Origin of the sequence: Jiangella aurantiaca (genome assembly GCF_004349105.1) — a bacterium.
Classification (GTDB): Bacteria; Actinomycetota; Actinomycetes; order Jiangellales; family Jiangellaceae; genus Jiangella; species Jiangella aurantiaca.
In genome coordinates, this window is sequence record NZ_SMLB01000007.1 from 171217 (window position 1) to 212975 (window position 41759).

Here is a 41759-nt window from a genome sequence, read left to right on the forward strand (position 1 = left end):
GGACGGCGCCGTCCTCGCCGTCGGCGACCTGGACGGTCTTCGACTCCGGCAGCGTCCGCTTCTGGATCCGGATGGCGTCGACGTCGGACCAGCGCAGCGGGATGTCGACGGTGGACCCGTTGCGGACCCATAGCCCGGCCGGGCCGACGGCGTGCGGATGCACCCGCAGCGACGCGGCGTAGCCGAGCATCCAGATCAGCCCCCAGATGCCGATCACCAGCGCGATGATCTGCACGACCGGCCACGGGATGATGAAGTGGACCACCACCACCTCGATCGCCGACCCGATGATGAACACCCAGATGATCAGCGAGACCGGCTCGACGTAGCCGAACGGCGTGGCGCCGGGCTCGGGCACCCGCGGGCGCCGGGCCAGCCAGACGTACAGGCTGCGCCACACGCCCGACTCGTAGGCGGCGGCCTTCTGGAACAGGGACGCGCCGCGGGGCTCGGTGGTCTCGGTCATCGGCCGGCCTCGCTCTCGGGGTCGGTGGCCTCGCGGCTCGCGTCGATCGACACGCCGTGGGCGCGCAGCCGCGCCAGCAGGTCGTCGAGGCCGTCGACCAGCGCGGCGAATCGGTCGTCGGGCATGTCGGCGAAGAGGATGCGGGCGAACTCGTGCTGGTCGTGCTCCATGGCGGCGGTGACGGCAGCGCCGTGCTCGGTGAACGAGACCAGGGTGGCCCGGCGGTCGGTGGGATGCGGCTCACGGGTGACAAAGCCGGTGGCGACCAGTGCGTCGACCAGGCCGGTGATGTTGCGCGGGCTGACACGCAGGGCGTCGGCGAGCACACGCTGGGTCGACGGGCCGCGGCGGTGCAGCTCCCAGAGCAGGTGCGCCCGGGCATTGGTGAGCCCCTGGGCAGCCAGCGAGCGGGTCATGTCGTCGCTGAGGACGACGACCAGCTCGAGGACCCGGCCGAGGGCCTCGGTGTGTTTCTGCGGGCTCGGCATTTCGTGATGCGCCTTCACTATGTCGGTGGTTCACAGGATAGCGCACTGGCGCCAGACAGGCGAGCCGGCCGGGTGACGAAACGACAAAGTGAGGACGGTAGCGGAAAGATCGCAAATGCTGTGACAGAAATCACGGCGAAGGCAGGTTTGCGGGGGCGGAGAAATGCTCCGGGCAAAGAAAGGGCCACCCTGCCAATTTGGGGGGCAAAACGGCAGGGTGGCTCGTGCAACAACACTAACGCATCGACCCCCCTCCGCGCATCTGGATCCAGAAGATCGCGGCCACGGGGCGTCGACCAGCGCGTCTTCCGTGCGGCGGCGGTGACGGACGGCGGGTCGCGCGAACTGGTCCGCGGTACTGGCGGTCAAACCCGGCGAATGTCGGCATACGCGGCGGCCAGCCTCGCGACTCCGTCCGCGACTGCGCGTTCGTTCAGGGCCGAATATCCGAAGATCAATCCGCCTCGTTCGGCCGGAGAAATGCGGTAGGGCGTCACGCCGTTCACCCGCACGCCGCGGCGGGCCGCCGCGGCCACCACCGATGCCTCGTCGACGTCGGCCGGCAGCCAAGCGACCAGGTGCAGCCCGGCCGAGATGCCCGCGGCCTCCAGCTCCGGCAGCCGGGCGGCGAGCGAGTCCAGCAGTACGTCACGCCGGCGCCGGTAGACCGGCCGCATCCGCCGCAGGTGCCGGTCGAATTCGCCGTGCGTCAGGAAGTCGGCGAACGTCAGCTGGTCGAGCACCGGCGAGCCGCGATCGGCCACCAGCTTCGCGGCGGCGACGTCGTCGACCAGGGACCGGGGCAGCACCAGCCAGCCGAGCCGGAGCCCGGGCGCGAGCGTCTTGCTGGCCGTCCCCGCGTAGACGACGAGGTCGGGCGCCAGTCCCTGCATGGCGCCCACCGGCGCGCGGTCGTAGCGGTACTCGGCGTCGTAGTCGTCCTCGACGACTACCGCGCCCCGCTCGGCCGCCCACCGCAGCACCGCGGCCCGGCGCGACGCCGTCAGCACCGCACCGGTCGGCCACTGGTGCGACGGCGTCAGGACGAGCGCGTCGGCGTCGATCCTGCCGAGCAGGTCGGTGCGCAGGCCGTCGTCGTCGACCGGTACGCCGACCACCTCGAGCCCGGCCGCGGCGGCGAGCGGCCGCAGGTCGTCGTCGGCCGACGGGTCCTCGACGGCGATGCGGCGGGCGCCGCGGGCGGTCAGCACCTGGACGAGCAGGGCGATCCCCTGCGCGTAGCCGTTGCAGACCACGACGGCGTCCGGGGCGGCGGCGGTGCCCCTGACCCGATTGAGGTAGTCGGTCAGCGCCTCACGCAGTTCCGGTGTGCCGCGGCCGGTCAGGTACCCGAACCGTTCGTTCGGCGCCTGGGCGTAGGCCCGGCGGATCGACCGCAGCCACGCGACCCGCGGGAAGTTCGCGACGTCGTAGCGGCCGTAGCCGAAGTCGATGGCGGGCTCAAGCCGGGTGGGCGGTGCGGCCGGCGCGGGTTGTGCTGCCGGTGCCGCCGCAACCTCGGTGTACCCGCCGGTCCGGCTGGTCAGATAGCCCTCGGCGACCAGTTGCTGGTACGCCTCGACGACGACGCCGCGGGACACGCCGAGCTCACTGGCCAGGCGGCGGGTGGGCGGGAGAGTGGTGCCGCGGCGCAGCCGGCCGGACCGGACGCCGTCGCGCACAGCCGCCGCGAGCTGCCGGTGCAGCGGCTCGCCACCGTCCCGGTCCAGCGTCACCAGCAGACTCTCGGCGGTGGAATTGGTCCGGGGTCCCGCCATGCCATTGGACCTTATCGCGGGAACCGGTCACTGTGATGCTCGGCACATGACGACGACACGCCTTCGCGAGCAGCTCGGGGACCGGCTGGTCCTGCCGGGCGACCAGCATTACGACCACGCCCGCGCGGTCTGGAACGCCATGGTCGACCGCCGGCCGCGGATGATCGTCCGCTGTGCCGGCCCGGACGACGTCGTGGCCGCCGTCCGCCTGGCCCGCGAGCTCGGCCTGGAGATCGGCGTCCGCTGCGGCGGGCACAGCGTGCTGGGGATCTCCGTGCCCGAGGACGGCCTGATGATCGACCTCACCCCGATGGGCGGGGTGTCCGTCGACCCGGCAACGCGGCGGGCCCTGGTGCAGGGCGGCGCGCTGCTCGGCGCGCTGGACGTCGCGGCGCAGCGACACGGCCTGGCCACCACCGCCGGCAACGTGTCGCACACCGGCGTCGGCGGCCTCACACTAGGCGGCGGCATGGGCTGGCTGGCCCGCCAGTACGGCCTGACCTGCGACAACGTCGTGTCCTACGAGCTGGTGACGGCGGACGGCGAGCGGCTGCGGGTCAGCCGCGACGAGCACCCGGACCTGTTCTGGGGGTTGCGTGGCGGCGGCGGCAACTTCGGCATCGTCACCGAGTTCGAGTTCCAGCTGCATCCGGTCGGCACCCGCGCCTATGTCGCCGAGCTGACCTACCCGCTGGAGCGGGCCGCCGCGGTGCTGCGCGGCTGGCGCGACCTCAGCGCCGACGCGCCTCGGCAGGCCACCTTCGCCGCCGCGCTGGGCCGCGGGCTGCTCACCGTCGGATACGTGTGGGCCGGCCCGACGGAGCAGGCGGCCGACCTGCTGCCGCACCTGCGCTCCCTGGGCGTGCCGGTGACAGAGAACGTCGGCGAGCTGTCCTACGTCGAGCTGCAGACCCGCGAGGACAGCCCGGAGGGGCACGCGTACCGCCGCTACTGGAAGGGCCACTACGTGCGCGGGCTGCCCGACGAGGCGATCGACGCGATGGTAGAGCACGGCGACGTCGACATGGGGATCAGCCTGCAGGCCTACGGCGGCGCCATCGCCGACGTGCCCGACGACGACTCCGCGTTCAGCCAGCGCGACGCCGCCTTCGAGTACGTCGCCGCCGCGCGGTGGAGCGACGCCGCCGAGGACGCCGAGCGGATGACTCTCGCCCGCCGGACCGCCGCCTCGATCGAGCCGTTCGCCAGCGGCGCGTACGTCAACGCGCTCAGTGACGAGGGCGCCGCCGGTGTGCGCCGTGCCTACCGGCCGGCGAAGCTGGACCGGCTGACCGCGGTGAAGACCGCCTACGACCCGGAGAACGGCTTCCACCTCAACCACAACATCGCGCCGGCCGCCCGGTCGTGACGGCGGACGCGCTGGTCAGGCCGGACGATGCGCGATGAACAGGTCGCGCGGCGCGTCGTCCGGCCCGTCGCTGCGGGTCAGCACCATCGGCTCGAACCCGGCGCCACTCAGCAGCCGGTGCCAGACGTCGCGGCTGAAGATGCCGGTGCGGTGCGTCTCGTGGACCGTCTCGGTGCTGCCGTCCTGCTCGCGCAGCAACAGCACGTATTCCGTCCGCACCCAGGTGTCGTCCGGGTCCGGGTCCCAGGTCCAGCCGAGGAACCGGGCGCCGCGCCCGTCGTCGGCGTCGGCACCGCCGTGCTCGGTGCTCTCCTCGAACGTCTCGGCGGTGTGGTCGGGGAGGAACACCGCGGCACCGCCCGGCCGGCAGTGTGCGAACGCCGTCGAGACCGTCCGGCCCAGGTCGCCCTCGGTGAGCATGTAGTCGACGGCGTCGTGCACGAACACCGCGTCGAACATGCGGTCCAGGCGCAGCTCGCGCATGTCGCCCTCGACGTGCTCGCACTCCGGGTTGAGCCGGCGCGACACCTCGAGCATCCGCGGCGACAGGTCCACCAGCGTCAGCGCGAACCGGTGCTTGAGGTGGACCGCGTTGTGCCCGCCGCCGCTGCCGAGCTCGAGCACGTCGCGGACGGGGACGCTGGCGGATTCCAGCGCGGTGGCGGCGAGCGCGGCCTCGTCGGCGTACTCGCCGGGCGGCGAGATCAGCGGCCACCAGTCGGCGAGGTCACCGTAGAACCGGTATTCCTCCGTCATGGCCGCATCGTCGCATCAGACGGCCTCACCCGACGCGGGTGGGAGCTTCCGGCGTGGCGCCGGCGGTGGTTCCGGCGGCTCGATGTGGGGCTCCTGCTCGGCCAGGAAGGCCTCGATCTCGGCGATGCCTTCGGCGGCCTCGCGGGCGACCTCGTCGTTGCACCGGCGCGCGGGCGGACCCGCCTTCTGCCAGACGGCGGCCACTCCGGCACCGCCGTAGAACGCGGCGCCGACCACGGCGAACCCGCTGACCATGACCCACAAGACGTAGCGCAACCCGTCGAGTATCGCTTGCATGAGGTGTGCCGACCCGTAGCTCACGTTGCTCACCTCCGCGTCATTGCGGCTGCGGTACTCACCGTTCGTCTTACCCAGAGTGGACGGCTCGTCACTTCGAGGCTACGCCGATTTATATAGCAGGAACAGCTTCGTGGCCAGTCAGACCGGCCGATGATAAGCCGAGCGTGTTGACACCAGCGCCAACAGTTGGCGTTCGTGTCAACACGCCGCACCGACAGACCAGCCCGGGAGGGGCCGCTGTGAGGTCCGCCGGGCTCAGAACAGCTTGTCGACGAGCTCGGTGAGGTGGCGCAGCAGCGGGACCACCAGGTCCTGCTCGGCGGGGGAGAGGTTGTCCCAGGCACCCGCGATGTGACCGGCGACGACCGCGCGTTTGGCAGCGAGTACGGTGCTGCCGCGTTCGGTGAGCTCGAGCACCCGGCGCCGGCCGTCGCCGTCCACCTGGCTGTAGCGGACCAGGCCGTCGCGGACCAGCGCGCCGGCGCTGCGAGTGACCGTCGGCTGGCTCAGGCCGGTCAGCGCCGCGACCGCGCCGACACCGTCGCGGCCGCACTCCTGGATAGCGTCGAGCAGCACCAGTTGCGGGACGGTGATGTCGTCGAACAGCGGCTGCAGCCGGCCGCGGGTGCGCCGCGACGCCGACAGGAACGCCATGAGCGCGTCGGCGAACTCGAGCGCCTCCCCGCGGCTGGCGCCGGAGACGGTGTTGACGCTGCGGCCTAGCGCGCCGCTCGCTGGTATCTGCTCGGTCACGCGCCCCCCTCCTGCAAGTCCTCTTGAGACATGAAACCACTCACGACGATCAGAGCCCCGGCGGCGGGCGGGAATGGATTGGGCGGTGACCGGGTTATACGTAGCGGTCGTGATTTTTGTGTTCGTGTGTCCGCACGCTCGCAAGGACTTTTGTTGCGGGCGCGCTGCTTGCCTTCAGGTCTGCTGGAGAAGTTGCGTCGTCTAGAACCGGCCAGGGCGAACCGCATGGTGCGGCGCCCGTATCCAGCCCCTGTGAGGAGCAGAAATGACTCAGGGCACTGTCAAGTGGTTCAACGCGGAGAAGGGCTTCGGCTTCATCGCCCGCGAGGACGGACCGGATGTGTTCGTCCACTACTCCGAGATCGACGGCGCGGGCTTCCGCAGCCTCGAGGAGAACCAGAGCGTGGAGTTCGAGCTGGCGCAGGGCCCCAAGGGCCCGCAGGCCACGCGCGTCCGCGCACTCTGATGCGGCGGCAGGTCACACCTGCCGCACACAACTGAAAACGACGAGGGGCCGGCACGCATGTGCCGGCCCCTCGCCGCGTGTGGTCCCGGCGGACCGCCGTCGATCACTGCTCGTCCTCGTCCTCGTCGTCGGAGAGGGCGGTGAGGTCGGGGCGGCCCTCGTCGGGCGCGTTCTTCGTCGGCTCGGCGTCCTGGTCGTCGCGGTCGAGGTCGTCGGGCCCGGTGTTCTCGGTCATGCCGGTCCCCGTACCCGGGTATCCCCTCGGCATGCGATGGAGCGGGCACGAGTACACCGCCGTCGGCGGACGGTGGATGCAAGCGGCGGTGCTTGGCCCACCCGACGCCGCCGAGGTGGTCTGCGTGCCGGGACTCGGCGTATCGCACCGGTACCACCTGACGTGGAGATCGCCGCAGCCGGGCACGTGACGCGGCACCGCCGGCCGGCGGCCGTCGCCGCGGTGGTGCGGGATCTCGTCAGCGCGCGGTGACCCGGCGCCGCACATGTTCGCTGCTGCTCTACGCTGACCCGAAGCGGTGGGGCGGACGAGCAGCGATGGCCGGCGGCGGGAGGATCGGTGGTAGGTCAGCATGCCGATGCCGCCGCGCACGCCGCCGCGTTCGTGGGCCGCGAGCGCGAGCTGTCCGCCGTCGCCGACGCCCTGGCCGCACCCGGCCGGCCCGCGTTCGTGCTGGTCGAAGGTGAAGCGGGCATCGGCAAGACCCGCCTGGTGCAGGAGGCGCTGCGCGCCCTGGACCCCGCGACGACGCTGGTGGCGGCCTGCCCGCCGCTGGCCGAGCCGTTCCCGCTGGGGCCGCTGGTCGACGCGCTGCATCGGCTGCCGGTCGACGGCGTGCCGCTGAGCCCGCTGGCGGGCGCGCTGCGGCCGCTGTTCCCGGAGTGGGCCGAGCACCTGCCGGCCGCGCTGGAGCCGCTGGAGGACCCCAGCTCGACGCGGCACCGGCTGTTCCGGGCACTGGCCGAGCTGGTCGAGCGGTCCGGCATCAAGGTGCTGGTACTCGAGGACGCGCACTGGGCCGACGCCGCGACGCTGGAGTTCCTGCCGCTTCTCATCGGCGCCACCAAGCACGACCTCAGCCTCGTTGTCACCTATCGCGGTACCGACGTGCCGGCCGCGTCGCCGCTGCTGCGGCTGACCGCTCGGCCGCCGGCCGGCCTGCGCCGCGTGGAGCTGGCGCTGGAGCCCTTGACGGTCGGGGAGACGACCGCCTTGGTCGCATCCATGTTCGCCACCGACGACATCTCGGCGGAGTTCGTCTCGTTCCTGCATCGCCGCACCGAGGGCGTGCCGCTCGCGCTGGAGGAGAGCCTGTCGCTGCTGCGCGACCGCGGCGACATCGTCCGGCGCGGTGGTGAGTGGTCCCGCCGCGCGGTCGACGAGCTGCAGGTGCCGCCGACGGTGCGCGACTCCGTCCTCGAGCGGGTCGACCGGCTGCCGCCGCCGGCCCGCCGGATCCTCGAGGCGGCCGCCGTGCTGGTCGAGCCCGCCGACGGCGACCTGCTCGCCCGGGTCGCGGGGCTGGGCGGCGACGACGCCAGGCAGGGGCTGGCCGCGGCGCTGACGTCAGGGCTGCTGCGCGAGGCCGCGCCGGGCCGGTTCGTCTGCCGGCACGTGCTGGCGTCGCGGGCGATGGAGGAGGCGCTGCCGGTGTCCGAGCGGCGGCTGCTGCACGGTCAGGCCGCCGCGGCGCTGCAGGAGCTGCCGACGCCGCCGGTGCTGCGCCTGAGCCGGCACTTCCGCGAGGCCGGCGACGTCGCCGCCTGGAGCCGGCACACCGAGGCCGCCGCGGACCTCGCGCTGGAGTCCGGCGAGGACCGCGCCGCCGTCGTCCTGCTGAACGACCTGCTGACCGCCGCCACGCATCCGCCGGACCGGGAGGCCCGGCTGGCGCACAAACTCGGCCAGGCCGCCACCTGGGGCGTCGCCGCGCTCGGTGAGCTGGCGGTGGTGGTGGCCGCCACGCTGGCCGCCGCGCTGGACCGTCCGGAGCTGCCGGCCGACCGGCGCGGCGAGATCCGGCTGCTGCTCGGGCGGCTGTGGCTGCAGCTGGGCGACTTCGACACCGGCATCGAGCAGGTCGAGGCCGCCGCCGGCGAGCTGGCCGCCCGGCCGCAGCTGGCGGTGCGGGCGATGATCTCGCTGTCGCACCCGCGGGGGCAGGTCTGGCCGGTCGGCCGGCACCGCGACTGGCTCGACCGCGCCACGGCGCTGTTTCCGCAGGTCCCGGCCGAGGAGCAGACCTGGCTTGCGGTCGACCGCGCCAGCGCGCTGCTGATGATGGGCGACGAGGCCGGCTGGGCCGCGGCCGAGGAGATCGACGCCGCCGCGGACAGCCTGTTCGAGCGCCGGCAGCTGGGCCGGTGCCGGATGAACGTCGGGCACACCGCCATCGGCTGGGGTCGCGACGCGGTCGCCCGGCGGCAGCTGGACGGCGCCGTCGACCTACTCGCCGCGACCGGCTACCAGCGGCTGGTGAACTCGGCGCTGATCACCCGCGCCAACCTCGACTGGCACGGCGGCGCGTGGGACGGGCTGGCCGACCGCGTCACTGAGCTGGCCGGGTCCGCTGACACGCTGCCGGAGGCGCTGCTCGAGGCGCGGATGATCCTCGGCCTGCTCGACCTCGCCGCCGGCCGCCGCGACGACGCCGCCGACCAGTTCCGGGTGGTGGTCGCCGAGGCGGTGCGGCGCGGGCTGGTCGACGTGCAGACCGGGCCGGCCGGCGCGCTCGGCCGGCTCTTCCTCGCCGACGACGCCGTCGCCGACGCGCTGCGGATCACCGAGCCTGGCATGACGATGGTGCTGCGCAAGGGGATCTGGCTGTGGGCGACCGAGCTGGCGCCCGTGCACGTCGACGCGCTGGTGCGGGCCGAGCGCGGGGACGAGGCGGCGGAGCTGGCCGAGCGGTTCGCCGCCGGGCTGGGCGATCGTGCGGCGCCGGCTCCGCAGGCGGCGCTGCTGGTCTGCCGGGGGATCGTGGCGGGTTCCGGCGAGCGCGCGGCCGAGCTGTTCGGCGCGGCCGCCGCGGCGTGGGCCGAGCTGCCCCGTCCCTACCAGGAGCTGCTCGCGCTGGAGCGGCAGGCACTGGCGCTGCTGCCCGACGCCGCCGCGCTGGAGCTGCTCGACACGGTGCAGCGGAGGTTGCGCGACCTCGGCGCCTGGTGGGACGCCGACCGCGTCGCCCAGGTGCTGCGCGCGCACGGCGTCGACGTCGCCCGCGCGTGGCGTGGCGGCCGCCGCGGCTACGGCGACCGGCTGTCGCCGCGCGAGCAGGAGGTCGCCCGGCTGGTCGCGCAGGGCCTGACCAACCGGCAGGTCGCCGAGGCGCTGTTCCTGTCGCCGCGCACCGTCGACCGGCACCTCAGCGCCGCCATGCGCAAGCTCGGCGTCGGATCCCGGACGGCGCTCGCGGTGGCGGTCGCCTCCGACACCGCCGGTGACGACGCCGCATTCATTGGGTGATCTGCCCACTCGCGAACGGCACCGGGGTGACCGACGGTGATCTCATGCACGTGACCGACCTGCCCCAGCCCGACGACGCTGCCGACGACGTGCCCGCCGACGAACCGGAACCCGCCGACAGCGAGCGCTGGGAACCGCTCTGAGGCCGCGCCCGGGCATAAATGGGTGATTCGCCCAATCGCAACGGACGGCGCGGTACGGGACGGTGAACACACGGCGATCCCCCGCCGCGGATACCCCGCCGCCCGCCAACCCCCGTCGGGCGGCGGGGCCGCGGCCCGAGGAGACGAGGTCCCATGCCCCGCACGATCCTGTCCTGGCATCGCATCCGGGCCCGGCTGCTCGTCCCGGCCGTGGCCACCGCCCTGCTGATCGGTGCCGGTGGGACGGCGCCCGCCGCCGGGCCATCGGCTGACGCGGCAGGCGCGGCGGTCCCGGCCACGGGATCGGCCGCCACCGGGCGCACCTACCAGCTGACGCTGCTCACCGGCGACGTCGTGGTCCTGCACGTCGCGCCGGACGGCCGGCAGGCGGCGTGGGCCGAGACGACCCCCAGCGGCCGGCCGCCGGCGTTCGTCGAGCGCGACGGTCACCTGCTGGCGCTGCCGGACGAGGCGGTGCCGTACGTGCAGTCCGGCGTGCTGGACGAGCGGCTGTTCGACCTCACCCACCTCGCCGAGTCCGGCTACCACGACCTCGCCCGGGCGGACCTGCCGCTGCTGGTGTCCGCGCCCGGCGGTCCCGGGATCCGCAGCGTGCCAGAGGCGCCCTCGGGCACTCGGGCCGAGCGGTCGCTGCCGAGCATCGGCGCGCTGGCCGTCACCGCCGCGAAGGACGAGCTACGCTCCGTCTGGGACGACGTGCGCGCCGGCACGATCGGCCGGGTCTGGCTCAACGGCCGGGTCGAGGCGACGCTGGCCGAGTCGGTGCCGCAGATCGGCGCGCCGGAGGCGTGGGAGCAGGGCCTCGACGGCACCGGCAGCACCGTCGCCGTCCTCGACACCGGCTGGGACCCCACGCACCCGGACCTCGCCGGCCAGGTCGCCGGCGCGCGCAACTTCACCGAGGACGCCGACCCCGAGGGCCAGGTCGCGGTCGACCGCCAGGGCCACGGCACCCACGTCGCGGCGACCGTCGCGGGTACCGGCGCCGCGTCCGGCGGCACCCACCGGGGCGTCGCGCCGGGCGCCGACCTGCTGATCGGCAAGGTGCTGGGCGACGACGGCTCCGGCTACGAGGACTGGATCATCGCCGGCATGGAGTGGGCGGTCGCCCAGGGCGCCGACGTCGTCAGCATGAGCCTGGGCACCGACTGGGCCAGCGACGGGACCGACCCGATGAGCCTGGCCGTCGACCGCCTCAGCGCGGAGTCCGACACGCTGTTCGTCATCGCCGCCGGCAACACCGGCCCCGCCGAGGGCACGGTCGGCTCGCCGGGGGCGGCGAACGCGGCGCTCACCGTCGGCGCCGTCGACAAGCAGAACCAGGCAGCGGCGTTCTCGTCGCGCGGTCCGCGGATCGGCGACGGCGCCGTCAAGCCCGAGGTGGTCGCGCCGGGCGTCGGCATCGTCGCGGCTCGCGCCGCCGGCACGTCGCTGGGTAGCCTGCTGGACGAGCACTACACCTCGCTCAACGGCACCTCGATGGCGACGCCGCACGTCGCCGGCGCGGCCGCGATCCTGGCCCAGCAACACCCGGACTGGGACGACGAGCAGCTCAAGCAGCGGCTGATCACGTCGAGCACGCCGCTGGACGAGCCGGTGTCGTTCCAGGGCGCCGGACGGGTCGACGTCGCGGCCGCGGTGGGTGAGACGGTCACTGTCGACCAGGGCGTCGTCGACTTCGGGCAGCTGGCGAAGGACGCTCCAGTCGTCGGTCGGACGCTGACCTACCACAACCCGACCGACCGGCGGGTCACGCTGCGAATCACCGCGGACGTGACTCGTCCCGGCGGGAGCCAGGGTCGGCCCTCGATGCGGGTGCGCAACCCCGTCCTGAGCATCCCGCCCGGCGGCAGCGCCAGCACCCGGGTCGAGGTGTCCGCCGAGGCGAGCACCGGCGGCAGCTACAGCGGGCGCATCGTGGCGCAGAACCCGCGCGACCGCGACTCCGCGATCCACAGCGTCACCACGTTCACCGTGGAGCGGCCGCTGCACACCGTCACCGTGTCCACCGTGGGCCGCGACGGCGAGCCGGCCGGCGGCAAGGTGGACCTCTGGAACACCGAGACCGGCGAGTGGACACGGGCGTTCGTCTCCGGCGGCAGCGCGACCGCCGAGGTCCCGGAGGGCACCTACACCGTCGTGACGACGATCGAGACCGCCGGCCGCGACACCGTCGCGAGCTTCGCGCTGGCCGCCGAGCCCGACCTGCGCATCGACGACGACGTGACGCTGACCTACGACGCGCGCGACGCCGAGCAGGTCCGGGTGACGACGCCGCGCGAGGCCGACGAGACCGGGTTCGACGCCGTGTGGGAGCGCACGGTCGGCGAGCAGTCGATCCGGATGATCGTCGCTCAGGGCTTCGACGGCGCGGACCTCTACACGCTCCCCAGCCGCCGGCCGAAGTCCGGCACGTTCGAGTTCTCCACGACGTGGCAGCTGGCCCAGCCGCTGCTGGAGCTGACCGCCGCGGGTGAGCGGCTGCTGCCGTCGCCACGCCTGGCATCGGCGCCGACGGTGTATGCCGGCCAGGACGCGCTGCCGCTGGTCGACGTCGGCACCGGCACCGCCGCCGAGTTCGCCGCCGCAGGCGTCGCCGGCAAGGCGGTACTGGTGAGCCGGCACGGGGACTGGGAAGGGCCGCAGGAGCAGCTGCGGCTGGCGACGGAGGCCGGTGCGGCGCTGCTGCTCATGGCCAACGACGCCGACGAGGAGTGGTCGCAGTTCTTCTGGGGCGCCACGCTGCCCACCTTCACCGTCGACCGGGCGACCGGCGAGCGGCTGCGGGCCGAGCTGGCGGCCGACCCGGGCCTGGAGCTGGACCTCACCGGCCGGCGCGACTCCGAGTACAGCTACCACCTCGCGTTCACCGAGGACGGCCTGCCCGGCGGCGTCACCTACGCCGCCGACCCGGACGACCTCGCCGTCGTCGAGGCCGACTACCGGCAGGCGTCAGAGCGGATGGGCCGGCGGGAGTCCTGGATCCCGTTCACCGGCGCCTCGAGCCTCGGCTCGAGCATGTCGATCATCCGCAATGGGCCGGTTCACCGCACCGAGTACCTGAGCGCCGACGACGTCGAGTGGCAGCGGTTCGCCCAGCCGCACCCGGAGTTCGCCAACATGTACTGGACGTGGTCGGGCATCGAGCCGTACGCCGCGGGCAGCAGCACCGAGCAGGTGTGGTGGGGTCCGCTGGTCGCCCCGGGGATGCCGGCGCTGACCGGCTCGGAGGAGTACGGCCTGCCCGCGGCGCGGTTCCGCGACGCGATCCGGGTCTCGCTGCCGCAGTACCTCTACGGCCCGTCGACGTACGGCTTCATCCAGCAGCAGCTGGGCGACTCGTCGGAGCTGGTCCTGCGCCGCGACGGCGTCGAGGTGGGCCGGTCGTCCTGGTCAGAGGCGCAGTTCACCGTGCCGGGCGCGGCGGCGGACTTCGAGCTGTCGCTGGAGACGACGGCCGGGCGGGGCAACTTCTCCGACCTGTGGACGCACACCGCGACGACGTGGGGTTTCCGGTCCGCGCGGCCGGCGGTGGACCGCGAGGTGCTGCCGCTGATCCAACTGGCCTACGACCTGGAGACCGGGCTGTACAACGAGGTCCCCGCCGGCGCGTCGTACCCGCTGGAACTGCGCCCGTCCTACCCGGCGGGTGCGGCCGGGCCGGGCGGGTTCACGGCCACCGCCGAAGTCTCCTTCGACGACGGTGCCACCTGGCAGCCGACGCCGGTCACACCGTCGGGCGACGGCGGGCTGCGGGCGAGCGTCCCAGCGGCCGGCGACGGGTTCGCGTCGCTGCGGGTGACGGTCGCCGACGCCGCCGGCAACTCCGTCCGGCAGGAGATCGACCGCGCCTGGCGGGTCGGCGCCATGTCGTAGCCGGCGCCCACTGATCGTGCCCGGCAATGGGGTGTGCCGTGTTGTCCCTCCCGAAGGCCCCCATTGCCGGGCACCGGCAACGCCCGAGCGAGCCGTCAGTCGGTGGTGACCCGCAGGCTCAGCTCCATCCGTCCGTCCTCGATCTGCATCGCCATGCCGACCGCCTGCAGCGCCTCGATCGAGCGCGTCTCGGCCTCTCCGAGCGACCCGCCGGCCGCGTCGAGGACGTGCTGCTCGACGGCGTCGAAGTTGAGGAAGAAGACGGAGTCGGCGTCGGCGGCGTCGGCCACCGCAGTGCGGTAGACGTCGGTGTCGGCCAGGCCGCCGCCCTCGAGCAGTGCTGCCGCGTAGTCCTCGGAGGTGGCGAGCACGTAGCCGTCGTCGGTCGTCTCCAGCGGCAGGCCGTCCAGCGAGGCGCCGGCGTCGGCGGCCAGGCCCTGAACGCGCTCCCACAGATCGGCGAACGCGCCGGGATCGGTGACGACGCGGGCGCCGACGTCGATGGAGGAGAAGTCGCCGTACTCGGAGAACGCCTCGACGTCGAGATCGCTCGCGTCGACGGCGACGACGAGGTTCTCGCCGAGCACGGTGGCGAGGTCGTCGGGCAGGACGAGGCCGGTCTGCGCCTCGAGCTCGGCCAGCATCTCCGCGCCGTCGGGGATCGACTCCAGCATGGCGTCCCAGTTGTCGCGCAGGTACTGGCCGGCGTCGCGCGAGCCGACGAAGAGCGTGGTGTCGTCGGGCACGTCGGCGTCGACGCCGCCGCCGTCGAGGGCGTGGTACGAGCTGCCGGTGACGACGCCGGCCAGCTCGGCGTACCGGTCGTCGAAGCGGACGGACACCGCGACGCTGCGGTAGGTCTCGTCGATCAGCTCGCGCACCTCTTCCAGCGACGGCAGGTCGTTGCCCGAGGCGCCGGCGCCGATGCCGAACGCGCTCGCCGAGCCGTCGAACGTGTCGAACATGGCGGCGCCGGAGAACCACGCCGACGCGATGCCCTGCTCGCCCAGCTGCTCCATAGCGTCGGCGAACTCGGGGTTGTCGGCCAGCGACGAGTCGGCCGCGGCCTCCGCGTAGGCGTCGGCGTTCTCCTGGGTGTCGGTGACCAACAGGTAGCCGTCGACGTAGGCGCGGCCGAGGCCGCCGGACTCGGCGTCGGCGCCGCCGCAGCCGAGGACGCGGTCGATCGCCGCGGTGGCGGCCTCCTCGTCGCCGGCCTGCAGGGCGACCACGTAGCCCGGCTCACCGCTGTCGGCCGAGGGCGGGGTCATGGCCGCGCCGACGCGCTCGCCGACCCACGGCTCGACGTCGTCGGCGAAGTCGATGTCGCAGCCGGTGGCGTCGGCCAGCTCGTCGACGAACCGCTCGCGCAGGTCGACGTCCTCGTCGGTGATACCGGTGGCCTCGGTGAACAGCGGGAAGTTCTGCAGGAACCGGAACGCCTCGATCTTCTGCCCGGCGGACGGGTCGAGGTCGAGCCGGACGTAGCCGATGGCGTCGGCCGGGAGCACGTCGTGCGGCTGCGCGCCGCCGCCGTCGAGCGCCTGCCAGGCGAAGACCGCGCCTGGCACGACCAGCAGCACGGCCGCGGCGATGCCACCGGCGAGCAGCCCCCGGCGCTTGCGCGGCACGATGGCCGGCTCCGCGGCGGCGTCGTCGGCGTAGTCCAGCGGCTGGGTGGCCGGATCGGGCGCGGCCGGGTACGGAGTGCCGGGCGGCGGTGGCGGCACCGGCGGCACCGGGCCGGAGCCCTCAGCCGGCTCGTGCTCGCCGGGGTCCGTGGGCGATCCTGGATACGACATGGCGACCTCCGCCTTCCCCCGTGAGCGTCGGACCTGCACGCCGACCGCGCGCTCAGGGTAGCGGAAAGTCCGGATTCATGCCTTGTGTCAACCTGTCCAGTGCGCGGCCGTACGATGACCGTCACGTGGACCGCAGTGCGGGCAGCACCTCGTCGCGGTAGAAGCCGAAGAAGCCGTCCTGATCCGGTCCGATCTGGTTCACGTAGACCTCGTCGAAACCGGCATCGACGTACGACGTCAGGAACTTCCGGTGCTCGTCGGCGTCCGGGCCGCAGGCGACGGAGCCGGCCAGCGTCTCGCGGGTGACCAGCGTGGAGGCCTGCATGATGTGCTCCGGCGTCCGCAGGACCTGGGGCAGCTCGCCCGGGAGACCCTGGTTCGGCCAGTGGCGCAGCACGATGTCGAGGCCGTCGTCCGCGCTGGGGGCGAAGCACACCTTCGCGCCGGCCTGCTTCGGCTTGCCGGCGCCACCCGCCGCCTCGAACCGTCGCGCCATCTCCGCGTCCGGCGACGTGGAGATGAAGCCGTCGGCGATGCGGCCGGCCAGGTCGGCCGCATCCGGCCCGAAGCCGGACAGGTAGACCTTCGGCGGCTCGTCGGGGACGGTGTAGAGCCGGGCGTGCTCGACGTCGTAGTACGGGCCACGGTGGGTGACCACCTCGCCGGTCCAGAGCGCACGCATGATCTCGATCGCCTCCTCGAGCATGTCCAGCCGTTGGTCCGCCAGCGGCCACGGCGCCCCGGTGACCTGCTCGTTCAGCGCCTCACCAGTGCCGACGCCGAGTGTGAACCGGCCCGGCGCCATGACGGCCGTCGTCGCCGCGGCCTGCGCGACGATCGCCGGATGGATGCGCAGCGTCGGGCAGGTGACGGCGGTCGTGATCGGCAGCGATGTCTCGCGCGCCAGCGCGCCGAGCACCGTCCACACGAACGGCGCCTGACCCTGCTCGTCGGTCCAGGGGTGGAAGTGGTCGGAGATCCAGAGGGCTTCGAACCCGGTCTCCTCGGCGAGCCGCGCCTGGCGGAGCAGCTCGTCGGGCGGCCAATCCTCGGTGGCGAGGAAGTATCCGTAACGCGTCATGGTCCCGCCAGTACCCAGACCGGCGTCCGGCATCGCCGACAGCGAACACAAGAACCCTTGCGTCAATGTGACCGGGTCTCGTCCACACCGCAGCTGAACAGTAGACTCGTTCTACGAACCTGATTCGCCCCGCTGTGGGGCGTTGGAGGAGAACGATGCAGGGAAACAACCCGATCTTCAGCCGGGCTGAGGGCTTCAACGGACGGCACGCGACCTATGACGCCGCCGCGCCGAGCGCTGAAGAACTGCAGAACATGTATGCCGCTCCGTCGGCGACGCCCGTGCAGACCGGGCGGATGACGTACGACGACGTCGTCATGAAGACCGGCATCACCTTCGCGGTGCTGATCGCCGGGGCGGTCGTCGGCTGGCTGAACCCGGGCCTGACGTTCATCGGCCTGATCGTCGGACTGGTGCTAGGCCTGGTCAACGCGTTCAAGCGCAACCCGTCGCCGGCACTGATCCTGCTGTACGCGGGGTTCGAGGGGCTGTTCGTCGGCGGCATCAGCAACTACTTCGAGAACACGGCCATCTCCGGCCGGCCGCTCGACGGCATCGTCGCGCAGGCCGTCCTCGGCACGCTCGGCGTGTTCGCGGCGACGCTCCTGGTCTACCGCAGCGGGAAGATCCGGGTGACGCCGAAGTTCCAGCGCGGCGTCATGATCGCGCTGATCGGCTACGCGATCTTCAGCCTGGTCAACCTGATGTTCATGTGGTTCGGCTCGTCCGACAGCGCCTTCGGTTTCCGCGACGGCTGGTTCGGCGTGCTGATCGGCCTGTTCGCGGTCGGCCTGGCGTCGTTCTGCCTGATCCTCGATTTCGACTTCATCGACAAGGGCGTCAAGGCCGGTCTGCCGGCCAAGTTCGCCTGGACGGCGGCGTTCGGCCTCACGGTCACGCTGGTCTGGCTCTACATCGAGATCCTGCGGCTGCTCGCCATCTTGCGCGGCGAATGACCGCCTGAGCGCACACGAAACGGCCCGCCCCGTGGTTCATGGGGCGGGCCGTTCTCGTTGGTGTCCGTCCGTGCCGGCGGTCCGGGGCCGCGTTCAGACGCGGACGGACGTCGGCGGTCGTCCGTCGCGGAAGGTGTCGTGGTGTCCGGTCAGCCGAACATGCGGGCGGCGCGGCGCAGGTCGGCCTCATGCACGATGGCCGTCGCGTGGCCGTGCGCCAGACCGTGCTCGTCGCGGAGCCATCTCACGCGGTCGTCGAAGCGCAGGAAGGACGGTCCGGCCTCCAAGGCCTCGAACCACTCCGGGAGTTCTCGTCCGGTAACGCTCGGAACCCGGGCGAGAAGGTTGCGATGGGTCTCGTCGGAGTGATTCAGGCTCATGGCTGCCTCCGAAGGCTATAGAGGTTCCCGTACATCGACTGTGCCGCAGGACTCCGGACGGCACAACCCCTTCCCCCAAGACCATCTGCGGACCGGGCCGATCCGCGCGGCGTCAGCCGAGCCGCTCGAGGATGATCGCCATCCCCTGACCGCCGCCGACACACATGGTCTCCAGCCCGATCGACGCGTCCCGCGACCGCAGCCCGTTCACCAGCGTCGTCATGATCCGCGCGCCGGTGGAGCCGAACGGGTGGCCCAGCGCGATGGCCCCGCCGTGCACGTTGAGCTTGTCGTGGTCGATGCCGAGCTGCCGCGCGCTCGGGACCACCTGCGCGGCGAACGCCTCGTTGATCTCGACCAGGTCGACGTCGTCGATGGTCATGCCGGCGCGGGCCAGCACCCGCCGCGACGCCTCGACCGGACCGAGGCCCATGATCTCCGGCGAGAGCGCGGACGCGGCCGTCGCGACGATGCGCGCGAGCGGAGCGAGCCCGAGCTCGCGGGCGCGGGTGTCGGACATGATCACGACGGCGGCGGCGCCGTCGTTGAGCGGCGTGCAGTTGCCGGCCGTGACGGTGCCGTCGGGCCGGAAGACGGGCTGCAGCGCGGCCAGCTTCTCCAGCGTGGTGCCGGGACGTGGGCTGTCGTCGCTGTCGACGACCTGGCCGTCGGGCCGGGTGATCGGGACGATCTCGCGGGCGAAGAAGCCGTCCTTCATCGCCTGCTCGGCCCGCGCCTGCGAGAGGACGGCGAACTCGTCTTGGTCGGCGCGGGTGACGCCGACCGCGGTGGCGACGTTCTCGGCGGTCTGGCCCATCTGGATGTAGATGTCGGCGAGCTCACCGTCGGCGCGCGGGTCGTGCCAGGTCTCGTTCGTCGCGGCGTACCGGGCCGTGCGTGCCTGGGCGTCGGCGAACACCGGGTTCTGCGTTTCGACCGGGTCCACGCCGGCTCCGCCGAAACCGACGTAGCGCGAGACGCACTCGACGCCGGCGGACACGAAGACGTCGCCCTCGCCGGCCCTGATCGCGTGGAACGCCATCCGCGCCGTCTGCACCGACGAGGCGCAGAACCGGTTGATCGTCGCCGCGGGGACGCCGTCGAGCCCGAGCTGGACGGCGATCCGCCGCGCGACGTTGCCGCCCTGCTCGTCGCGCGGCTCCGCGCAGCCGACGTAGATGTCGTCGATGGTGGTGGGGTCCAGCGCCGGGATCTGGTCCAGGGCCGCCTGGATCGTCATGACGGCGAGGTCGTCGGGCCGCACGTCGACCAGCGACCCCTTGTAGGCCCGCCCGATCGGCGACCGCGCGGTGGCAACGATGACTGCCTCAGGCATGGCGGGCTCCTTCGACCGTTGGTTACCGACTGGTAACTCCAGGATACTCCCCGGCAGCGCAGCCCATCACCGGGAGCCCCGCGCGTCCGCGGGTTCTGGGACGCGTCACGTGTGTCCGATGTGCATTTCGCCGGGTGTGCCGTTCGTCTGGGGTCGTGTCGTTCGTTCGCGAGTCTGGGCACACGACGAGGTCGCTTGGCGTGATTCGGGGCGTGCCGAAGGTCGCTTGGCGTGGTGCGGTGCGCCGTTTGGTGCCTGTGGACAGCGATGATCATCAACGATCACGCACATCACCAGGACTACCCGAGCCTCAACACGATTGCAGGCGTGGTGAAGCTCCAGAAGACCTCATGGTGGCCCCCGGAACGCCGGGAAATCTCACACCGTGGACACCGGGACCGCGACTTCGATACAGCTCGCCGTATCGAAGACCGCCAACGTCCACTCGGACGGGCCCACGCGGCGAACCAGACGCGACCGCATCATTCCCGGGCCAGCCCGGCTGCGGTCACACCCGCTCGGGCGCGTCCGGGAGCGGCCGCCGGCGGCGGTTGCGCAGCTGCGCCCAGGGGCCGCGCGGCCCGCCGGCCCGGCCGCCGACCGTCGCCGCGGCCACCTCGGTGCCGGCGTGGTCGGCAGCGGCGACCGCGGCGATGGAGACCGGCAGGACGCTGTCGCCGCGGACCGCTTCCGGCAGCTCGTCGCCCGGCGCCCAGAGACCGAGCGCGCCGATCAGCGACGGCAGGACCGCGGCGGCCGCGTGCGCGTAGCCGGCGGACGACGGGTGGAACTGGTCCTCGCTGAACAGCTCGCCCGGTGCGGCATCGAACTCCGGCCCGAGGATCGAGCCCAGCGACACCGTCCGGCCGCCGGCCGCGACGACCGCGATCGTCTGGGCGGCGGCCAGCTGCCGGCTCGCCCGCCGGGCCAGCCACCGCAGCGGCTGCCCGATCGGCCGGATCGTGCCGAGGTCGGGGCAGGTGCCGACGACCACCTGGCAGCCGGCCTCGCGCAGCCGGCGCACGGCTTCGTCGAGCAGCCGGACGGACTCGGTCAGCTTCACCTGGTGGGTGATGTCGTTGCCGCCGATGATCAGCAGCGCGACGTCGGGCGCGGCCGCCTCCGCGTGGTCGAGCTGGTCGGCGAGGTCGGCGGTCTGCGCGCCGACCTGCGCGACGGTGGTGAGGGCGACCGGGCGGTGCGCCACCTCGGCCAGCCCGGCGGCGAGCAGCGCGCCCGGCGTCTCCTCGGCGGTCTCGACGCCGTAGCCGGCTGCCGCGGAGTCGCCGGCGACCACGAACGAGAGCGGCGTGCCGTCGCCGCTGCCGTAGAGGCCGTCGGGGTCGGGCGGGCCCCCGAGCGGGCGGCCGGTGATGGTGCGGCGGGCCAGCTTCGCCTGCAGCCGCAGCAGTCCGTAGCCGGCGGCGCCCAGCAGGCTGAGCCCACCACCCCCGTACGCGGCGGCCGCAGCGAGACGACGTGCCATCTGAACGTTGACCAAGCCGACCACCGTTCGACTCTAGCGAACCGGACGCTCGGCTAAGGTCGACACGTGGAGTACTACGAAAGCGTCGTGGACCTCATCGGCGACACCCCGCTGGTCCGCCTGGGCGCCGTCGCCTCCAGCCTGCCGGCCACCGTGCTCGCCAAGGTCGAGTACCTGAATCCGGGCGGCTCGGTGAAGGACCGCATCGCCACCCGGATGATCGAGGACGCCGAGAAGGCCGGCCTCATCGGCCCCGGCGGCACCATCGTCGAGCCCACGAGTGGCAACACCGGTGTCGGGCTGGCGCTGGTGGCGCAGCGCAAGGGCTACCGCTGCATCTTCGTCTGCCCCGACAAGGTGAGCGAGGACAAGCGGAACGTGCTCAAGGCCTATGGCGCCGAGGTCGTCGTCTGCCCGACGGCGGTCGCGCCCGAGGACCCCGACTCCTACTACTCGGTGTCCGACCGGCTGGTCCGCGAGACCCCCGGTGCCTGGAAGCCCGACCAGTACTCCAACCCGGCCAACCCGCGGTCGCACTACGAGACCACCGGGCCAGAGCTGTGGAAGCAGACCGACGGCCGCATCACCCACTTCGTCGCGGGCATCGGCACCGGTGGCACCATCAGCGGCGTCGGCCGCTACCTCAAGGAGGTCTCCGGCGGCAGGGTGAAGATCGTCGGCGCCGACCCCGAGGGCTCGGTCTACTCCGGCGGCACCGGCCGGCCGTACCTCGTCGAGGGCGTCGGTGAGGATTTCTGGCCCACGACCTACGACACCGAGGTGTGCGACGAGATCATCGCGGTGTCCGACAAGGACTCCTTCGACATGACCCGCCGCCTGGCCCGCGAGGAGGGACTGCTGGTCGGCGGCTCCTGCGGGCTGGCGGTCGTGGCGGCGCTGCGGGTGGCCGAGCGGGCCGGCCCGGACGACGTCGTCGTCGTGCTGCTGCCCGACGGTGGCCGCGGCTACCTCTCCAAGGTGTTCGACGACACCTGGATGACGTCGTACGGCTTCCTGCCGCCCGTCGAGGGCGTCACCGTCGGCGACGTGCTGCGGGTCAAGTCCGGCGAGATGCCGGCGCTCGTGCACACCCACCCCTCCGAGACCGTCGCCGACGCCGTGCACATCCTGCGCGAGTACAACGTCTCGCAGATGCCGGTCGTGCGGGCCGAACCGCCGGTCATGGCCGCGGAGGTGGCCGGCTCCGTCGTCGAGCGCGACCTCATGGACGCGCTGTTCACCGGCGCCGCCGCGCTCACCGACCGGGTCGAGCGGCACATGTCCGACCCGCTGCCGACGGTCGGGGCGGGCGAGGCGGTGTCGGCCGCCGTCGAGGCGCTGCGCGCGGCCGACGCGCTGCTGGTGGTCGACGACGGCAAGCCCGTGGGCGTGCTGACCCGCGCCGACCTCCTGGGCTACGTCGTGGCCGGCTGAGGCGCCGGCCGGCGGGTTCAGCCCTCCTCCAGGACCAGAGCCGTGGCGCCGCGGATCTCGACAACCTCGATCGTGGCACCTTCCTCTATGATCGAGCGGCCGTCGTAGCAACGCGCCGACCACACCTCTCCGGCCAGCCGGATCAGGCCGTTGTGGGCGTCGACCCGCTCGATGACCACGCCGCTCTGCCCAACCAGCGCGGCCACGCCGAACGACGACGGCGGCGGCTTCAGCAGCCGCTTCTTGGCGATCGGGCGGACGACGCCGAGCAGTGCCACGCTGACCGCGACGGCCACCAGCACCTGCACCAGGAACTCCGCGCCGGTTGCGGCCGCGACGGCCCCGCTCACCGCCCCGATGGCCAGCATGAGGAAGAAGAAGTCGAGCGTAGTGAGTTCGATGGTTCCCAGGACGAGCGCCGTGCCGGCCCAGGCGAGCACCCAGGCGTGCTCGCTGAACCAGTCCCACATCGACTGCATGGCCGCAGTGTATTGACTCACGCCGGATGTCCGGTTGGTCTAGCGGTGGCGAACGCTGCCGCTTTCGACGGTGACGACCGGGGCGGCGCGCCTGTCGGTGGTCCGGCGATGCGGATGTCCCGGCGTCACCGTGACGTTCTCATCGTCCTGCCGTGCATCGATCACGTGCCTTTGATGACGCTGGTCACTGGAGCGGAACCGGGCCTCGGCCGCAGGATCACAAGGCGGACGGCGAGGCACAGGGGGCGGTCGATGGTGGGCGACGCGGACGGGACGTTCTGTACCGAGAGCGTGTTCTTCTACGCGCCCGTCGGCCGGCCGCCCTGGCGCGTGACGCCGGTGCGCTCCGTGCCACCCGACACCTGGCCCGCCGCCGCCGATGCCGGCATGCCAGGAACCCCTGCACCCACCGCCTCGGCGCGACCGCACGCCTCCACCGGGGTCCTGGCGCTGGCCGGGACACTCGGCTCGGTCACGGGGATGTCCGGTGATCGACCAGTATGAGCTCTACTGCCTGACCGACGGGCTCGTCTACGACACACCGGGACGTCCGGCGTCCGGAAGTGCGGACTTCGCGGTCGCGGCTCGGCGCGTTCCGGAGGGCTGGCAACGCACGGCCACGGACGTCTGGATGAGCTACGCGCCCCGCGAGATCGAGCTGCCACCGCAAGGCTGGAAGATCCATGTCTCGTCCCGTGTCGAGGACGCCGAGCGGGCGCTGGAGACAGTGTGGGACTACTGCGTGCCGCGCGGACTGGCGTTCAAGTTCCTGCGCAGTCACGCGGTCATGGTGATGTTCAACTCCAAGTCGGCATTCCGCGGGTCGAGCGGGAAGCTGGTGACGATCTATCCCCGGGACGTGGCGGAACTCGAGCTCGTGCTCAAAGAGCTGGACGAGCTGATGACCGGGGTCGAAGGCCCGTACATCCTCAGCGACCTTCGGTACGGCGACGGGCCGCTCTTCGTCCGGTACGGCGGCTTCACTCCGCGGTACTGCCTCGACGGCCGGGGTGCGCGCGTGCTCGCGCTGGAGAACGACCTGGGCGAGCTGGTTCCCGACGTTCGAGGACCCGTCTTCGCCACGCCTCCCTGGGTGCCGCTGCCGGAGTTCCTCGAGCCGCACCTGGCCGCCCGAAACGCGGTCACCGTGAGCGGGCTGCCCTACGCGATCGAGAGCGTTGTGCAGTTCTCCAACGGCGGCGGTGTCTACCTGGGCCGGGTGCGCACGACCGGCGAGCGGGTGCTGCTGAAGGAGGGACGCCCCTTCGCCGGCCTCGACGTCGCCGGCCGGGATGCCGTGGAACGCGTCATCCACGAGCGGGACATCATGCGACGGCTGTCCGGGTTGGACAGTGTGCCCGCGGTGCACGACCACTTCACCGTCGGCGACCATCACTTCCTCGTCGTCGAGTTCGTGGACAGCGTCCCGCTGCAGCGTGTGCTCGTGATGCGATACCCCTTGACGCACCCCGATCCGGCGCCGGACGAGGTGGCCGGATACACGACGTGGGCGCTGGAGATGCTCGACCGGGTCGGCCGCGCCGTCGACGCCCTCCACGAACGTGGCGTGGTCTTCGGCGACCTGCATCCCGACAACGTCCTCGTCGGCACCGACGACCGCCTGGTCCTCGTCGACTTCGAAGTGTCGACGCTCGTCGCGGACGATGCCCGGCCGGCGCTGGCCCATCCGGGGTACGCTGCGCCCGCGGACCGGCAGGGCGCCGACGTCGACCGTTACGCGCTGGCGTGTCTGTGTCTCGGGCTGTTCGCACCCCAGACGACGACGATGCTCACGCTGCACCCGGCCAAGTGCTTGCACTTGGCCGAACTCATTGCGGAGACCTTCCCGGTGCCGCGTGCCACGCTGGACCGCGCCGTCCGCACGATCCTGGGCGCACGCGCCGACGACGCGTCGACCGAACTCCGGTCCGTGCCGATGCCGGGGGCGGCGGAATGGGAGCACGTCCGGGACGCGATGTGCCGAGCGATGGTCGCCAGTGCCACCCCCGGCCGTGAGGACAGGCTCTTCCCGGGCGACATCGCGCAGTTCCAGCCCGGCGGTGGTGTCAACGTCGCCCATGGCGCGGCCGGCGTGCTGTACGCCCTCGCCAGCACGGGCGCCGGTCGCTTCCCGGAGTACGAGGACTGGCTGTGCGCGCGTGCTCTGGCCGCCGACCAGGAGGCCGGTCCGGGCTTCTACGCCGGCCTCCACGGCGTCGCTTACGTGCTCGAGGAGCTGGGACGTCGCCAGGACGCCCTCGACACCATGGAGCGCTGTCTCGGCCTCGAGCTCGACGCGCCGGAGCTCGGGCTGTACTCCGGAATCGCGGGAGTCGCGCTGAGCCTGCTGCACCTCGGCGACCGCACCGGCGATCGGGCCTTCCACGATGCGGCCTGGCGACTGGTGGACGTCACGGCCGATCGCCTCGGCGGACCCGAGGACGTGCCGGTGATCAGTGGCGGGGACCATCCCCGGGCCGGCCTCTTGCACGGCTCCTCGGGGCCGGCGCTGCTCTTCCTACGCGCGTACGAGCGCGACCGCGACCCGGCGCTGCTCGACCTGGCGGCCACCGCGTTGCGACAGGACCTGCGCCGGTGCATCCGGGCCGAAGACGGGACGCTGCAGGTCAACCAGGACTGGCGCACGCTGCCCTATCTCGACGAGGGCTCGGTCGGGATCGCCGTCGTGCTGGCGCGTTACCTGACGCATCGCCGGGACGAGGCGTTCCAGGCCGCGCTGGGCGACCTGCTCGGCGTGATCCGCGCCCGCTACTTCGTCCAGTCCGGGCTGTTCACCGGTCGCAGCGGCCTCATCGCCGCGGCCGGCATGATGGCGCGGTCCGGGCTCGCGCCGGGCCGGGTCACCGATGCGGATCTGACGGAGCTGGTCCGCCGGCTGGCGTGGCACGCCCTGCCCTACGGCGGCGGGCTGGCGTTCCCGGGAGACCAGCTCTTGCGGCTGTCGATGGACTTCGCCACTGGTACCGCCGGTGTGCTGTTCGCCGTCGGCACCGTGCTGCACGAGCGACCGGTGTTCCTGCCGTTCCTCGAGCCTCCCGCCGATGCATCGCATCGGCGGACCATGGGCCCGGCTGGGCGGCTGGACCCGGATCACGCGAGGAAGGAGGTGTGAACGGCGACTCGTCTCACACCAGGACACGGACAATGGGAAGGAGGTGTAGACCATGGCACTCCTCGACCTTCAGGGACTCGAGGCTCCCGGCGGCGGCCACTGTGGCGGTGGCGGCGGCGGTGGCAGCACACTGACCGTCGCGACCTGTGGATCGCTTCGGCCGAGCAACCTCAGCGTCGCACTGTGTCACTGACCGACACGCGGGTCCTGGGCGGCCATCGTGCCGCCCAGGACCTGCCCGGTGACGAGAAGGAGCAGCTGCCGTGATCTCACCGCTGATGGCACCGACGTATCCCCGTGCCGAGCGCCAGCCGATCGTCGACGACCTCCATGGCCTCCTGGTGCCAGATCCCTACCGGTGGCTCGAAGACCCGTCGCTCCCGGAGACGCGGGAGTGGCTGGCCGCGCAGGACGAGCTGTGGCGACAGCACCAGCGGGTCCTGCCGGGATTGGGCTCGCTGCGTGCCCGGGTGGCCCGGCTCACCGAGGTCGGAGCGATCACGGCGCCGGTATGGCGCGGCGACCGCCGGTTCTTCCTCCGCCAGACGGCGGGACAGGAGCACCCGGTGCTCTACGTCGCCGGGCCCGACGGGCGCGAGCGCGCGCTCGTCGACCCCATGGCTCTCGCGGGTGACGGGTCGGTCAGCCTCGACCGCTGGCAGCCCGACGGCGACGGGCGACTGCTGGCCTACCAGGTGTCGAGGCACGGGACCGAGCAGGCGGAGCTCTACGTCCTGGACGTGGACACAAGGCGCGTGGTCGACGGACCCATCGACCGCTGCCGCTACTCGCCGGTCGCCTGGCTCCCCGGTGGGACGGCGTTCTATTACGTCCGCGCCGGCACGCGCGATGACGGGAACCGCCGCGGCGTGTACCTGCACGAGATCGGCACGGCGGCGGACGGCGACCGGATGATCGCGGGCCCGGCCCCCGACGACGGCGGCTCCTACGGACTCGGGATCAGCTGGGACGGGCGCTGGCTGGTGGTCTCCGCGACCAGCGGCTCCGCTCGGTCCAACGACCTGTGGCTCGCCGACCTGTCGACGTCGTCGTGGGCGCACCCGCGGCTGCGGGTCGTGCAACAGGGCATCGACGCGCGGACGGTGGTCGACGTAGGCCTCGACGGGCGCCTGTACGTGGTCACCGATCTCGACGCTCCCAACGGCAGGTTGTGCGTGGGCGATCCGGGTCGCCCGGAACCCGAGGTGTGGCGCGATCTGGTCCCCGCCGAGCCCGACGCCGTCCTCGCCGACTTCGCGGTCCTCGACGGTCCCGAGCTGGCCCGTCCCGTTCTCCTCGCCGCCCGGACCCGGCACGCCCTCGGCGAGATCACCGTGCACGACCTCCGTACCGGAGACCGGCTCGCGGAGGTGCCGCTGCCGGGTCCGGGGACGATCGGACCGCTCTCCGCCCGACCCGCCGGGGGGCACGAGGTGTGGTTCACCTACACCGACCACCTCACGCCCAGCACCGTGTACCGCTACGACGCCCGCACCGGCGAGACCACTCGCTGGGCCGCGGCGCCGGGCGCCGTCACCGCACCCGACGTCGACGGCCACCGAATCGTCTACCCCTCCGCCGACGGCACACCGGTGCGGATGGTCGTCCTGGCGGGACGCGGTCACTCGGGCCCGCGCCCGGCGATCCTCTACGGTTATGGCGGCTTCGGCGTCCCACTGACTCCCAGCTACTCCAGCTTCACCCTTGCCTGGGTGGAAGCCGGCGGCGTCTTCGCGATCGCGAACCTGCGCGGCGGGGGAGAGGAAGGCGAGCAGTGGCACCGCGCCGGCGCCCTCGACCACAAGCAGAACGTGTTCGACGACTTCGTGGCCGCGGCCGAGCGGTTGATCGCAGACGGCTGGACGACCGGCGACCAGCTCGGGATCTGCGGCGAGTCGAACGGCGGACTCCTCGTCGGTGCCGCGCTGACCCAGCGGCCGGACCTGTTCGCCGCGGCCTTGTGCTCGGCGCCGGTCCTCGACATGGTCCGCTACGAGAGGTTCGGTCTCGGGCCGGCCTGGAGGGGTGAGTACGGGACCGCCGACGACCCCGATCAGCTGCGCTGCCTGCTCTCGTACTCGCCGTACCATCGTGTCCGGCCCGGCGAACGTTACCCCGCCGTCCTGTTCACCGTGTTCGGTGACGACACGCGGGTCGATCCGCTGCACGCATACAAGATGTGCGCTGCCCTGCAGTGGGCGACGGCAAGCGACCGCCCGGTGCTGATACGTCACGAGGACGGCGCCGGGCACGGCGCGTCACCGGCCAGTCGCCGTGTCGCCCTCGCCGCCGACATGCTGGCCTTCGCGGCGGCCCACACCGGGCTCGACCTGTCCGCGAGGTAGGGACGCATGAGGGGGAGCTCCCAGCGCGAACGCCCGCGACCGGCGGCACGGGTCATCACGTTCGGTGCCGTGGTCCGGCACGGTGGACGCTGGATCCCGGTGATAGGACTCGCCGCGCTGGTCGACAGCCTCGTCGTGCTGGCCCTGCCTTTCGTGTTCGGCCGCACGGTGGACGCCATCGTGACCGGCGGCGACGTCGGCCGGTGGCTGCTCGTCGCCATGGGGCTCATCGTGGTCGGCATCGTCAGCGACCTCGTCGACACGTTCGCCGACGCCGCCTGCGTCGCCGGTACCACCGCTTGGCTGCGCAACCGCCTGATCCGTCAGGTGCTGGCCATCGGTCCCGCGGCCGGCCGCCGGTTCACCACCGGAGACCTGGTCAGCCGGGTCTCAGGGAACGCCGTCGACGCCGCCCAGGCGGGTCCGAGCGTGGTGACGGTAGGCGCGGCGGCGCTGCCACCGGTCGGCAGCCTGGCGCTGCTCGCCTACATCGACGTGTGGCTCGCGGCCGCCTTTCTCGGCGGGGTCTCCCTGGTGGGTCTGGTCCTGCTGGCCTTCACCCGGCGCACCGCCGAGGCGGCGCTGGCGTATCAGGAGACCCAGGCGCGGATCGCCGGCCGGCTCACGGAGTCGTTGTCCGGGATCCGGACCATCGCCGCCGCCGGCACCGTCGGCCGGGAGGAGGATCGGGTGCTGGAACCGCTGCCCGACCTCCACGACCACGGCGCGCGGGCCTGGCGCGTCCTTGCCCGGTCCAGTGCGCAGTCGGCCGTGGTCGGGCCGATCGTGCTGGTGGCTGTGCTGGCCGCAGGTGGGCTCCAGGTGGTCGACGGCCGCATCACCGCCGGCGAGTTGTTCGCGGCCAGCCAGTACGCGGTGCTGGGCGCCGGGCTGGGCGGGCTGACCGGCGTGTTCGCGGAGTTCGCGCGGGCTCGGGCCGGTGTGGCACGGGCCGCCGAGGTCTTCGCCGTGCCGCCGCTCCGTTACGGCAGGATGCACCTCCCACCCGGCCCGGGGCGGCTGGAGTTCTGCGGCGTCACCGTCCGCGGTGAGGAGTCCCCGCTGCTGGACGGGGTCGACCTGGTCGTGCCGGGCGGAGTGGCGGTGGCCGTCGTCGGCCACTCCGGCGCCGGCAAGTCGGTCCTCGCCGCCCTGGCGGCCCGGCTGCGTGATCCCGACGAAGGCCAGGTGCTGCTGGACGGGGTGCCGCTGCACGAGGTCGACCACGATTCGTTGCGGGCCGCGGTCGGCTGCGCCTTCGAGCGACCGGAGTTGGTCGGTGCCACCACCGGGGACGCCATCGGGCTCGGTCTGGAGCGCGACCTGGTGGAGGCCGCCGCGCACGCCACCCACGCGTACGAATTCGTCAGCCGGCTGCCGGACGGGTTCGACACGCCGCTGCACGATGCTCCCATGTCCGGCGGGGAACGGCAGCGGATCGGCCTGGCCCGGGCCTGGCACGCCGGCCGGCTGCTCGTCCTCGACGACGCGACTTCGAGTCTCGACACCGTCACCGAACTGCAGATCAGCCGGACCCTCACCAGTGACGAGGGGCGGCGTACGCGGTTGATCGTCACGCATCGGGCGGCCACTGCCGCGCGCGCCGACCTGGTCGTGTGGCTGGAGCAGGGGCGGGTGCGGGCGTTCGGCCCGCACGCCCAGCTGTCGGGCGACCCGGCCTACCGGGAGGTGTTCGGATGAGGCGGGAGCTGCGGTTCGGCCTCGCTTCGCTGCCACGCCGGCCGCTCCTCGAACTGGCCGGGTGGTCGCTGCCGGACGCGGTGCCCACGGCGTTCTACGGGCTGGCCGTCGCGCGTGCGGTCGACGACGGATTCCTGGCCGGCCGTCCGGCGGTCGGGCTGGCCTGGCTGGCCGGGCTCGTCGCGGCGGCCTGCGTCGGCGCGATCGGGTCCCGTCAGGTGTATCGACGCCTGGGCGACCTGGTCGAGCCGTTCCGCGACGAACTGGTTCGCCGGGTGGTGACGGGTGCACTGCGACAGGGAGTGGCAGGCCGCCCGGACGACGGTGCGGTGGCGCGGCTCACCCGGCAGGTGGAGATCGTCCGCGACACGTACGCCGGACTGATCGTCGTGGCTCGCGACTTCGTGGTGCGCCTCGTCGGTGTCGTAGTGGGACTGCTGACCATCGCGCCGGTGATCGTCGTACTCGTGCTGCCACCGTTCCTGCTCGGGTCGGCGGTCGCCGTCGCGACGCTCGGCCTGGCGGCGGCTCGGGTGCGCGCGTCGGTACGCGCCGACGAACGCACCGCGGCCGCAGCAGGAGAGGTGGTCGCCGGAGCCAGGGACATCACGGCGCGTGGCGGCGAGGGTTACGCGACCGCGCTGGTGGCCGGGCCGGTGGCCCAACACGCCGCCGCCGAGCGAGCGCTGGCTCGGGTCGGTGCGCTGCGCACCCTGTGCTTCGCACTCGGCGGCTGGGCTCCATTGATGCTCCTGCTGGCCGCGGGTCCCTGGCTCGTGGCGCGGGGGGTGACCGCAGGAGCACTCCTGGGCGGGCTGACGTACGTTCTGGTCGGGCTGCACCCGGCGCTGGGCACCGTCATGGGCGCCCTCGGCGGCAGCGGTCTGCGGTACGTCGTGACGCTGGGCCGGATCCTCGACGCTACCGCGGTCGATCCGGCGGGCACTCCGCTGGCCAGGGCGCCCAGTGGGCACCGGGTGGTCGTGGACGCGGTCACCTTCCGCTACGGACCACATGCCGCTCCTGTCGTGCGCGGCCTCGATCTGGTGATCGACGACGGTGATCACCTGGCCGTCGTCGGGCCGAGCGGGATCGGGAAGTCCACCCTCGCCGGCCTGATCTGCGGGTTGCTCCGGCCGGACGAGGGACACGTGCTGCTGGGCGGGGTCCCCGCCGCCGATCTGCCGGCGGAGCGGCTGGCGGCCACGCGGGTGCTCATCCCGCAGGAGGCGTATGTCTTCGAGGGGACCGTCCGCGACAACGTCACCTATCTGCTTCCAGGGGCGTCCACCGCAGAGCTCCGTCGCGCTGTGGAGGCCGTCGGCGCCGAGGGGCTGCTGAGCCGGCTCGGGGGAGTGGATGCGCTGGTGCGCCCGGACCGGCTGTCGGCCGGCGAGCGCCAGCTGCTCGCGCTCGTGCGCTCCTACCTGTCGCCGGCTCCGTTGGCGGTTCTCGACGAGGCCACCTGTCACCTGGACCCGGTGGCCGAGCGGCTCGCCGAGGAGGCCTTCGCCGGCCGTGGCGGCACGCTGATCGTCATCGCACATCGGATCAGCTCGGCGTTGCGCGCCCGGCGCATCCTCGTACTCGACGGCACGTCCGCGACCGTCGGAGAGCACGACGAGCTGCAGCTCGCCTCACCGCTGTACCGGGACCTCCTCGGGCATTGGACCGGCCCCGCGCCGGACGGCCGCCGTCAGATCCAGCCGGCGTCCTGAGCGATCCGGATCGCCTCGATGCGCGTGCGCGCGCCGGTCTTGGTGAGGATGTGGGAGAGGTAGTTGCGCACAGTGCCGGGGCTCAGATAGAGGGTTCGGGCGATCTCCTGCGGTGGCGCGCCGGTCATCGCCAACCGCAGGACGTCGAGCTCGCGGTGGGTCAGCGGGCTCTCCGCGGCCGTCAGCGCGGCCACGGCCAGCGCTGGGTCCAGCACCGGCTCGCCACGCGCCACGCGCCTGACGGCGTCGAGGAGGTCGGCGAGCGACGCGTCGGTGGCGATGAGACCGACGCGAGGCGCCATCCGCGCCAGCGACAGGCACGTTCCGTCGACAGTGCCTCGCTCGAGCAACATCAGGACGCGAAGTCCCGGCAACTGCCGGCACAGGTCGTGCACGTCGACCGGGTCCCGCAGCATGACGTCGAGGACGAGGACCTGCGCGCGAGTCCGGCGCGCGGTTGCGAGAACGGAATTGCCCTGATCAAGCTCGGCCATGACTTCTAGATCATTTTGCCGTGCCAATTCAGCGCTGAGAGCGTCGCGCAGGAGCCCCGTTCTGTGCGCGAGCAGAACCCTGGTAGCCACGCAGCTCGCCCCCCTAGCGATCAGCCGCCCAAAGGCGGCAAATACCCCAAGTCACTGCGGAGCGTGACTCACCTTAGCGTTCAGGGTCGATTCCGGCCACAGCTTCCGCAACATCATCCGCCCCCCAGGTCATTGCCCCGCCGTCGCCGATCACGAGGCGACAACGGCCGCCGTCGTCCCAGAAGTGATCATAGACGCGCTGTGTATTTGCGGCGGGAAGGAACGTAGCGCTCCCGATCCCAAATCCGGACATGATCGCTCCGGTCATTCTGCGGCAGACCTGCAGTTTGTGCGGCTGTCTGCTCGAGCCCGGGGCGCCACCCGTGATCATTACGCAGGCCGTCGAATGATCACTTCCGAGTGGGCCGATACCGTCAGAAGACGTTCCCGTGCCGTGCTGCCGCCTGGGCGACCGGAAGCCGGCGAACGCGTGCCATGGCCTGGCCGCCCAGCGGCCGGTCTGAGATCGGTCTGAGAACCGTGTGAGAGCATGATCCGCATGGCCTCCCGAGTGCGTCGCGCCGGTCATCGCGATCGGGGACGCCGCCGGGCGCCGGAATCACCGTCCGGAGGTCGCGGCCGCCTGCTGGGCGGCCTCGCTCTCGGCCTGGCCGTCATAGGCCTCGTGGGCTGGGCGGTGGTGCCCGACGGCGAGCCGGTCGCGGGCAACGCCGCCATCGTGCCGCCGGTGGCGCACCCGCCCAAGACCCTCGTCGTCCTCCCGGCCACCCGCCCGACGCCGGCGCCGTCGGCCACGCCGTCCGCCCCGGCCACGCCGGAGGTCCCCGCCACCGGACCGGGCACGTTCGCCGTCACGCCCGGCCAGAGCGCCCAGGCCGGCACGGGGAGCACGCTGCTCACGTACACCGTCGAGGTCGAGACCGGGCTGCCGTTCGACCCGATCGAGGTGGCCGCCGTCGTCGACGCGACGCTGGCCGACCCGCGCAGCTGGATCGCCGGCGGCCGCCACTCGTTCCAGCGGGTCCCGTCGGACGGCGACCTGCGGATCCTGGTCGCCACACCGGGCACCACCGACGAGCTGTGCGCGCCGCTGCGCACCCGCGGCGAGGTGTCCTGCCGCAACGGCGACAACGTCGTGCTGAACGCGCTGCGCTGGGCGGTCGCCGTCCCGCACTACAACGGCGACGTGGCCGGCTACCGCCAGTACGTCGTCAACCACGAGGTCGGCCACGCTCTCGGCGAGGGCCACGTCCCCTGCCCGGGACGGGGTCAGGTCGCGCCGGTCATGCTGCAACAGACCTACGGCTTGGACGGCTGCCTGGCCAACAGCTGGCCGTATCCCTAGTACGCGCCTCATCATCGATAATCAGATAACGAGACGGCGACGGACTGTCGAGCATCTTGGCCGACGACGACATCGCGGTGGCGGCCGTCACCGTGGCCGAGCTCCAGCTCGCCCCTCGTCCACGCCCGGCTTCTCGCCCAGGTCCGGCGCACCGGAACGCCCCGAGGCGCTCATGACCTGATCATCGCCGCCACCGCCGCCGCGACCGCGCGCGTGCTGGTGACCCGCGACGACCAGGCCAGGTTCGACGATCTGCCCAGGGTGCACGCACTCCAGGCCTGACCGCCGCTCGGTTCAGAGCGACGTGCCGGTGCCGATCGGGCAGGCGACCCCGGTGCCGGCGAGCCCGCAGTAGCCGTTCGGGTTCTTGGCGTCGCTCAGGTACTGCTGGTGGTAGTCCTCGGCGTAGTAGAACGTGCCCAGGGGCTCGATCTCGGTGGTGATGTCACCGTGGCCGGCCGCCCGCAGCTTGGCCGCGTACGCCTCGCGCGAGGCCACCGCGGTCTCCAGCTGCGCCGGCGACGTCGTGTAGACGGTCGAGCGGTACTGCGACCCGATGTCGTTGCCCTGCCGCATGCCCTGGGTGGGGTCGTGCTCTTCCCAGAACGCCTTGAGCAGGCTCTCGAAGCTGATCACGGCCGGGTCGAAGACCACCCGCACCACCTCGGCGTGCCCGGTGCGGCCGGTGCACACCTCCTCGTAGGTCGGGTTCGGCGTGTACCCGCCGGCGTAGCCCACCGCGGTGGTCCACACGCCCGGCAGCCGCCAGAAGATCCGTTCCGCACCCCAGAAACAACCCATGCCGAACACGGCCTCCTGGTACCCGGCCGGCGGCTGGCCCTCGATCGGCGTGCCGAGAACGGTGTGCGTGCCGGTCAGCCCGAACGGGCGGGCGTCGCGGCCGGGCAGCGCCTCCTCGGGACCGACCTTCCTCGTCTTCACCAAGCGATCGAACAGCGACATTCGCTCACACCTCCGCTCACTCGAACAACTGGACCGGCCGTGGCGTTCCCGCCGATCGTCAGGCGACGGCGTCGATGGGCTCGGCCGCCGCGCCGCCGTCCGCCGTCACCGTCCGGAACGCCTGCTCGAGCGCGTCGACGGCAGGTCCGAGCACGTCCGGGGGATGGGTGTACGGCAGCCGCAGCCGCCGCTCGAACGCGCCGTCGACGCCGAACCGCGGGCCGGCCGCCAGCCGGATGCCGTGCCGCTCCGCCGCCACCACCAGCCGGCTGGACACCGGGCCGCCGAGGTCGCACCACAGCACCAGCCCGCCGGCCGGCACCCGCGCCCGCCACGTGGGCAGCCGCTCGGCCAGCGCCGCGACGAGGGCGTCGCGGTGGGTGCGCAGCTCCGCCCGGCGCGCCGGCAGGGTCGCGTCGAGGCCGCCGAGCAGCTCGGCCGTCGCCAGCTGCTCGACCACCGCCGAGCCCATGTCGACGCAGGCCCGCACGGCGGCCAGCCGGCGGATCAGCGCGGTGCTCGCCCGCGCCCAGCCGACCCGCAGCCCGCCCCACAGCGTCTTGCTCGCGCTGCCGACCGTCACCGTCAGGTCGTCGGGCAGGTACGTCGCCAGCGGCGGCGGCACCGGCCCGTCCAGGGCGAGCTCGACCAGTGTCTCGTCGACGACGGTGAGCGTGCGGCTGCGGGTGAGGACGGCGCCCAGGTCGCGCCGCTCCGCCTCGGTGGCCAGCAGTCCCGTCGGGTTGTGGAAGTCGGGCATCAGGTAGGCCATCCGGGGCGCGGTCTGCCCGACGGCGGCCGCGACGGCGGCGAGGTCCCAGCCGTCGTCCGTCAGAGCGACGGGTACCGCGGTGGCGCCGTGCCGGCCGATGGCGTCCAGCGCGTTCGGGTACGTCGGCTGCTCGACCAGCACGCGGTCGCCCGGCCCGGTGACCAGCTGCAGGACCAGCGTGAACGCGTGCTGCGCGCCGGACGTGACGAGCACCTGCTCGGGCAGCGTGGGCAGGCCGCGCGCCGTCAGCCGGTCTGCGACGGCAGCACGCAGCTCCGGCAGCCCGAACAGGTGGTACCCCGAGCCCGGCAGGTGCCGCGGTAGCTGCTCGAGCGCGGCGTCGTAGGCCCGGCGCACCTGGGCCGGAGCCTCCGGCGCGGCGTGGGCGAGGTCCAGCAGGTCCGAGCCGTCCGCCGTCCACGGCATCCAGGCCGGACCGGCGCCGCCGGCGGATCCGTTCGTGCGCGACGGCGGCAGCGCGGTCCGGGTGCCCGAGCCCCGCCGGCTGACGGCGTACCCGCCGCCGCGCAGCTCGTCGTAGGCGGCGGTGACCGTCGTCCGGCTGACGCCCAGCGCCGCGGCCAGGTCGCGCTCGCCGGGCAGCCGGGTCTCCAGCGGCAGCCGGCCGTCGAGGACCAGCCGCCGGATCGCCGCCGCGACGCGGGCGTACGCCGGCCCGCCGGTCTCGGACCGGTCGCCGATCAACGCCGCCAGTTGCGGCCCTGTGACGGTGCGCACCAGTCCACTCTGGCACGATTGGCTATGGAATAACAGACCACTTTCGGTGAGGATGGTCGCGTGATGACGCGCCGCCTCTCCCAGCTCTTCGCCGGTCTGCTGCTCTACGGCTTCAGCATGGCCCTGCTCCTCGAGGCCGGCCTCGGGCTGGATCCGTGGGACGTGCTGCACCAGGGCATCGCCGAGCGCACCGGCCTCACCATCGGCACCGTGGTCATCGCGGTCGGCGTCCTGGTGTTGCTGCTGTGGATCCCGCTGCGGCAGCGGCCCGGCGTCGGCACCGTCGCCAACGCGCTGCTGATCGGGCTGGCCGCCGACGCGTCCATCTGGCTGCTGCCGTCGCCCGAGCCGCTGGCGGTCCGGATCGGCTTCATGGTCGCCGGCGTCGTGCTGAACGCCGTCGCCACCGCGGCCTACATCGGTGCCCGGCTGGGCCCCGGCCCGCGCGACGGCCTGATGACTGGGCTGGTCCGGCGCACCGGCCGTTCGGTGCGACTGGTCCGGACCTCTATCGAGGTGACGGTGCTCGCCACCGGCTGGCTGCTCGGCGGCACCGTCGGCGCCGGGACCGTGGTCTATGCGCTCGCGATCGGCCCGCTGGTCCATCTGCTGCTGCCGAAGTTGCAGGTCCGTGAGCCGATTCGCGTCGCCGCCGTGACTTCGGCGACGTAGAGTCGCATCTCGTGCACGGATTCGAGACGCGAGCCATCCACGCGGGCCAGGACCCCGACCCCACGACCGGGGCGGTCATCACGCCCATCTACGCCACCAGCACCTACGCCCAGGACGGCGTCGGAGGCCTGCGCGAGGGGTACGAGTACAGCCGCACCGCCAACCCGACGCGCACCGCGCTGGAAGAGTGCATCGCCGCGCTCGAGGGCGGCGTCCGGGGTCTCGCGTTCGCCAGCGGCATGGCCGCCGAGGACACCCTGCTGCGCACCGTCTTGAATCCCGGTGACCACGTGGTCATCCCCAACGACGCCTATGGCGGCACGTTCCGGCTGGTCAGCAAGGTCGCCGAGCGATGGGGCGTCAGCTGGACGGCGGCGCCGGTCACCGACGTCGCGGCGGTGCGGGCGGCGGTGCGTCCCGAGACGAAGCTGATCTGGGTCGAGACGCCGACCAACCCGCTACTCAGTGTCGCCGACATCACGGGTCTCGCGGCCGTCGCGCGCGACGCCGGCGTGCTGCTCGTCGTCGACAACACGTTCGCCACGCCGTACCTGCAGCAGCCGCTGGCGCTCGGCGCCGACGTCGTCGTCCACTCGACCACCAAGTACTGCGGCGGCCACTCCGACGTGGTCGGCGGCGTGCTGGTCGTCTCCGACGCCGCCCTTGGCGACGAGCTGGCCTACCACCAGAACGCCATCGGCGCCGTCGCCGGCCCGTTCGACGCCTGGCTGGTGCTGCGCGGGTTGAAGACACTCGCCGTCCGCATGGACCGGCACTGCGACAACGCCGAGCGGGTCGTCGAGCTGCTCGAGCGGCACCCGCGCGTGTCGCAGGTGCTGTACCCCGGGCTGCCCGGGCACCCCGGCCACGACGTCGCCGTCAAGCAGATGAGCCGGTTCGGCGGCATGGTCTCGTTCCGGATGGCCGAGGGCGAGCAGGCCGCCGTCGACGTCTGCAACCGGGCGAAGCTGTTCACGCTGGGCGAGTCGCTGGGCGGCATCGAGTCGCTGATCGAGCACCCGGGCCGCATGACGCACGCCAGCGCGGCCGGGAGCGCGCTCGAGGTCCCCGGCGACCTGGTCCGGCTGTCGGTCGGCATCGAGACCGTCGAGGACATCCTCGCCGATCTCGGCCAGGCATTGGGCTGACCCTTTCCCCGTGCGGCGTGGACCGCTGGTTCCTCTCCCTTGTGGGACTCGCCGCCGTCTGGGACCATGCGGTCGGCTTGGGGCTAGATTGAGCCGACGCCGCACCGATCGGGGGAATGCATGAGCTTCTACGACCACCCGGACCAGCAGCGGGGGAGCGCCCAGTGGACGCCCCCGCCGCCGGCCGGTGAGCCGTCCAGCCTGGGCGGCTTGCGCACCGCGCTGACGGTGCTGTTCGTGGTCATCTCGCTGGCCAGCGTGCTGTCCATCGCTGCGTACGCCGGCCGCATCGGCTACGTCGACGACGTCGTCGAGTCCGGCAGCATCGACCCGGGCCGGGCCGAGGACGCCGACGCGTTCGTGGGCGTTGCGGTGCTGCTGTGGGTCCTGCTGTTCCTCGCGATCGCGGCGGTGTTCATCGTGTGGCAGTACCGCCACGCGAAGAACGCCCGTCTCCTCGGCGCGCAGGGCGGCGTGAGCGGTCCCGGATGGGCGATCGGCGGCTGGTTCATCCCGCTGGCGAACCTCGTCATCCCGGCGATCAACCTCTACGGCAACGGCCGAGTCTCCGGCACCGAGGGACGGTACGGCGCGGCGACCGAGCGGCGCGGGCCGGCCGTCGTCGTGGCGTGGGCGGTGTGCTGGGGCCTCGCGGCCAGCCTGGAGCGCGGCGCCCAGGCCAGCATCCCCGACTCCGTGAGCGCGGACTACCTGGACCGGCTGCAGAGCGCCGACGGCCTCGCGCTGGCGGCGAACATCGGCTACATCGCCGCGGCGGTGCTGGCGATCGTCATGGTCCGCACACTCACGACGCGCCAGGAGGCAGCGCTTGCGGCTCGCACGGCGCTCGGCGGCGGGCAGCCGTACGCCGCCTGGCCCGCCGCCCCGCCCGGGGCGCCGTACGGGTACGGCCAGCCGCCGTCCCCGGGGTCGCCGTACGGGCAGCCGCCGGCCGGCCAGAACCCGCCGCCGCAGGCGACGCCGTACGGCTGGTCGCCGCAGCAGCCCGGCCAGACCCCAGCGGGCCAGAACCCGCCGCCGTCGCCGTTCGCCCAAGGCGCCGGCGACCCGGCGCCGTCGGAACCCGACGGCCCGCCGAGGCCGCCCGCCCCGCCGCCGGTGCCGCCGTCCTGACCCTGCCCATCCCGTGATCATGTTCGCTGGCGGCGCCTGAGCGACCGCCAGGGAACATGATCACGGGATGGAGGCGCCGGACCGGCGTCAGGACGCTGCGGCCTCGCGTAGTGCCGGCAGCACCTCGGCGCCGATGCGGCGGATGGTGTCGGCGGGGTCGGTGCTGGCCACCTGGATGGCGACGTAGTCGGCGCCGACGTCGTGGACGAGGGGACGGTAGGCCTCGGTGAGCTGGTCGAGGTCGCGGACGATGGTGTACTTGCTGAGGATCTCTTGCCGGTCCATTGCGTCGGCGCGTTCGCGCAGCACCGCGGGGTCGGCCGTTTCCAGTCGGCCGGGTGCGCGCAGGCCGCGCATGGAGACCAGCGCCTCCCAGGCCTCGTCGTCGTTGCCGGCCAGCACGACCCAGCGGGTCGCCATCACCGTGGTGTCCGCGCCACGGGCCTGCGCGGCCTCGCGGTAGGGGGTGATGATGTTCGCGACGGTCTCGGCCGGGTCCTTGACGCTGGTGATGAGGCCCTCGCAGGTCTCACCGGCGAACGTGGCGGACTTCGGGCCGCCGGCGGCCATCCAGACCGGTGCCCGCCCGATGGGCGGGCTGTGCAGCTTGGCCGTGCGGGTCTGGTAGTACTCGCCGTCGAAGTCCAGCTTCTCCCCGGCGAGCAGGCCATGCATGATGGTCAACGCCTCGCGCATGCGGGCGATCCGCTCGGCGTAGCCGGGGAACGTGTACCCCAGCGGCGCCTCGTTGATGGCTTCGCCGGTGCCGACGCCCAGGATGAACCGGCCGTCGGAGAGCCGGTCGACGGTGGCGGCGGCCTGGGCGATCAGCGCCGGGTGATAGCGGAACAGCGGGGCGGTGACGCTGGTGGCCAGCTCGACCCGCGACGTGGCCTGTGCGACCGCGCCGAACCACGACCAGACGAAACTGGCCGCCGACACGTCGTCGACCCACGGATGGAAGTGATCGGCGCCCGTGACCACGTCGAACCCCACCTCTTCGGCGAGGACGGCGTGCTCCACCAGCACCTCGGGCTGGTAGGACTCATGACTGCACAACCAGGCTAGTTTCACGTTCTCACTCAATATCTTGTATCTAATTGCGGCGAGAGGACCGTACCGGCCCTGAGGCGATCATAGGCAGCCGGGTGACAGGATCGTGGTCATGAGTACTGTCTCCATGGCGGACGTGGAAGCCGCGCGCGAGCTGCTGCGCGACGTCGTGCGACCCACTCCGCTCGAGGACTCCCGCTGGCTGGCCGGACGGGTCGGCGGCCGGGTTCATTTGAAGTGCGAGAACCTGCAGCGTGCCGGGTCGTTCAAGATCCGCGGCGCGTACGTGCGCATCGCCCGGCTGTCCGAACAGGAGCGCGCCCGCGGCGTCGTGGCGGCCAGTGCCGGCAACCACGCCCAGGGCGTGGCGCTCGCAGCCAGCATGCTGCACACCAAGGCGACGGTGTTCATGCCCGAGGGTGCTGCCATCGTCAAAGAGAAAGCCACCCGCGCGTACGGCGCCGACGTGCGATTCGCCGGCACCAGCATCGACGACGCCCTACTGGAGGCGCGCGCCTTCGCGGCTGAGACCGGCGCGGTGCTGATCCACCCCTTCGACCACCCCGACATCGTCGCGGGCCAGGCCACCGTCGGCATGGAGATCCTGGAGCAGTGCCCCGACGTCCGCACCATCGTCGTCGGCACCGGCGGGGGCGGCCTGACGGCGGGCATCTCGCTGGCCGTGCACCATCTGAAGCCCGGCGTGCGGGTCGTGGGCGTGCAGGCCGAGGGGGCCGCGGCATACCCGACGTCGCTGGCGGCCGGCCAGCCGGTCGCGCTCGAGCGGATGGCGACGATGGCCGACGGCATCGCGGTCGGCTGCCCCGGCGACGTCCCGTTCGCGATGATCCAGCAGTACGTCGACTCCGTCGTCACCGTGTCCGAGGAGTCGCTGTCGCGGGCGTTGGTGCTGCTCCTCGAGCGGGCCAAGCTGGTCGTCGAGCCGGCGGGCGGCGCCGCCGTCGCGGCACTGCTGGACGACCCGGGCGCGTTCGAGCCGCCGGTCGTCGCTGTCCTGTCCGGCGGCAACATCGACCCGCTGCTGCTGTTGCGCGTGATCCGGCACGGCATGGCGGCCGCAGGACGGTACCTGTCGCTGCGGGTCCGGGTGCCCGACGCGCCCGGCGGACTGGCCCGGCTGCTGGCCGAGCTTGCCGCCGTCGACGCCAACGTGCTCGACGTCGTGCACGAGCGCACCGGTGCGACGCTGTCGATCGACGAGGTCGAGATCGCGCTGCAGTTGGAGACCCGCGGGCCGGACCACTGCGAGCGGGTGCTAGCCAAGCTGCGTGAATCGGGCTATGCGGTTTCCATTTCGGGAGGCGGACTTGCCAATCTGTGAGGCGCACTTGACGTTTTGATAGCTCGGGTCCCACCATGGGACCATGAACACCCTCAGCGTGCGTGAGATCCTCGAGCAGGTGGCCGACGGCCGGCTCGACCCCACCCGGGCGGCCGTCCTGCTCGACCAGATCGAGGACGAGAAGGCGGGCGGGCCCACCGGCGCCGTCACCGTCGAGCCCGCCGACGCCGAGACGGCCGAACCCGTCGACGCGCCGGCCGGGGCCGCTGGGGCGCCGGCGGGAGCGTCCGCCGGTACGGCCTCCGGGGCGGGATCGGCAAGCACCGGGTGGGCCGGGA

The 41759-nt window shown here is 72.7% G+C and carries 34 protein-coding genes and 2 pseudogenes (1 of these 36 running past the window's edge); 19 read left to right on the plus strand and 17 right to left on the minus strand.

Annotation, left to right across the window (positions count from 1 at the left end; genetic code table 11):
- The 3 genes from E1262_RS07985 to pdxR form a co-directional block, all read right to left on the minus strand.
- Positions 1–466 carry the 5' portion of a hypothetical protein gene (locus E1262_RS07985; RefSeq protein ID WP_132102603.1) on the minus strand. Its footprint begins 161 nt before the window's first position, so only the first 466 of its 627 coding nucleotides appear in the window; its start codon is at positions 464–466; the stop codon falls past the left edge of the window.
- Positions 463–954, minus strand: a complete 492-nt coding sequence (locus E1262_RS07990) for a MarR family winged helix-turn-helix transcriptional regulator (protein WP_132102604.1) — start codon at positions 952–954, stop codon at positions 463–465. The genes E1262_RS07985 and E1262_RS07990 overlap by 4 nt, the downstream gene beginning before the upstream one ends.
- Before the next feature lie 365 nt (positions 955–1319).
- A complete protein-coding gene (gene pdxR, locus E1262_RS07995; protein ID WP_132102605.1) occupies positions 1320–2732 on the minus strand; it encodes a MocR-like pyridoxine biosynthesis transcription factor PdxR in 1413 nt (470 codons plus the stop codon).
- A 46-nt stretch (positions 2733–2778) separates the two neighbouring features.
- Between pdxR and E1262_RS08000 the strand changes: the two genes are divergently transcribed.
- Complete coding sequence (locus E1262_RS08000; RefSeq protein ID WP_132102606.1) at positions 2779–4101, plus strand: FAD-binding oxidoreductase; 1323 nt, start codon at positions 2779–2781, stop codon at positions 4099–4101.
- Between the two features lie 15 nt (positions 4102–4116).
- On the opposite strand, the gene E1262_RS08005 is transcribed toward E1262_RS08000, so the two are convergent.
- The 3 genes from E1262_RS08005 to E1262_RS08015 all read right to left on the minus strand — a co-directional run bounded on the left by E1262_RS08005 (position 4117) and on the right by E1262_RS08015 (position 5910).
- Positions 4117–4857 carry a class I SAM-dependent methyltransferase gene (locus E1262_RS08005; RefSeq protein ID WP_132102607.1) on the minus strand — a complete coding sequence of 247 codons (741 nt, stop codon included), beginning with the start codon at positions 4855–4857 and terminating at the stop codon, positions 4117–4119.
- A 15-nt stretch (positions 4858–4872) separates the two neighbouring features.
- The gene (locus tag E1262_RS08010) at positions 4873–5178 is read right to left on the minus strand and encodes a hypothetical protein (protein WP_132102608.1); all 306 of its coding nucleotides are present in this window, start codon (positions 5176–5178) and stop codon (positions 4873–4875) included.
- 234 nt (positions 5179–5412) lie between these two features.
- Positions 5413–5910, minus strand: coding sequence for a MarR family winged helix-turn-helix transcriptional regulator (locus E1262_RS08015; RefSeq protein WP_132102609.1), 498 nt, complete (start codon positions 5908–5910; stop codon positions 5413–5415).
- 265 nt (positions 5911–6175) lie between these two features.
- On the opposite strand from E1262_RS08015, the gene E1262_RS08020 reads away from it, so the two are divergent.
- The gene (locus E1262_RS08020) at positions 6176–6376 is read left to right on the plus strand and encodes a cold-shock protein (RefSeq protein ID WP_119663384.1); all 201 of its coding nucleotides are present in this window, start codon (positions 6176–6178) and stop codon (positions 6374–6376) included.
- Between the two features lie 103 nt (positions 6377–6479).
- Here the strand turns inward: E1262_RS08020 and E1262_RS31655 are convergent, their stop codons facing one another.
- Positions 6480–6611 carry a hypothetical protein gene (locus E1262_RS31655; protein ID WP_275261650.1) on the minus strand — a complete coding sequence of 44 codons (132 nt, stop codon included), beginning with the start codon at positions 6609–6611 and terminating at the stop codon, positions 6480–6482.
- 339 nt (positions 6612–6950) lie between these two features.
- Here E1262_RS31655 and E1262_RS08030 point away from each other — a divergent pair, with 339 nt between their 5' ends.
- A complete protein-coding gene (locus tag E1262_RS08030; protein WP_132102610.1) occupies positions 6951–9857 on the plus strand; it encodes an ATP-binding protein in 2907 nt (968 codons plus the stop codon).
- Between the two features lie 296 nt (positions 9858–10153).
- Positions 10154–13897 carry a S8 family serine peptidase gene (locus tag E1262_RS08035; protein WP_132102611.1) on the plus strand — a complete coding sequence of 1248 codons (3744 nt, stop codon included), beginning with the start codon at positions 10154–10156 and terminating at the stop codon, positions 13895–13897.
- A gap of 95 nt (positions 13898–13992) precedes the next feature.
- Here the strand turns inward: E1262_RS08035 and E1262_RS08040 are convergent, their stop codons facing one another.
- Both E1262_RS08040 and E1262_RS08045 read right to left on the minus strand, forming a co-directional pair.
- Positions 13993–15699 (minus strand): DUF3352 domain-containing protein, encoded by a 1707-nt coding sequence (locus E1262_RS08040; RefSeq protein WP_132102612.1) that lies wholly within the window; start codon positions 15697–15699, stop codon positions 13993–13995.
- Between the two features lie 121 nt (positions 15700–15820).
- Positions 15821–16780 (minus strand): TIGR03557 family F420-dependent LLM class oxidoreductase, encoded by a 960-nt coding sequence (locus E1262_RS08045; protein WP_132102613.1) that lies wholly within the window; start codon positions 16778–16780, stop codon positions 15821–15823.
- Between the two features lie 155 nt (positions 16781–16935).
- On the opposite strand from E1262_RS08045, the gene E1262_RS08050 reads away from it, so the two are divergent.
- On the plus strand, positions 16936–17736 hold the full coding sequence (locus E1262_RS08050; protein ID WP_132102614.1) for a Bax inhibitor-1/YccA family protein: 801 nt from the start codon (positions 16936–16938) through the stop codon (positions 17734–17736).
- Between the two features lie 149 nt (positions 17737–17885).
- On the opposite strand, the gene E1262_RS08055 is transcribed toward E1262_RS08050, so the two are convergent.
- The 3 genes from E1262_RS08055 to E1262_RS08065 form a co-directional block, all read right to left on the minus strand.
- Entirely contained in the window at positions 17886–18116 is a 231-nt protein-coding gene (locus E1262_RS08055) for a DUF4287 domain-containing protein (RefSeq protein ID WP_132102615.1), read from the minus strand.
- Positions 18117–18228: 112 nt separating this feature from the next.
- Complete coding sequence (locus E1262_RS08060) at positions 18229–19452, minus strand: acetyl-CoA C-acetyltransferase (RefSeq protein ID WP_132102616.1); 1224 nt, start codon at positions 19450–19452, stop codon at positions 18229–18231.
- A gap of 508 nt (positions 19453–19960) precedes the next feature.
- Complete coding sequence (locus E1262_RS08065) at positions 19961–20938, minus strand: SGNH/GDSL hydrolase family protein (protein WP_132102617.1); 978 nt, start codon at positions 20936–20938, stop codon at positions 19961–19963.
- A gap of 66 nt (positions 20939–21004) precedes the next feature.
- Here E1262_RS08065 and E1262_RS08070 point away from each other — a divergent pair, with 66 nt between their 5' ends.
- A complete protein-coding gene (locus tag E1262_RS08070; RefSeq protein ID WP_132102618.1) occupies positions 21005–22372 on the plus strand; it encodes a cystathionine beta-synthase in 1368 nt (455 codons plus the stop codon).
- A gap of 17 nt (positions 22373–22389) precedes the next feature.
- Here E1262_RS08070 and E1262_RS08075 read toward each other — a convergent pair whose 3' ends face one another.
- Positions 22390–22851, minus strand: a complete 462-nt coding sequence (locus E1262_RS08075; protein WP_203453670.1) for an NfeD family protein — start codon at positions 22849–22851, stop codon at positions 22390–22392.
- A gap of 252 nt (positions 22852–23103) precedes the next feature.
- Here E1262_RS08075 and E1262_RS08080 point away from each other — a divergent pair, with 252 nt between their 5' ends.
- The 6 genes from E1262_RS08080 (at position 23104) to E1262_RS08105 (ending at position 31748) form a co-directional block, all read left to right on the plus strand.
- Positions 23104–23355 (plus strand): hypothetical protein, encoded by a 252-nt coding sequence (locus E1262_RS08080; protein WP_132102619.1) that lies wholly within the window; start codon positions 23104–23106, stop codon positions 23353–23355.
- Complete coding sequence (gene lanKC / locus E1262_RS08085; protein WP_203453671.1) at positions 23339–25984, plus strand: class III lanthionine synthetase LanKC; 2646 nt, start codon at positions 23339–23341, stop codon at positions 25982–25984. Before E1262_RS08080 ends, lanKC begins: the two co-directional genes overlap by 17 nt.
- Positions 25985–26036: 52 nt before the next feature.
- Positions 26037–26177 carry a SapB/AmfS family lanthipeptide gene (locus E1262_RS32010; RefSeq protein ID WP_132102620.1) on the plus strand — a complete coding sequence of 47 codons (141 nt, stop codon included), beginning with the start codon at positions 26037–26039 and terminating at the stop codon, positions 26175–26177.
- 85 nt (positions 26178–26262) lie between these two features.
- Positions 26263–28329 carry a prolyl oligopeptidase family serine peptidase gene (locus E1262_RS08095; protein ID WP_132102644.1) on the plus strand — a complete coding sequence of 689 codons (2067 nt, stop codon included), beginning with the start codon at positions 26263–26265 and terminating at the stop codon, positions 28327–28329.
- Between the two features lie 6 nt (positions 28330–28335).
- Positions 28336–30030, plus strand: a complete 1695-nt coding sequence (locus tag E1262_RS08100; protein ID WP_132102621.1) for an ABC transporter ATP-binding protein — start codon at positions 28336–28338, stop codon at positions 30028–30030.
- Positions 30027–31748 carry an ATP-binding cassette domain-containing protein gene (locus E1262_RS08105; RefSeq protein ID WP_132102622.1) on the plus strand — a complete coding sequence of 574 codons (1722 nt, stop codon included), beginning with the start codon at positions 30027–30029 and terminating at the stop codon, positions 31746–31748. The genes E1262_RS08100 and E1262_RS08105 overlap by 4 nt, the downstream gene beginning before the upstream one ends.
- Here the strand turns inward: E1262_RS08105 and E1262_RS31660 are convergent.
- Entirely contained in the window at positions 31727–32332 is a 606-nt protein-coding gene (locus tag E1262_RS31660) for a response regulator transcription factor (RefSeq protein ID WP_275261652.1), read from the minus strand. The two genes, E1262_RS08105 and E1262_RS31660, sit on opposite strands and share 22 nt — an antisense overlap.
- A gap of 499 nt (positions 32333–32831) precedes the next feature.
- On the opposite strand from E1262_RS31660, the gene E1262_RS08115 reads away from it, so the two are divergent.
- Both E1262_RS08115 and E1262_RS32015 read left to right on the plus strand, forming a co-directional pair.
- Complete coding sequence (locus E1262_RS08115) at positions 32832–33638, plus strand: DUF3152 domain-containing protein (RefSeq protein WP_132102623.1); 807 nt, start codon at positions 32832–32834, stop codon at positions 33636–33638.
- A 120-nt stretch (positions 33639–33758) separates the two neighbouring features.
- Positions 33759–33920, plus strand: a pseudogene (locus E1262_RS32015) (PIN domain-containing protein); the annotation flags it as partial.
- Positions 33921–33932: 12 nt separating this feature from the next.
- On the opposite strand, the gene msrA reads toward E1262_RS32015, so the two are convergent.
- Positions 33933–34601 (minus strand): peptide-methionine (S)-S-oxide reductase MsrA, encoded by a 669-nt coding sequence (gene msrA / locus E1262_RS08125; protein ID WP_132102624.1) that lies wholly within the window; start codon positions 34599–34601, stop codon positions 33933–33935.
- Positions 34602–34659: 58 nt separating this feature from the next.
- Positions 34660–36111: a MocR-like transcription factor YczR gene (yczR, locus tag E1262_RS08130; protein ID WP_203453673.1), complete on the minus strand. Its 1452-nt coding sequence runs from the start codon at positions 36109–36111 to the stop codon at positions 34660–34662.
- 63 nt (positions 36112–36174) lie between these two features.
- Here yczR and yczE point away from each other — a divergent pair, with 63 nt between their 5' ends.
- From yczE to E1262_RS31665, 3 genes are all read left to right on the plus strand, one after another.
- Positions 36175–36783 carry a membrane protein YczE gene (gene yczE, locus E1262_RS08135; RefSeq protein WP_132102625.1) on the plus strand — a complete coding sequence of 203 codons (609 nt, stop codon included), beginning with the start codon at positions 36175–36177 and terminating at the stop codon, positions 36781–36783.
- An 11-nt stretch (positions 36784–36794) separates the two neighbouring features.
- Positions 36795–37931, plus strand: coding sequence for a cystathionine gamma-synthase (locus E1262_RS08140; protein ID WP_132102626.1), 1137 nt, complete (start codon positions 36795–36797; stop codon positions 37929–37931).
- Positions 37932–38051: 120 nt separating this feature from the next.
- Complete coding sequence (locus E1262_RS31665) at positions 38052–39065, plus strand: DUF4328 domain-containing protein (RefSeq protein ID WP_132102627.1); 1014 nt, start codon at positions 38052–38054, stop codon at positions 39063–39065.
- 87 nt (positions 39066–39152) lie between these two features.
- Here E1262_RS31665 and E1262_RS08150 read toward each other — a convergent pair whose 3' ends face one another.
- Positions 39153–40124: a TIGR03557 family F420-dependent LLM class oxidoreductase gene (locus tag E1262_RS08150; RefSeq protein WP_203453675.1), complete on the minus strand. Its 972-nt coding sequence runs from the start codon at positions 40122–40124 to the stop codon at positions 39153–39155.
- Positions 40125–40230: 106 nt separating this feature from the next.
- On the opposite strand from E1262_RS08150, the gene ilvA reads away from it, so the two are divergent.
- A complete protein-coding gene (gene ilvA / locus E1262_RS08155; RefSeq protein ID WP_132102629.1) occupies positions 40231–41460 on the plus strand; it encodes a threonine ammonia-lyase in 1230 nt (409 codons plus the stop codon).
- Positions 41461–41503: 43 nt separating this feature from the next.
- Positions 41504–41759 (plus strand): annotated as a pseudogene (locus E1262_RS08160) (hypothetical protein); the annotation flags it as partial.

Excerpts from the sequence above, each read along its gene's own strand:
- E1262_RS07990 (WP_132102604.1), bottom strand. The coding sequence starts at position 954 with ATGCCGAGCCCGCAGAAACACACCGAGGCCCTCGGCCGGGTCCTCGAG.
- pdxR (WP_132102605.1), bottom strand. The coding sequence starts at position 2,732 with ATGGCGGGACCCCGGACCAATTCCACCGCCGAGAGTCTGCTGGTGACG.
- E1262_RS08000 (WP_132102606.1), top strand. The coding sequence starts at position 2,779 with ATGACGACGACACGCCTTCGCGAGCAGCTCGGGGACCGGCTGGTCCTG.
- E1262_RS08005 (WP_132102607.1), bottom strand. The coding sequence starts at position 4,857 with ATGACGGAGGAATACCGGTTCTACGGTGACCTCGCCGACTGGTGGCCG.
- E1262_RS08020 (WP_119663384.1), top strand. The coding sequence starts at position 6,176 with ATGACTCAGGGCACTGTCAAGTGGTTCAACGCGGAGAAGGGCTTCGGC.
- E1262_RS31655 (WP_275261650.1), bottom strand. The coding sequence starts at position 6,611 with ATGACCGAGAACACCGGGCCCGACGACCTCGACCGCGACGACCAGGAC.
- E1262_RS08035 (WP_132102611.1), top strand. The coding sequence starts at position 10,154 with ATGCCCCGCACGATCCTGTCCTGGCATCGCATCCGGGCCCGGCTGCTC.
- E1262_RS08040 (WP_132102612.1), bottom strand. The coding sequence starts at position 15,699 with ATGTCGTATCCAGGATCGCCCACGGACCCCGGCGAGCACGAGCCGGCT.
- E1262_RS08045 (WP_132102613.1), bottom strand. The coding sequence starts at position 16,780 with ATGACGCGTTACGGATACTTCCTCGCCACCGAGGATTGGCCGCCCGAC.
- E1262_RS08050 (WP_132102614.1), top strand. The coding sequence starts at position 16,936 with ATGCAGGGAAACAACCCGATCTTCAGCCGGGCTGAGGGCTTCAACGGA.
- E1262_RS08055 (WP_132102615.1), bottom strand. The coding sequence starts at position 18,116 with ATGAGCCTGAATCACTCCGACGAGACCCATCGCAACCTTCTCGCCCGG.
- E1262_RS08060 (WP_132102616.1), bottom strand. The coding sequence starts at position 19,452 with ATGCCTGAGGCAGTCATCGTTGCCACCGCGCGGTCGCCGATCGGGCGG.
- E1262_RS08065 (WP_132102617.1), bottom strand. The coding sequence starts at position 20,938 with ATGGCACGTCGTCTCGCTGCGGCCGCCGCGTACGGGGGTGGTGGGCTC.
- E1262_RS08075 (WP_203453670.1), bottom strand. The coding sequence starts at position 22,851 with ATGCAGTCGATGTGGGACTGGTTCAGCGAGCACGCCTGGGTGCTCGCC.
- E1262_RS08080 (WP_132102619.1), top strand. The coding sequence starts at position 23,104 with ATGGTGGGCGACGCGGACGGGACGTTCTGTACCGAGAGCGTGTTCTTC.
- E1262_RS32010 (WP_132102620.1), top strand. The coding sequence starts at position 26,037 with ATGGCACTCCTCGACCTTCAGGGACTCGAGGCTCCCGGCGGCGGCCAC.
- E1262_RS08095 (WP_132102644.1), top strand. The coding sequence starts at position 26,263 with ATGGCACCGACGTATCCCCGTGCCGAGCGCCAGCCGATCGTCGACGAC.
- E1262_RS08100 (WP_132102621.1), top strand. The coding sequence starts at position 28,336 with ATGAGGGGGAGCTCCCAGCGCGAACGCCCGCGACCGGCGGCACGGGTC.
- E1262_RS08105 (WP_132102622.1), top strand. The coding sequence starts at position 30,027 with ATGAGGCGGGAGCTGCGGTTCGGCCTCGCTTCGCTGCCACGCCGGCCG.
- E1262_RS08115 (WP_132102623.1), top strand. The coding sequence starts at position 32,832 with ATGGCCTCCCGAGTGCGTCGCGCCGGTCATCGCGATCGGGGACGCCGC.
- msrA (WP_132102624.1), bottom strand. The coding sequence starts at position 34,601 with ATGTCGCTGTTCGATCGCTTGGTGAAGACGAGGAAGGTCGGTCCCGAG.
- yczE (WP_132102625.1), top strand. The coding sequence starts at position 36,175 with ATGACGCGCCGCCTCTCCCAGCTCTTCGCCGGTCTGCTGCTCTACGGC.
- E1262_RS31665 (WP_132102627.1), top strand. The coding sequence starts at position 38,052 with ATGAGCTTCTACGACCACCCGGACCAGCAGCGGGGGAGCGCCCAGTGG.
- ilvA (WP_132102629.1), top strand. The coding sequence starts at position 40,231 with ATGAGTACTGTCTCCATGGCGGACGTGGAAGCCGCGCGCGAGCTGCTG.